At 40.7% G+C, this 57671-nt stretch carries 50 protein-coding genes and 3 pseudogenes (1 of these 53 running past the window's edge); 12 read left to right on the plus strand and 41 right to left on the minus strand.

The window, feature by feature from the left end:
• Nucleotides 1–637 precede the first annotated feature (637 nt).
• Together GLV98_RS18270 and ppdK are read left to right on the plus strand one after the other, a co-directional pair.
• Nucleotides 638–1456: a pyruvate, phosphate dikinase/phosphoenolpyruvate synthase regulator gene (locus GLV98_RS18270; RefSeq protein ID WP_160917477.1), complete on the plus strand. Its 819-nt coding sequence runs from the start codon at nt 638–640 to the stop codon at nt 1454–1456.
• Nucleotides 1456–4134, plus strand: coding sequence for a pyruvate, phosphate dikinase (gene ppdK / locus GLV98_RS18275; RefSeq protein ID WP_160917478.1), 2679 nt, complete (start codon nt 1456–1458; stop codon nt 4132–4134). Before GLV98_RS18270 ends, ppdK begins: the two co-directional genes overlap by 1 nt.
• Before the next feature lie 150 nt (nt 4135–4284).
• Here the strand turns inward: ppdK and betA are convergent, their stop codons facing one another.
• The 10 genes and pseudogenes from betA to GLV98_RS18325 all read right to left on the minus strand — a co-directional run bounded on the left by betA (nt 4285) and on the right by GLV98_RS18325 (nt 14605).
• Nucleotides 4285–5985 carry a choline dehydrogenase gene (gene betA / locus GLV98_RS18280; protein WP_160917530.1) on the minus strand — a complete coding sequence of 567 codons (1701 nt, stop codon included), beginning with the start codon at nt 5983–5985 and terminating at the stop codon, nt 4285–4287.
• Between the two features lie 109 nt (nt 5986–6094).
• Nucleotides 6095–7573, minus strand: coding sequence for a betaine-aldehyde dehydrogenase (gene betB / locus GLV98_RS18285; protein WP_160917479.1), 1479 nt, complete (start codon nt 7571–7573; stop codon nt 6095–6097).
• Between the two features lie 290 nt (nt 7574–7863).
• The gene (locus GLV98_RS18290; protein WP_160917480.1) at nt 7864–8037 is read right to left on the minus strand and encodes a hypothetical protein; all 174 of its coding nucleotides are present in this window, start codon (nt 8035–8037) and stop codon (nt 7864–7866) included.
• Nucleotides 8038–8133: 96 nt separating this feature from the next.
• Nucleotides 8134–8382 carry a hypothetical protein gene (locus tag GLV98_RS18295; RefSeq protein ID WP_160917481.1) on the minus strand — a complete coding sequence of 83 codons (249 nt, stop codon included), beginning with the start codon at nt 8380–8382 and terminating at the stop codon, nt 8134–8136.
• A 190-nt stretch (nt 8383–8572) separates the two neighbouring features.
• Nucleotides 8573–9763, minus strand: a complete 1191-nt coding sequence (locus GLV98_RS18300; RefSeq protein ID WP_160917482.1) for a Ger(x)C family spore germination protein — start codon at nt 9761–9763, stop codon at nt 8573–8575.
• The gene (locus GLV98_RS18305) at nt 9760–11361 is read right to left on the minus strand and encodes a spore germination protein (RefSeq protein WP_160917483.1); all 1602 of its coding nucleotides are present in this window, start codon (nt 11359–11361) and stop codon (nt 9760–9762) included. Before GLV98_RS18305 ends, GLV98_RS18300 begins: the two co-directional genes overlap by 4 nt.
• A complete protein-coding gene (locus GLV98_RS18310) occupies nt 11361–12479 on the minus strand; it encodes a GerAB/ArcD/ProY family transporter (RefSeq protein WP_160917484.1) in 1119 nt (372 codons plus the stop codon). The genes GLV98_RS18305 and GLV98_RS18310 overlap by 1 nt, the downstream gene beginning before the upstream one ends.
• A gap of 7 nt (nt 12480–12486) precedes the next feature.
• Entirely contained in the window at nt 12487–12720 is a 234-nt protein-coding gene (locus GLV98_RS18315; protein WP_160917485.1) for a hypothetical protein, read from the minus strand.
• A 480-nt stretch (nt 12721–13200) separates the two neighbouring features.
• Nucleotides 13201–13823 (minus strand): annotated as a pseudogene (locus tag GLV98_RS18320) (SDR family NAD(P)-dependent oxidoreductase).
• 266 nt (nt 13824–14089) lie between these two features.
• The gene (locus GLV98_RS18325) at nt 14090–14605 is read right to left on the minus strand and encodes a pyridoxamine 5'-phosphate oxidase family protein (protein WP_160917486.1); all 516 of its coding nucleotides are present in this window, start codon (nt 14603–14605) and stop codon (nt 14090–14092) included.
• A gap of 522 nt (nt 14606–15127) precedes the next feature.
• Here GLV98_RS18325 and GLV98_RS18330 point away from each other — a divergent pair.
• The gene (locus GLV98_RS18330; protein WP_160917487.1) at nt 15128–16501 is read left to right on the plus strand and encodes a M28 family metallopeptidase; all 1374 of its coding nucleotides are present in this window, start codon (nt 15128–15130) and stop codon (nt 16499–16501) included.
• Nucleotides 16502–16678: 177 nt separating this feature from the next.
• Here the strand turns inward: GLV98_RS18330 and GLV98_RS18335 are convergent, their stop codons facing one another.
• The gene (locus tag GLV98_RS18335; RefSeq protein ID WP_160917488.1) at nt 16679–17530 is read right to left on the minus strand and encodes a DegV family protein; all 852 of its coding nucleotides are present in this window, start codon (nt 17528–17530) and stop codon (nt 16679–16681) included.
• A 211-nt stretch (nt 17531–17741) separates the two neighbouring features.
• Here GLV98_RS18335 and GLV98_RS18340 point away from each other — a divergent pair, with 211 nt between their 5' ends.
• The gene (locus GLV98_RS18340) at nt 17742–19256 is read left to right on the plus strand and encodes a glycine betaine uptake BCCT transporter (protein ID WP_160917489.1); all 1515 of its coding nucleotides are present in this window, start codon (nt 17742–17744) and stop codon (nt 19254–19256) included.
• 70 nt (nt 19257–19326) lie between these two features.
• Here GLV98_RS18340 and GLV98_RS18345 read toward each other — a convergent pair whose 3' ends face one another.
• Nucleotides 19327–20241 carry an endonuclease I family protein gene (locus tag GLV98_RS18345; RefSeq protein ID WP_160917490.1) on the minus strand — a complete coding sequence of 305 codons (915 nt, stop codon included), beginning with the start codon at nt 20239–20241 and terminating at the stop codon, nt 19327–19329.
• 553 nt (nt 20242–20794) lie between these two features.
• Between GLV98_RS18345 and GLV98_RS18350 the strand changes: the two are divergent.
• A pseudogene (locus GLV98_RS18350) lies at nt 20795–21001 on the plus strand (ATP-binding protein); the annotation flags it as partial.
• A gap of 47 nt (nt 21002–21048) precedes the next feature.
• Here the strand turns inward: GLV98_RS18350 and GLV98_RS18355 are convergent.
• From GLV98_RS18355 to GLV98_RS18375, 6 genes and pseudogenes are all read right to left on the minus strand, one after another.
• A complete protein-coding gene (locus GLV98_RS18355; RefSeq protein ID WP_115825025.1) occupies nt 21049–21495 on the minus strand; it encodes a threonine/serine exporter family protein in 447 nt (148 codons plus the stop codon).
• Between the two features lie 18 nt (nt 21496–21513).
• Complete coding sequence (locus GLV98_RS18360) at nt 21514–22257, minus strand: threonine/serine exporter family protein (RefSeq protein WP_208639673.1); 744 nt, start codon at nt 22255–22257, stop codon at nt 21514–21516.
• Between the two features lie 48 nt (nt 22258–22305).
• Nucleotides 22306–22464, minus strand: a pseudogene (locus tag GLV98_RS20410) (IS91 family transposase); the annotation flags it as partial.
• Nucleotides 22465–23162: 698 nt separating this feature from the next.
• The gene (locus GLV98_RS18365; RefSeq protein WP_160917491.1) at nt 23163–23561 is read right to left on the minus strand and encodes an HI0074 family nucleotidyltransferase substrate-binding subunit; all 399 of its coding nucleotides are present in this window, start codon (nt 23559–23561) and stop codon (nt 23163–23165) included.
• Nucleotides 23537–23860, minus strand: a complete 324-nt coding sequence (locus GLV98_RS18370) for a nucleotidyltransferase family protein (RefSeq protein WP_160917492.1) — start codon at nt 23858–23860, stop codon at nt 23537–23539. The genes GLV98_RS18365 and GLV98_RS18370 overlap by 25 nt, the downstream gene beginning before the upstream one ends.
• A gap of 319 nt (nt 23861–24179) precedes the next feature.
• Complete coding sequence (locus GLV98_RS18375; protein ID WP_160917493.1) at nt 24180–24746, minus strand: dihydrofolate reductase family protein; 567 nt, start codon at nt 24744–24746, stop codon at nt 24180–24182.
• A gap of 192 nt (nt 24747–24938) precedes the next feature.
• Between GLV98_RS18375 and GLV98_RS18380 the strand changes: the two genes are divergently transcribed.
• Together GLV98_RS18380 and GLV98_RS18385 are read left to right on the plus strand one after the other, a co-directional pair.
• Nucleotides 24939–25088, plus strand: a complete 150-nt coding sequence (locus GLV98_RS18380) for a helix-turn-helix transcriptional regulator (RefSeq protein ID WP_160917494.1) — start codon at nt 24939–24941, stop codon at nt 25086–25088.
• A 78-nt stretch (nt 25089–25166) separates the two neighbouring features.
• Nucleotides 25167–25898, plus strand: coding sequence for a helix-turn-helix transcriptional regulator (locus GLV98_RS18385; protein ID WP_160917495.1), 732 nt, complete (start codon nt 25167–25169; stop codon nt 25896–25898).
• Between the two features lie 1308 nt (nt 25899–27206).
• Here GLV98_RS18385 and GLV98_RS18390 read toward each other — a convergent pair.
• The 14 genes from GLV98_RS18390 to GLV98_RS18455 form a co-directional block, all read right to left on the minus strand.
• Nucleotides 27207–28037, minus strand: coding sequence for an oxidoreductase (locus GLV98_RS18390; protein ID WP_160917496.1), 831 nt, complete (start codon nt 28035–28037; stop codon nt 27207–27209).
• A gap of 229 nt (nt 28038–28266) precedes the next feature.
• The gene (gene iolE / locus GLV98_RS18395; protein WP_160917497.1) at nt 28267–29160 is read right to left on the minus strand and encodes a myo-inosose-2 dehydratase; all 894 of its coding nucleotides are present in this window, start codon (nt 29158–29160) and stop codon (nt 28267–28269) included.
• A 92-nt stretch (nt 29161–29252) separates the two neighbouring features.
• Nucleotides 29253–30719: a CoA-acylating methylmalonate-semialdehyde dehydrogenase gene (locus GLV98_RS18400; RefSeq protein WP_160917498.1), complete on the minus strand. Its 1467-nt coding sequence runs from the start codon at nt 30717–30719 to the stop codon at nt 29253–29255.
• A 61-nt stretch (nt 30720–30780) separates the two neighbouring features.
• Nucleotides 30781–31782 carry a 5-dehydro-2-deoxygluconokinase gene (gene iolC, locus GLV98_RS18405; protein ID WP_160917499.1) on the minus strand — a complete coding sequence of 334 codons (1002 nt, stop codon included), beginning with the start codon at nt 31780–31782 and terminating at the stop codon, nt 30781–30783.
• A gap of 212 nt (nt 31783–31994) precedes the next feature.
• Nucleotides 31995–33362 carry a hypothetical protein gene (locus tag GLV98_RS18410; protein WP_160917500.1) on the minus strand — a complete coding sequence of 456 codons (1368 nt, stop codon included), beginning with the start codon at nt 33360–33362 and terminating at the stop codon, nt 31995–31997.
• An 81-nt stretch (nt 33363–33443) separates the two neighbouring features.
• Nucleotides 33444–34382: an aldo/keto reductase gene (locus GLV98_RS18415; RefSeq protein ID WP_160917501.1), complete on the minus strand. Its 939-nt coding sequence runs from the start codon at nt 34380–34382 to the stop codon at nt 33444–33446.
• 71 nt (nt 34383–34453) lie between these two features.
• Nucleotides 34454–35332: a class II fructose-1,6-bisphosphate aldolase gene (fba, locus tag GLV98_RS18420; protein WP_160917502.1), complete on the minus strand. Its 879-nt coding sequence runs from the start codon at nt 35330–35332 to the stop codon at nt 34454–34456.
• Nucleotides 35333–35350: 18 nt separating this feature from the next.
• Nucleotides 35351–36190: a 2-keto-myo-inositol isomerase gene (iolI, locus tag GLV98_RS18425; RefSeq protein ID WP_160917503.1), complete on the minus strand. Its 840-nt coding sequence runs from the start codon at nt 36188–36190 to the stop codon at nt 35351–35353.
• A 130-nt stretch (nt 36191–36320) separates the two neighbouring features.
• Nucleotides 36321–37184: a sugar phosphate isomerase/epimerase family protein gene (locus GLV98_RS18430; RefSeq protein ID WP_160917504.1), complete on the minus strand. Its 864-nt coding sequence runs from the start codon at nt 37182–37184 to the stop codon at nt 36321–36323.
• Between the two features lie 158 nt (nt 37185–37342).
• Nucleotides 37343–38377 (minus strand): Gfo/Idh/MocA family protein, encoded by a 1035-nt coding sequence (locus GLV98_RS18435; RefSeq protein ID WP_160917505.1) that lies wholly within the window; start codon nt 38375–38377, stop codon nt 37343–37345.
• Nucleotides 38378–38395: 18 nt separating this feature from the next.
• Nucleotides 38396–39808, minus strand: coding sequence for a sugar porter family MFS transporter (locus tag GLV98_RS18440; RefSeq protein WP_160917506.1), 1413 nt, complete (start codon nt 39806–39808; stop codon nt 38396–38398).
• Between the two features lie 130 nt (nt 39809–39938).
• The gene (iolD, locus tag GLV98_RS18445; protein WP_160917507.1) at nt 39939–41852 is read right to left on the minus strand and encodes a 3D-(3,5/4)-trihydroxycyclohexane-1,2-dione acylhydrolase (decyclizing); all 1914 of its coding nucleotides are present in this window, start codon (nt 41850–41852) and stop codon (nt 39939–39941) included.
• Nucleotides 41853–41900: 48 nt separating this feature from the next.
• Nucleotides 41901–42719 (minus strand): 5-deoxy-glucuronate isomerase, encoded by an 819-nt coding sequence (gene iolB / locus GLV98_RS18450; RefSeq protein WP_160917508.1) that lies wholly within the window; start codon nt 42717–42719, stop codon nt 41901–41903.
• Nucleotides 42720–42946: 227 nt separating this feature from the next.
• The gene (locus GLV98_RS18455) at nt 42947–43699 is read right to left on the minus strand and encodes a DeoR/GlpR family DNA-binding transcription regulator (RefSeq protein ID WP_160917509.1); all 753 of its coding nucleotides are present in this window, start codon (nt 43697–43699) and stop codon (nt 42947–42949) included.
• A 176-nt stretch (nt 43700–43875) separates the two neighbouring features.
• Between GLV98_RS18455 and GLV98_RS18460 the strand changes: the two genes are divergently transcribed.
• Complete coding sequence (locus tag GLV98_RS18460) at nt 43876–44265, plus strand: tautomerase family protein (protein ID WP_160917510.1); 390 nt, start codon at nt 43876–43878, stop codon at nt 44263–44265.
• A gap of 199 nt (nt 44266–44464) precedes the next feature.
• On the opposite strand, the gene GLV98_RS18465 is transcribed toward GLV98_RS18460, so the two are convergent.
• The 4 genes from GLV98_RS18465 to GLV98_RS18480 form a co-directional block, all read right to left on the minus strand.
• The gene (locus GLV98_RS18465) at nt 44465–45091 is read right to left on the minus strand and encodes a LysE family translocator (RefSeq protein WP_160917511.1); all 627 of its coding nucleotides are present in this window, start codon (nt 45089–45091) and stop codon (nt 44465–44467) included.
• A 59-nt stretch (nt 45092–45150) separates the two neighbouring features.
• A complete protein-coding gene (locus GLV98_RS18470) occupies nt 45151–45969 on the minus strand; it encodes a MerR family transcriptional regulator (protein ID WP_160917512.1) in 819 nt (272 codons plus the stop codon).
• A 1390-nt stretch (nt 45970–47359) separates the two neighbouring features.
• Nucleotides 47360–48493: an MFS transporter gene (locus GLV98_RS18475; RefSeq protein ID WP_160917513.1), complete on the minus strand. Its 1134-nt coding sequence runs from the start codon at nt 48491–48493 to the stop codon at nt 47360–47362.
• Between the two features lie 57 nt (nt 48494–48550).
• Nucleotides 48551–49105: a TetR/AcrR family transcriptional regulator gene (locus GLV98_RS18480; RefSeq protein ID WP_160915986.1), complete on the minus strand. Its 555-nt coding sequence runs from the start codon at nt 49103–49105 to the stop codon at nt 48551–48553.
• Between the two features lie 191 nt (nt 49106–49296).
• Between GLV98_RS18480 and GLV98_RS18485 the strand changes: the two genes are divergently transcribed.
• Complete coding sequence (locus GLV98_RS18485; protein WP_160917514.1) at nt 49297–50784, plus strand: glycine betaine uptake BCCT transporter; 1488 nt, start codon at nt 49297–49299, stop codon at nt 50782–50784.
• A gap of 119 nt (nt 50785–50903) precedes the next feature.
• Here GLV98_RS18485 and GLV98_RS18490 read toward each other — a convergent pair whose 3' ends face one another.
• Nucleotides 50904–51650 (minus strand): SDR family NAD(P)-dependent oxidoreductase, encoded by a 747-nt coding sequence (locus GLV98_RS18490; protein WP_202410132.1) that lies wholly within the window; start codon nt 51648–51650, stop codon nt 50904–50906.
• Between the two features lie 679 nt (nt 51651–52329).
• Nucleotides 52330–52737: an Lrp/AsnC family transcriptional regulator gene (locus GLV98_RS18500; protein ID WP_160917515.1), complete on the minus strand. Its 408-nt coding sequence runs from the start codon at nt 52735–52737 to the stop codon at nt 52330–52332.
• A gap of 130 nt (nt 52738–52867) precedes the next feature.
• Here GLV98_RS18500 and GLV98_RS18505 point away from each other — a divergent pair, with 130 nt between their 5' ends.
• Nucleotides 52868–53647 (plus strand): MBL fold metallo-hydrolase, encoded by a 780-nt coding sequence (locus tag GLV98_RS18505; RefSeq protein ID WP_160917516.1) that lies wholly within the window; start codon nt 52868–52870, stop codon nt 53645–53647.
• Nucleotides 53648–54098: 451 nt separating this feature from the next.
• On the opposite strand, the gene groL is transcribed toward GLV98_RS18505, so the two are convergent.
• Together groL and groES are read right to left on the minus strand one after the other, a co-directional pair.
• Nucleotides 54099–55733 carry a chaperonin GroEL gene (groL, locus tag GLV98_RS18510; protein WP_160917517.1) on the minus strand — a complete coding sequence of 545 codons (1635 nt, stop codon included), beginning with the start codon at nt 55731–55733 and terminating at the stop codon, nt 54099–54101.
• A gap of 57 nt (nt 55734–55790) precedes the next feature.
• A complete protein-coding gene (gene groES / locus GLV98_RS18515; RefSeq protein WP_089654972.1) occupies nt 55791–56075 on the minus strand; it encodes a co-chaperone GroES in 285 nt (94 codons plus the stop codon).
• 262 nt (nt 56076–56337) lie between these two features.
• On the opposite strand from groES, the gene GLV98_RS18520 reads away from it, so the two are divergent.
• Nucleotides 56338–57054: a CPBP family intramembrane glutamic endopeptidase gene (locus GLV98_RS18520; protein WP_160917518.1), complete on the plus strand. Its 717-nt coding sequence runs from the start codon at nt 56338–56340 to the stop codon at nt 57052–57054.
• 1 nt (nt 57055) lies between these two features.
• Nucleotides 57056–57256: a YdiK family protein gene (locus tag GLV98_RS18525; protein WP_089654970.1), complete on the plus strand. Its 201-nt coding sequence runs from the start codon at nt 57056–57058 to the stop codon at nt 57254–57256.
• A gap of 45 nt (nt 57257–57301) precedes the next feature.
• Here GLV98_RS18525 and GLV98_RS18530 read toward each other — a convergent pair whose 3' ends face one another.
• Nucleotides 57302–57671 carry the final stretch of an MDR family MFS transporter gene (locus GLV98_RS18530; protein WP_160917519.1) on the minus strand. It continues 1043 nt past the right edge of the window, so 370 of the gene's 1413 nt are visible here — the last part of the coding sequence; its start codon lies off the right edge, out of view; its stop codon occupies nt 57302–57304.

A 57671-nucleotide genomic window follows, 5' to 3' on the forward strand; every position in this document is an offset into this window, starting at 1 on the left:
GAAACGTACATGTATTATTATAATTATTGTCGACCATTTAAAAAACTAAACTGCCAAACTCCAATTGAATTCAGAGTAATGGCAGCCTAGGTGTTTTATTGAGTCTTATTTAACTGTGTCACTCCAAATCATCCCCGTGTGGCAGCTTCCGCTATTTGAAGGAAATCATACGTTCACCCTATGGAATTCAGCTGAAAAAGGACACACTTGTCCCTTGGACGGCTGAATTTCCAATAATAGACATCATGAAAAGCAGGTGTTTATCCTCACTTTTGATGTCTAAGGTGAATGCAGGCATGATTTTCCCTCCTTTATGTACAAGATTGATTCCCATTATAATACGCTTTCAAAATTTAGACAACTTGCTCTGGTTCAAACCCAACAGACCGGGATATGGCTATATTTCGCAGTTAAGCCAACGAATCTACTAACAAAGGTCACGATCATCAACCATCTTTTTGTTGTATCTACTCGCAAACAATGATACTATACTACTCAGTAATAGTATGTCACATTAACCCAAATACACTATATTAGTGTGGCATAATAATCTGGAAGGTATGAAAGAGTTGGAACCTGTACATATACCAACGATTTCATACCTTTCCTCCAGGACAAAGAGTAAGGGAGATGGATTGTGACTATTCAAGAAATGGTTTATATCGTGTCCGATTCCGTCGGTGAAACAGCTGAATTAATGGTAAAAGCTGTAGCAAGCCAGTTTTTCGGCAAGGATGTTGAGATCCAGCACTTCTCCTATGTAGAGGACGAACAGGACATTAATAATGTCATCACTGTCGCGAAGTACCGCCCATCCATCATTGCCTACACCATCGTCCTTCCTGATTTGAAGGATTACCTTGACCAGAGAGCGGATGAAGAACAAATCATTGCTGTTGATTTGATGCATCCTCTGATGAATGCATTCTCTCAAAAATTCAATATGGAGCCCAACCGTCAACCCGGCCAGATGAGAAAATTGGATGAGAACTATTTCAAACGGGTGGAAGCCATTGAGTTTGCGGTGAAGTATGATGACGGGCAGGAAGTAAGAGGATTGAAACAGGCGGATATTGTCCTCGTCGGAGTATCGAGAACCTCCAAGACTCCTCTTTCTATGTATCTAGCGAATAAACAATTTAAAGTAGCCAACGTCCCTCTGATCCCGGAGGTCCCACCTCCTAAAGAACTTTTTGAGATTCCAAGGAAAAAGTGCATCGGATTAATCATCTCACCTGAAAAATTGAATGAAATTCGCAGAGAGCGATTGAAAAGACTGGGGCTAACAAACTCAGCCAGTTACGCCTCATTGAATCGGATCTTTGAAGAACTAACGTGTGCGGAAGACATTATGAAAAAAATTGGATGTCCAGTGATCGATGTCTCCAATAAGGCGATTGAAGAGACAGCCGATATCATCCTGGCTATGTTTAATAAAAGGGGGAGCTTTGCCTAATGGAAAACAATTTTGTATTCATGTTTGATCAATCTGGAAAGAACAAGAAAGAACTCCTAGGTGGAAAAGGTGCGAACTTAGCGGAAATGACCCGCATCGGTTTACCCGTTCCTTACGGCTTTACAATTACGACAGCTGCCTGTAACGCCTATTATGATGCTGAGAAAGTCATATCGTCAGAAGTAGAATCGCAAGTATTACAATCTCTCCAAGTTCTTGAATCCAAAACAGACAAAAAATTAGGAGATCCAACCAATCCTCTTCTTGTTTCAGTTCGCTCAGGCGCTGTACATTCCATGCCAGGTATGATGGATACCGTTTTGAACCTTGGAATGAATGATGAAACGGTCAGAGGAATAGCAGAACTTACAGATAACCCTCGCTTTGCCTATGATTCCTACCGCAGGTTTATTCAAATGTTTGGCAATGTTGTCCTCGATGTCAATCACTACCTTTTCGAACAACGGTTAGAAGAGATCCGCGAAGCCAAAGGTTACCAATCCGATACAGAATTAATAGCCGAAGATTGGAAGCAAGTCATTGAAGAGTTTAAATCGATTGTGTTCAAAAATACGAAGCGAAGCTTTCCTCAAGATCCAAAAGAACAGCTTTTCCTTACGATCAAGGCCGTGTTTGATTCATGGAACAACCAGCGGGCTATTCTCTACCGACGCCTCCATCAAATTCCCGGACACCTCGGGACAGCTGTCAACATTCAAAGCATGGTATTCGGAAATATGGGAGAAGATTCCGGAACGGGGGTTGCCTTCACACGCAATCCATCCACCGGTGAGTCTAAACTTTATGGCGAATATTTAATCAATGCGCAGGGAGAAGACGTTGTCGCGGGAATCCGTACGCCTCAGCCAATTTCCAGTCTCAAAGATGACATGCCGGACGTCTTTCAACAATTGGTTGAAACTTGTCAGTTATTAGAAGACCACTACAAAGACATGCAGGATATTGAATTTACAGTTGAACGTGGAAAGCTGTTCATCCTCCAAACGCGGACAGGGAAACGGACGGCTCAAGCAGCCATTCGAATCGCGGTTGAAATGGTGAAAGAAAAAATTATGGATCAGCGTGAAGCTCTTTTACGGGTGGATCCAGATCAGCTCGACCAGCTGCTCCACCACCGGATTGACCCTGAACATAAGAGAAAGCAATTGGCTACAGGCCTACCCGCTTCCCCTGGAGCGGCCACTGGCCAAGTCGTCTTTGATGCGGATGAAGCCGATAAGTTATCTAAGGATGGAAAAAAGGTCATCCTCGTCCGTCCTGAGACGACACCTGATGACATCCATGGAATCGTCGCTTCTCAAGCTACGGTTACTAGCCGGGGTGGAATGACCAGCCATGCCGCCGTCGTAGCTAGAGGTATGGGGAAAGCCTGCATATGCGGCTGTGACTCTTTGAAAATTCAGTTGGACTCCAAACAGTTCACCGTAGGAGATACGACTGTGAACCATGGGGATACGATTACGATTGACGGCTCGACAGGAGAAATCTTCCTTGGTGAAATTCCTATGATTGAACCAGAACTTTCGGATGATTTCCAATTGCTGCTTCGCTGGGCTGATGAAGAGAGAAAGATCGGAGTACGGGCGAATGCGGATAATCCCACAGATGCTGCAAAAGCTCTGGAATTTGGGGCCGGCGGCATTGGACTCTGCCGGACCGAGCATATGTTTATGGATAGCTCCCGCATCCCTACGGTCCAAAACATGATCCTATCTGAAACGATTACCGAACGGAAGGAGGCGCTCGATCAACTCCTGCCGATGCAGCAACAGGATTTCGAACAAATCTTTGAAACGATGCAAGGACATCCCATCACCGTACGCTTACTAGATCCTCCGCTTCACGAATTTATGCCGGACAAAGAAGAGCTGCTCGTTGATGTGACGAGGTTGCAAATCACAAGCCCTGACTCCAACGAACTGCAGGAAAAACAAAACCTTTTACGAAAAGTACGGTTATTGGAAGAGGCAAACCCTATGTTAGGCCTCCGTGGCTGCCGCTTAGGTATGATCCATCCTGAAATTTACGAAATGCAAATCATGGCCATTTTTCAGGCGATGTCTAGCGTCATAAAAAAAGGAATCACCGTTAAACCAGAAATAATGATTCCGTTAGTCAGCCACGTGAATGAACTAAAAGAAATGCGGCAATTGGTCATTCGAATCAGCCAACACGTTCAGACAGAAACAGGTCAAACTTTCGACGATTACCTTATCGGGACCATGATTGAAACACCGCGCTCGGCACTAACCGCCGACCAAATTGCAGAAGAAGCAGATTTCTTCTCTTTCGGAACCAATGATCTAACACAAACAACGTTTGGATTTAGTCGTGACGATGCAGAAGGTAAGTTCCTCCAACATTATGTTGATAGCGATGTGCTGCAAAGAAACCCATTTGTTTCCTTAGATCAGGATGGTGTCGGGAAACTTGTAGAACATGGGGTGAAGCTTGGCAAAGAAACAAATCCTGCACTGAAAACAGGGATTTGTGGCGAACACGGAGGAGAAAAAGAGTCCATTCAATTTTGCTTTGATTTAGGACTGGATTATGTCAGCTGCTCGCCTTTCCGTGTTCCATCAGCAAGACTTGCAGCTGCTCAGGCAACCATTCGCAGCGAACGGAAGAAGTCCAGAAAAGAACCACAGTACAGTTAATGGAGTGATGCTCCGTTCTCTCCCCTGAAATGTAAAAAAGCGTTCCATCCGTTATTTGGATGGAACGCTTTTTATTCAGAAGAAGGCTCCCCTTCATCCATGTACGCTTCGTGTGCCATACATTTTGAAGAGGCCTTCTCTATACAAATTTTATTTTGTTGCAGCTTTAGATTTAGGAACTGTCCCTGCATCAGCTGGGTGGACACCGTGCTGGTAGTAATCCGCGTCGATTGGATCCAGTGGTTTACGTCCAAGAATCAGGTCTGCTGCTTTTTCTGCCAACATCAATACAGGAGCGTGGATGTTGCCGTTAGTAACATACGGCATAGCAGAGGCATCGACTACGCGTACGTTATCCAGTCCGTGAACCTTCATGGATTCAGGGTCTACGACAGCCATAGGATCTGACTCAGGTCCCATTTTCGCTGTACAGGACGGGTGAAGAGCCGTTTCCGCATCTTCTCTTACCCATTCAAGGATTTCTTCCTCGGTTTGAACCGTAGGACCAGGTGAAATTTCACCAGCATTGTAAGGCTTCATAGAAGGCTGGGACATAATTTCACGTGTAATATTAATCGCTTCGATCCATTCACGTTTGTCCTGTTCTGTAGAAAGGTAGTTGTACACCATGCTTGGATGCTCTTTCGGATCTTTGGATTTGATCTTCAATGATCCGCGTGCATCAGAGTACATTGGTCCGATGTGTACTTGGAATCCGTGATCTGTCGGTGCTTTTTGTCCATCGTAACGAACCGCTACTGGCAAGAAGTGGAACATCAAGTTCGGATAGTCCACCTCATCGTTGGAACGGACGAAACCTCCGCCTTCGAAGTGGTTCGTCGCAGCTGGGCCTGTGCGGCCAAGCATCCACTGCAGGCCGATCCAAGGCATGCGGCGCTTCTGAAGGTTCGGCTGTTCGGAAACAGGAACCGGGCACGCGTGCTGGACATAAACTTCAAGGTGATCCTGAAGGTTTTCTCCGACACCTGGAAGGTCGACAACTGGATCAATGCCAAGGGAACGAAGGTGCTTCGCATCTCCTACCCCAGATAGTTGAAGCAGCTGTGGCGTGTTGATCGCACCACCGGCAAGGATGACTTCTCCCGCTTCCACTTGATGCATTTTTCCGTTTCGCTTATACGTTAGTCCTTTTGCTTTTGTGCCATCGAAGTCGATGCTCGTAACGAATGCACGTGTCTTGACTGTCAGATTTTCGCGGTCCATGAACGGGTGCAAGTAAGCACGGGATGCGGACAAGCGCTGCCCTTTGTACACATGCTTATCAAACGGGCCGAACCCTTCCTGACGAAATCCGTTAACGTCAGGTGTGCGGTTATAACCAGCTTCTACAGCTGAATCAAAGAAGGCTTGGAATAGAGGGTTCTTCGCTGGACCGCGCTCCAATTTGATTGGACCATCATGACCACGCATATCATCATCCGGTGATGCCAGCGCATTTTCCAAACGCTTGAAGTATGGAAGGCAGTGAGCCCAATCCCAGTTCGTCATGCCTTCGTCGGCACCCCAACGTTCATAGTCTTTAGGGTTTCCACGTTGGTAGATCATCCCGTTAATGGAACTGGAACCTCCAAGTACCTTTCCTCGCGCATGAGGAATACGGCGTCCATTCATATAAGGTTCAGGATCGGATTCGTACTGCCAGTCATAGAGGTTTTTTCCTGAAGGGAACGGCAGAGCAGCAGGCATTTGGATCAATAGATCCCAAGAATAGTCACTGCGTCCTGCTTCCAATACAAGTACACTTTTTTTGCCATCTTCACTCAGGCGGTTTCCCATTACAGAACCTGCACTACCGCCTCCAACGATTACGTAATCATATGATTCAATCATAGCCATACACTGTTCCTCCTTGATGTTAAATTCGGTCAGAAGGAGGTCAAAGTACCTCCTTCTCCCTTTATCTGAGTTTGATTATGAATGTTAAAAATAAATAGTCAGCTTAGAACCAGTTGATTTGTTCTGGTTTAAGGTTTTGGAAAATATGCTTCGTTTCTGTATATTCTTCAATTCCTAATTTACCTAGTTCGCGTCCAATTCCGGATTGCTTGTATCCACCCCATGGCGCGTGTGGGAAGTACAGGTTGAATTCATTGATCCAAACCGTACCCATACGCATCTTCGCTGCACAGCGTTCTGCTTTTGCGATATCGTTTGTAAAGACACCGCCAGCAAGTCCGTAGATAGAATCATTCGCAAGTTTTACCGCTTCTTCTTCTTTCGTGAACTTCTCAACTGTGATGACCGGACCAAAGCCTTCTTCTTGGACAACGGTCATGTCGGTTGTGCAATCCGTGAAAATCGTCGGCAGGAAGAAGAATCCGTTCTGCAATTCAGGGTCTTCCGGGCGCTTACCGCCAACGGCTAACGTAGCCCCTTCTTCAATCCCTGCTTCTACATACTTTTCAACTTTCGCAAGGTGGTCAGCGGAAATCAGTGGTCCCATTTGGGTATCTTCGTCAAACCCGCTTCCCAGTTTGAATTTCTTCACTCGCTCAACAAGCGCATTGACAAACTCATCGTGAATGCTTTCTTCTACGATCAATCTTGTACCAGCGGAGCAGATCTGCCCTGCATGGAAGAATACTCCGTTCATCGCCTGATCAACAGCAAGGTCGAAATCAGCATCTGCGAAAATGACATTCGGATTTTTCCCACCAAGCTCAAGAGCAAGCTTCTTCACGTTCGAGCTTGCTGCCTGCATGATTTTCTTCCCGGTCACAATACCGCCGGTGAAAGAAATAAGATCAACATCTTCGTTGCTGGACAACTCTGCACCTACTGTCGCACCTGCACCAAGGACGAGGTTCGCAACACCTGCAGGTACACCCGCTTCTTCGATCAGTTCAAATACTTTGATATGCGTAAGCGGCGTGATTTCACTTGGCTTCATAACTAATGTGTTACCAGTTGCAAGCGCTGGAGCCAGTTTCCAGGACGCTTGAAGTAGAGGATAATTCCAAGGGGTAATCTGCCCACAAACACCAACCGGTTCGTGAACGACTTTACTAATGGAGTTTGGCACTGGAGAATCGATGATCTCGCCGCCGTTCTTATCCGCAATCTCTGCATAATAACGGAAAACTCCAGCGATATCGTCCATGTCTCCACGGCTTTCTTCTACTGTTTTACCAGTATCCAAGGATTCTAGATTCGCTAGTTCTTCTTTATCTCTCTCAATCAATTCAGCAATTCTACGCACGATTGCCCCACGCTCCGTTGCCGGGGTCGTCGGCCATTCGCCGTGATCGAAAGCTTCTCGTGCTGCAGCGATGGCTGCTCTTGTATCTGTTTCATCGCCTTCTGGAACGATGGCGATTGTTTCCTGGTTGAATGGATTGATAATCGTACGCGTTTCCTCGGAATTCGCGTCTACCCATTTCCCATTGATGTATTGTTTAAGTTTTAAATTTACATTCATTTGATCAACTCCAATTCTGAAGTGAATTAAGTTTGTTAAGAATTTATTTAACGTTTTTAACACTAACATGTCTTTTGGAGGCTGTCAAAAGTAAATTCAAATAAAGAAATGTCTGACCTCCGCAATGCTTCAGCATTGCGGAGGTCAGACACTTCCCAGAGAAATCCTATATTTACTTTAACGAAAAGACAGAAAAGAGACCCGGCAACTTCAACCTTATCGTTCAAAAAACAACTCATACACTTTCTTACCCATATTAACAACGATGAAGTAAGAAAGGATTATGAGAATTACAAGTCGAACAAAGTTTTGAATGTCTCATACGTTTGCATCTGTTTTTCCCGTGAACTCGCAGGGGCCGTTTCTTTCATGAATTTATTCAATAAGGTTATATAACGGTTGAGGATCATCATTCGCTGCAAGGCCATATGAATATGAATGTTGCGGACGTTTTCAGCTTTCATCCTTAACCCTGAATAGAAGTTTTTATTCGCCATCGTTTCTGCGGAAGTTTTAAGGACTGTCAAAATGTCGGCAGAAGTCATACCTATGGATGTGTTTTAACAATTTAATTGTACTGACCCCCATTTATGTAAATCATTAATGCCGATCTTTTCATTTTGATCTGGATCCATAAGTGCAACCATAACTTTCACATGATTTTTCATAATCATATATTGCTCTGTCGCAACCTGCTTACTCTCTTGTTCTTCCAGGCTGCAAATCAGCGAACCTAACTTGGCTAACTCAGCTTTATGAACAGCTAAGTGTTCAGCCATTAAACTTAAATCTATCATTTTTAGAATCATACCAGCCCTCCTTCCCTTGAAATATATTCCTTCGAATAAAAATCATGACTCAGGAAAGGGAGGTTATGTAGGAAGCGATTGCCGGAATCTTATGAAGCACCTGCCCCCAGTCGCAGAAGCACTTTGCGAGGCAGATGCTCTTATTTCTTGTTTATATAACCTAGTGGTGGATCTACTTCCTGTGAACCTGCTATTCATCTTCGGTTAAAAAGCTTTTGTTAGACGTTCCAGCCCTTCGTAAGAAAATGTTTACTGTTATATCAATGTCTGCTTTACTAAATTCTTCATCCCAATGATCTTTCACCGCTTGAAACCTTTGGTAATGCTGTCTCCTCATCGCTTCCCCAAACCCGAAAATATCCACTTCGTATTCTTCTTGGACCTTTGTTACAGTATTGAGGATCATGGATTCTGACATTACTTCAATATCTTTTTCAAACTTTTTATACGTGTCGACCTTCTCCAGGTCATCCCTGCACTGCGTCCCATTCAGGAGTGCTTCTGCAATGATCTCTACTTGGAAATTTGGTGTTTCCCTGTTGTAATTGGCATGGATGGAGGATTTGGAGTTTACAATTCGGACATCGATATATTTTTCTTCCCCACACGGTACTGTCAGAGTCGTTTGTATTAAATCCTGTGTCCATACATAGTTGCGTGTTTCTTCGAGATTCAGATAGCCAATAAGTTTATCCTCTTTAAATACAGCTAATCCTACAAGGGTGATTAGCGATTCAGGATCCAGTTTTTTATTGTTATCCACACTCCCGCCTTGTTCAGGAGAACCAACAATCGTCAGTGCCTCAGCAACAGGATGACGCCCTTTAGAACTAAGAGCCGCAATAAAATCTGATAATTTCATATCAGGCGCACCCCCCCACTCTTTAAATAAGGTGGACGACTGATTATGAATCTTCAGGGATGGTATTTTTTGAATTGGAAAGGTGGTTTTCAGTATATCAGCCGCTGAGATATTTTTAGCCACAAGCATAGTGAAATTATTACGAAACTGCCCTGACCTTTCTAAGTAATCTAAAAAACCAGCTATCCCTTCCCGGGCGACTTCTTCCCCGATGACTAATGTTCTCGTGTGCGAAAACCTTAATTCCCTCGTCAATCCTACATTCATTTTATCTAATAACTCGGAAATTGAATTTCCCTCTAAGCTAAAGGTAACTGAAGGAGTATTCCCTTCAGACTTCTGAACGTTCAATTGACTTGCATTTGCGACTCCTACTGTTACTTTGTATTTCGCATCCTCCCCTTGTTCAATAGCAACACCTGTAACAAAAGCTACTTCATTCAGTTCTTTTGTATCCCAACAGCCACTAAGTAATCCAAGTAATAACAAGCTGGTCAGGAGAAGTTTCATCGTCTTCATGATCCGTCCCCCTTTTTGCTGGCGGGGGGACTTGGAGATTTAGACTCCGGATTCTTCAAAGGCGCTTCAGTCTTCAGATAGTGTGGTCTTCTTTTATTAGCAAAGAAAGGAAAACGAAGAAATACATCTTCCTGATCCTCCGCAATGAAGGGTGCAATAGGGGCAAGGTAAGGGACACCGAATGATCGTAAACTTACAAGGTGGGCGACCATGAAAAAGAGACAAAGCAAAATTCCATACAGCCCAAATACCGCTGCCATAAATATAAATATAAAACGCAACAAACGTGCAGCCGCTGTAAAGCTTGCAATAGGGGATACGAATGTGGCTAGTGCGGTCAATGCGATCACAATGACAAGAGCATTCGATACAAGGCCCGCTTCTACAGCAGCCTGCCCAATAACCAGAGCTCCTACAATGGATATCGTTTGCCCGATTGCCCGTGGCATTCGAATTCCTGCTTCCCTTAAAATTTCAAAAGTGATTTCCATTATTAACAGTTCGATCACAGCAGGAAAAGGCACACCTTCCCGCTGAGCCTGCAAGCTAAAAAGCAAATCAGTCGGAATGAGGGCGTGATGAAAAGCTGTAAGCGCCACATAAAAAGAAGGCAATGTTAATGCAATCAAGAATGAAGCATAGCGAATCAATCGTATGAAGGAACCAATAAAAAATGATTGATAATAATCTTCTGTTGCTTCAAAAAAATCACTAAATACAGTAGGGGCGATTAATACGAAAGGACTTCCATTTACAATAATTACTGCTTTCCCTTCTAATAAATTGGCTGCAGCACTATCCGGTCTTTCTGTATTATAGATCAACGGAAAAACTGTCATGCTTTTATCAGAAATATATTCCTCCACATTTCCAGAGTCAAAAATAGCATGGGTCCTGATCTTTTTTATCCGTTTCTTTACTTCGGCTAAGATCCCTTTGTTCATAACCTCATCTATATAAGCAATCGTTACCGAAGTACGAGTGTCCTTACCAACGGTCATGGATTCAAATTTGAGAGAAGTATTTTGGATTCTTCTGCGAATTAAACTTATATTTGTATCCATCGATTCTGTAAATCCTTCTTTAGGTCCACGAATTACAGTTTGTGTGCTGGGTTCTTCAATCGGCCGATATTCAATATTCCCGACATGAAGGGAAAGGCCCTTTGGCTGTCCATCGACGATCACCCCTGCGTACCCTGCCAGAACATCATCAATAAGTTCATGAAGGGTATCATGAAAATGGTAGCCTACTCCCGAAAAAAATTCTTTACGGTAAGCTTCAAATTCCTCTAGATCGGCTATGCTTCTGTCTTGTTGAGAAGAGTTAGATAACGGGACCATTATCTTGTCAGCTAGTAAAGATGAGTCAGTCATACTGTTCAAATAACATATAATTCCTTCTCTGTTCCCTACATGAATATTTTCCATTTGAAAATCCGTTGCATTTTCAAATGCTTTTTCAATGTTCGACTGGTTTTCTTGTAAATCTTTTGATAATGGAGGGGCCTCTCTCCCAAGCGACAACTGTTCATGTTTCAGAGACTTGTCTTGATTGTATGATTTTTGCGATAGTATGATTTTTTTCATCCAACCCATTATCTTTTCTTCCCTTCGGATCTTAACCCTTTAGATTTCCATAAAACAAAAGGGAAAAGGAGTAATGGGATCCCATATTGGAACGGAATGTGAATGATCCATGGTACCATGCTAATTCCCTCACTTATATGTTCAGCAAAATTCTTACTGATGATAATAGACATAAAAGCAATGATCATCGCCATGGGGTAAATGAAAGCACGATAAGGTCGATTGAAAACTAGTTCTAATCCTTTTAACCCGCCATAAAAGAAAATGCTGATTTTGACCAGGATGCCAAACATCACAACAAAAATGATGATTAAGTCGACACGCTCAATAAAATTCCATAAAGAAATTTCCCCCGTGGCAGTTAAAAGTGGAAATTTGGACCTTAATTTTGCTTCTGGACCTAAAGTCGCTATTTGCACAAAGGACGAATAAGCCAAGATGAGACCGCTAACCATTAAAGCAAGAATGGTAGTTTTCCCGGCATATCGAACCTTGCTGGCATAGGGAAGAATCATCATGAAGGCTACTAGTTCACCAAACGGAAAAGTAATCAATTTAGGAAAAACTGTATTCATCACGGGCCCTATTCCTTCGGGCAGAATGGGCAGGACATTTTTAACGTGGAGTTCTCTACTAAATAAAAGCAAAATACCAACCGCTAAGATTGATCCCATCAAATAAGGGGCATAAATCTCTGAAAAACGACCCAAAACTTCCAAACCAAGGTAAAGGATATAGGCGACAAACAACATGAAGGTGATGGAGATCACTTCAATTGGAGTGTTCACTAACATGTCTCCAACGATCAATTCTCCAAAATCTCTTAGGACTCTGGCCGAAATGTAGAAGAAATACAGGATATACAATAGAATAAGTACTTTTGAGATCATTTTCCCAAAAGCAATCTCCATAATTTCAAATAGATTCTTCTCTGGAATCCTTGATACTAAGAAAATGTAAAACCATACAGGAATAATACTTAACAAGCAGGCTACAATAATCGCAATCCAACTGTCTTGTTCGGCTTCCCCTCCAATTCCTACTACAATGGCACTTCCAAATAAAAAGGCACTAACTAGAATAAATAGTTGGGTTAATGAAATTTTTTCAACCAATTCTTTTTGCATAAAGGGTTCACCTAGCTTCTTTTTTCTCTGATTCTTCTTTACTCATTCGATAGTCAAGTATAAAGGAAGCAAGTAGGCCCGTAATCAATGCGGTAAACACAATCGTTTTCCTTGTTCCAGCATCCAAAGTTAAGGAGAAGTGAAGGGTTTGGAAAAATGAGAGATCATATAAATGCATATCCAATAGAATGGATAAAAGAGTTGATGAAACAAGTATGAATAAGAAAGCTATAGTGACCATAACACCCTCCTCCATGTTCTTTATCTGACCTTCGCTCTATTCCTTTCCATAAAAGAAGGGATTTATAAGCTTGTTTGAGTTCCAATTTCGTGCTCAGGTTATTAGCCTACCCATCACTTCCTAATCGCCCCCCCAAAAACAACCACCTCCTACTGTGGATATAAAAAAACAGGGAGATCATCTCCCTGTCCAGCCTTTTCTATTTCCTTTCTAATTCAAATCAGTAATGTGCTTCCTTAGGGTAGCCAGATTCATTTATGGATGAACCTCGCACATTTCCTTTACTTTTCACTTTATTAATGAAGTTTTTTTCCTAAGCAAAACCATGAAAGAAGAAGCACAAAACTATTAAAAAGGAAGGGGCATCTCTAAAGACGACCCTTCCTTTTTATGGAAAATTACTTCCTTACTTATTCATCGCTATCAATGATTGTTTTTCTTCTCTATATTAAGCGATAGAATTGTTTAAGGTAAACTCAATTAGGTCCTTCGGCCACCATCTACTGTATAGACCTGTCCTGTAATAAAACCAGCCCCATCTGCTGCAATAAAAGCCACAAGCGCTGCCACCTCCTCAGGGGAACCTGTCCGCCCTACAGGGTGAATACGGCCAAGGTCACGCCGGAAAGACTCTGCATCAGGTGAACTTTCAATGAGGTCAAGGTTCAGGTCGGTGTCGATCCAGCCAGGGGCCACCGCATTGCAGCGAATCCCTTCATGCCCATGATCCACAGCCACTGAGCGGGTTAAACCATGAAGCCCGGCTTTGGACACACAATAAGCCGCATGTTTTGGGTTCGCAGCCAATCCTTCCGTTGAACCAGTATTAACAATACTTCCTTTTGTCTCTCGGAGGTAAGGAAGAACCGCACGAATCAACAGAAACGGGGCCATGAGATTCACGGTGAGGTTACGCTGCCAATCCTCAAGGCTCATCTCCTCATACCCGCTTCCATCATCATTCCCGCGTTGTTGACCAGCACATCAAGCTGCCCTGTTCGGGAAATAACTTCTTCCACGAGCCGTTCCGGTGTGTGCGGATCAGAGAAATCTGCCGCGATCCAGTCGAATTCCTTATCCTCACCACGCTGGGCGGTAATCACTGTGGCACCTTCTTCATGCAACCGTCGAGCAATGGCACGGCTTAATACCTGATCTCCGCTGTTTTGTTTTCAAACCTTTTCATTTGATTTCTCGTTAAATCCCCTCCTATTTCAGCAATGTAAAACCCCTTTTGGTTATCGTATCCAAAAGGGGGGGCTTCTCAAATTATTCACTCCCACAAAGTAGATTTGAAAAAAAGAAGGATGGAACCCACAACAGGCTCCATCCTTCTTAAAATTATCCCCTAATTTTTCATCGACCAGTATTATTCCGTCCCCTCGTTAAAGTGGACAGTGTCTTTCAAATCATTGCCTTCTTCCATGGAATTACTGCTGGCCATCTTCTTTACAAATTCTTTGACGGTTTTCACACTAAGACCTGATTCCCAAAACTCGGCGATTTCCGGAGTCACTTTCACAAGTACAACATCGGGGTGATCAGCGGAAGTGTTCAATACTTTTTCAATGATCTTATTCCAGTACTTTTTCTTCTTCTCTTCATCTGAGACGAACTCAGCTTTGCCGCTGATTGATACATAGGATTTTCCAGCATAAGCCAAGTTAACCGCAGGATTACGTTTAATATCCCTATACTTCTCGGTATCTTTTTCTGTGATGAACCAAATCTCTTCCTTATCCATTTCAACTTCCTGCGTCTGCATCGGTCGGGACATCAATCTACCTTCCGGGGAAATTGTAGTCAGCATCGCTACCTTCTCATCTTTAATTAATTCTTTGATTTTCTTAACGGTTTCCTGATTCTCTGAGAGTTGCTCCGCCATATATGTTTCCCTCCTTTGCATTATCTTTTTCCAAAAAATAAAGTCATTTACTTCCTTTTGTCTTTCTTTTCCCAGGCAAATGCAACATTACACTTTGTTTTTAATCTATTAAAAGTTCCGTTAATTTCTCACCCTCTTAAACAGGAGAGGGTTTAAGAACTTCATTAATTATACATTTTAGGGATTCACTTAGAACAGAGGGGTTAAAGAAAGGTTTCTAATACCACTCCTTAATCGGTTAAGCGTTTAAAGGTTGGAGCAATATTCATCTACAAATATACGATGATAAAAAAATGAATCCTAAGTAACATCTTCTGTTAAACACCACTCTATATGAATCCTCCATTTCCTTACGACGGACTATATATTCGACAAACTCCCTCAATTTTCTTCGTTTTTTCATAGGTAAGAAAGGACAGCTATGCCGACTATCCCTCCACTCTCCACAATAACCAAATAATTACAATTCTGATAAACTACCAATTGTAAGGTTCTATTACAATTTAAGAGGAGGAATTTGATTTGTCTAAAAAAGCCATCCCCCTGATGTTAGCCGCTGGATTAGTTTTAGGCTCTGCACCCGCTGTAACTTTTGCTGACCCACCTGCTCCAAATGAACAAGCCGATCACGCTTTTGATAATAAGGTGATTAAAAAAATTAATGCCGAGCGACTCTACGAACGGGTAGACTTGCTGTCTAAACAACCCCGGGAAGCAGGAACCCAAGGCGAATATGATGCCGTTCAGTACATTAAAAGCGAATTTGAAAGCTACGGTTATGAAACAGAATTGCAGCCTTTCACCTTCCAAGCGTGGGACGGAGGAACTTCCTCCATTTCCGTCAATGGCTCGGACTTTGCTGATGATGTTCATACCTTTAATGGGTCTGTAAACGGCGCTGTCGAGGCTCCACTGGAGTACGTAGGTCTGGCTTCCGCTGAGGAAGTTCCGGATACCGTTTCTGGCAAAATCGCTTTGATCGAAAGAGGAGAAATCAGCTTTTTTGAAAAGGTCCAAAACGTGATCGATAAAGGTGCTGTGGGCGTCATTATGTTTAACCAGGAAGGGACAGAAGACAACAATTTCGGTTATACATATCAAGGCCAGGACATCCCGGCTGTTGCGATTGACCACGAAGCTGGCCTGTCCCTCGTGAATCAACTTCAGTCAGAAGCAGTCACGGCAGAGGTATCGGTCCAAGATGCAGGAACCATCGACCAAACATCCTATAACGTAATCGCAACCATGAAACCACATAAAAATAAAGATACAGGACAAATTGTCACGGTTGGTGCCCACCACGACTCCGTAGCAGGCGGGCCAGGAGCCAATGATGATGCTTCTGGTGTGTCTGGTGTGCTGGAATTAGCTGAAATCATGGCGAAAACTCCTACGGACACGGAGTTACGTTTTATGACCTTTGGAGCGGAAGAAAAAGGTCTAGTCGGCTCCTACCACTACGTCAGTACACTAAGCGATAATGAAATCGATCGAATCTCCGCTCATTTCCAAATGGATATGATCGGTAGCCGCGACTCCGGGGACCTGATTATGTTCACACCGGATGGACAGAAAAATCTAGTTACAGATTTAGGAGCGTCTGCAGGTGCAAGAGTAGCAGAAGTGGTCGAATACGGACAGCTTGGCCGCAGCGACCATGTGCCGTTTTATCTGGAAGGAATTCCTGCCGCACTGTTTATCCATGCGCCTCTTGAGCCGTGGTACCACTCCCCTGAAGATACGTTAGATAAAATCAGTAAAGAGAAATTAAAAGAGACGACAGAAATCGTAGGAGCAGCCGTCTATCGAATCGCAAGGCCAGATACACCTGCGCTTGAAAATGCACGAGTAGCTCCTGGTCCTGTTCATTATGAGTTTGACGATCGTCCACTATAACTTTTTAACTTAAGATGGTTTTAAGGGACGTTATCAGTCAAGAAATATTCTGCATAAAAAAGGTGCTTCTCATCATAGGGAAGCACCTTTTGAATTCTCTTATAAGCTATTTAGTTCAACAACAGAATCAATGATGAAAGTTATAGGACAATCCTCTCCCCACACTCTCCAATTCCACTAATACTCTAACCCTGCTACTCCGAAACCGCCAGGTCCAGAATGAGTTGAAATCATCCCACCCGCTTGGATCCATCTTATATTTTGAAATCCGTTCTCTTTCGCAACTTCCTCCATCCGCTCCTTGATCCTTTCATCAAGTCCGATGGAGTAGATTAAATAAAGCTGCTGTCTATGGATGTTGAATTCGTTTAAGTAATCCAAGAAGAGTTTTTCTGTAGCTCTACTCATTTTCCCACGGTACTTCTTTGTAGATATAAGTTTTCCATCCTTCAACTCTATGCATGGCTTTATTTTCAACAGAGATCCTATCAGAGAAGCCATATTGCTTACCCGTCCCCCCGCTTTAAGAAATTCCAGATCACCAGGGATGAAAGCCAGCCTTGATTTAGGAACGATTGCCTTTATTTTTTCTACTAAACGTTCCGGTTCAATCCCGGGTTCTTTTTCTAGTAACTCTGCGGCATACAATACGACCGCAGCCAACCCTCCAGTAACATTCAAGGCATCAATGAGAAAAATGTTTTCAAAATCCTCCGCAGCAATGACAGCATGTTGAAAAGAAGAAGAAGCTTTTGAGGTATAACCAATATGGATAATGATGCAATTGGGATATTTATCTCTTATAGCTGTAAAAAACTCTTGGTATTCATGAGCATTCGTGGAGGTCGTAGAAGGTATTTTCTTTGTACGTCTGTGATAATCATAAATGTCCTGGACCGGTAAAGAACCGTCCATATAATCTTTCCCATCCATAATGATGTGCATGGGGACAACTTGAACCTCGTACTTTTCTGCTAAATCACCCGGTAAGTCAGCACCGCTTTCGGTAGATAAGATAATCCTTCGCATTCTATTTCCCCCTCGGTTATATTTAAGCCTTGGTACACTTTTCCTGGATTATGCTTTAACTATACAGGAAAAAACTTCATTAGCATTGTGATAACTTTTGCTTGGGGCTGCTCGGATCGATATTGTTTACATTCATTTTCCAGGGGTATAGATGATACATATCATCGAATCTTACCTATATAAATAGGTAGAATTCTGGAAGGAGAGGAAAATGAAAAAGCTGACATCTGTATTTTGGATTACGCTGGCTATTACGTTGTTTGCATCAGCGTGGGGATCCCTTGCTCCTGCGAACTTCGAAACAATTTCAGCGAATGTAAAGAACTACATTTCCATTCACTTTGGGTGGTACTACTTACTGATCGTATCTTTATTCGTCATCGTATGTTTATACTTAATTTTCAGCCCTTACGGAAAAATTAAACTTGGAAAACCAAACGATAAACCTGATTACAGCTATTCTACATGGTTTGCCATGTTATTCAGCGCCGGCATGGGAATAGGTCTTGTATTCTACGGTGCCGCTTCCCCTGTTTCCCACTTTATAAAAACTCCCCCTCTTGCAGAACCCGGAACAACGGAAGCCATCCGCGACTCTATGCGGATTACCTTTTTCCACTACGGGGTTCATGCATGGGCCATTTATGCGATTGTCGCATTAATCCTGGCCTATTTTAAATTCCGGCATGGAAAACCTGGATTGATCAGTGCTACTTTAGAACCTGTCTTTGGGGATAAAATGAAAGGCCCGTGGGGAAAAGCCATCGATGTAATTGCCGTATTTGCGACCATTGTTGGTGTCGCTACTACGCTGGGTTTCGGTGCTGCTCAAATTAATGGAGGGCTCACTTACTTATTAGATATCGAAAAACAATTCTGGGTTCAGCTCGTGATTATCGTTGTGGTTACTGGCTTGTTTATGCTGTCTGCCTATACAGGTCTTAGTAAAGGCATTAAATATTTAAGTAACGCCAATATGGGACTTGCCGCTATTCTATTTATAACGATGCTGGTTATTGGCCCGACGGTTTATATTGCCAATACCTTCACAGATACACTTGGTTCCTATATTCAAACCCTTGCTACAGAGAGTTTACGCCTGAATCCTAACAGTGATGAAGAGCGTCAATGGGTGATGGATTGGACCGTATTCTTCTGGGCATGGTGGATCGCCTGGTCACCTTTTGTAGGGATTTTTATCGCCCGTGTGTCCAAAGGACGTTCCATCCGAGAATTCTTATCCGGTGTTCTATTAGTTCCTTCGGTAGTCAGCTTTCTTTGGATGACAGCCTTTGGGGCAACAGGTATTCAAACCCAGCAAAATGGTGCTGATATTGCCAGCCTTCCAGACGAGCAGGTATTGTTCGTAGTCTTTGAGCAGTTTCCGATGAGCGTATTCTTGTCCATTATAGCCATGATGTTAATTGGGACATTTTTCATCACGTCTGCGGATTCAGCCACCTTTGTTCTTGGGATGCAGACAACTAATGGCTCCCTTAACCCACCGAAAACCGTGAAATTCATATGGGGGGTTGCTCAGTCGACCATTGCCGCTGTTCTTTTATACACCGGCGGACTGACTGCCTTACAGAATGCTTTGATTGCTGCCGCCTTCCCTTTCTCGTTTATCATGCTACTGATGGTCTACTCGCTATTTAAAGCATTGCGGGCTGATCGAGCAGCGCTTCAAAAGAACGACGAGAAAACCACAAATAAATCAGCATAAGAAATGATAAAAAAATGCCTACCTCCACTGCGCTAACACTTTAGCGAAGTAAGGGTCAGGCATTTTTTTATCATTGTTTAATACTGAATAAACCAGCCATCTCAACCGGATAATCAATAAACGGATTCCGATTTCCCTGAAGCTCAAAAATCGCCTGATTCCGGTGAAGCTCATAAACTTCAGGCGGTTCATTCCTATGCCACTCAAGCATAAGATCCACATCTATTTTTTCTCTATGATTCATTTCCAAATCATCCGGATATCTCAACAAGAAATAAAGCATCGCACGCGCCACCGTGCCTTTAGCATATTCCGGTTCAAATAATTCGTCCTCTGCTTTCCCGCATTGGTCTTCTATTCGAAGAACCCCCGCCTCTTGTTCAACTGGATAATCATGAAAATCATGATAAGGAAAATTACTTCTGATTGAATTACAGAGAGGCTCGCACGTAAATAATTGATGCAGATCCCCCCGCATGGGCTCTTGTGCGTTATACCAGGATTGAGGAACGGCATGTTCACAATTGTATTTAAAGGTGGTCACTGCCTCTGCCATCACCTTCAGCAGATTCTCCCCATCTTTGTTTGCTCTTATTTTTTGTTCACGCTTTTTGGAAGTAGCATAATCTTCCTGTATGATGTCCTCCGGCTCTCTTACTTCTCCTGAATAGATGCTCTGCAACTTACCATCTGGCCGCAGGTCTACCCAAGGATAAACGTATGAACTCGGGTCGTAGCGCAAAAAGTTGTTATGAGTCGACTGGATTAATTCCTTAATCCTTTCTATCACCGTGTTGTTGGCAGGATCTGAAAAATCAACAGACGCATAATATTCTTGTTTCGTTTGTTCGTTTTTACTTTCATCAAAGTAGAGCTTTTGATCCTTATCAATCGCTACTTTATTTTTCTTCGCTTGTTTGATTATTGCATCTATTCGTTTTGGGTCCGTAGATACGGAAATCGCCTCGCTGATCATTTTATCCATCCACTCATCCCTCCTCCAATATTTTTTTCAGACTGTTACCCACCTCTTTTGGTCCAAGCTGCTTGTGTATAACAATTAAATAAAATCAAACCTATGCAAACTTTTTGTTAACGTTAAGCATCCTCCACTCTATTACTCTATGCATTCGTCTAATTTGTTTAATTCCCCTTTAATAGAGGTTGAAAAATCCGAAAAAGGGACTAAAACTATGTATTGTTTTAGAAGAAAAGAATTACAAAAAAAGATGACGAGCAAATGCTCGTCATCTTTTTATAGAATAGGGGATGATGTAATTACATCATGCCGCCCGTTCACTCAGCTATTTAATAGGAAAATAATAAGACCTACAAAACCTAATTATACTATGGTTTCCATCGCAATGTTAATTTATAAAATACAATAGCTTTAAATACTTTATGAACTGTATCCAGTCATAATCCAGTCTCCCTAACATCACCTAAATAATTTTTTCATGTCTCTGGAAGCAATCTAACACTACTTTGAGAGGAGTACTGTTTGATTTGTAGGCCGAGTTTGATTTTGCTTTGCTTTTCAACCAAGTATAGATAAGAAGCGTATTAAAGAAGTTCTAACCGGGCGATACATACATCATGGTGAGAATATTATCCTCCTAGGCCCAACTGGTGTAGGGAAAACGCATTTAGCCACTTCCATGACAGTAGAAGTCCTTACACAAGGCCATACAACCCTTTATATCACGGCAAATGACTTTATAGCTAAATGCCAAAACAAGGATTAATCCAGTGGATTATAAAGACAAACAAAATCGCAAGTGAGAATCACCCATTACCTCACTTGCGCTTTTGTCTGTTTCACCTTTTTTATAATCTGGTTAAGCACTTCTGAGAACACGAGCCCAAATGCAATGGCACCGGATATCATAAAAGCTTTCGCTGCAATAGAGATAGCGGCACTGTAGTCATTTTGTACAAAGTTCCGCATCGCGTCATAAGCGAGACTTCCTGGTACGAGAGGAATAATCCCTGGTACGCTAAATATAATCATAGGCGTTTTGAATCTCCTTGCCAGCGTCTGGCTGACCAGGGCAATAACAAAGGAGGCGATGAGTGTAGCCGGGACACTGTCGACTTCTTTCCATACTAAGAATGCGTAAATCATCCAACCAACCATGCCGACGAGACCACATTTGACGAGCGTATTTCTTGGCGCCTGATAGATGATTCCAAAGGCAGCTGATGCAAAAAAGCTTGCTATGGCATATTCAATCCACATAGTCATTCCTCACGATCTCTAAAATAGTGCAAACATAACAGCAATACCTGCCCCAATTGCAAAAGCTGTTAAAAAAGCCTCCGCCCCCTTGGCGAGTCCTGAGATAAGATGACCTGCCATCAAATCTCTTACAGCGTTGGTGATGAGCAGACCAGGGACCAACGGCATGATTGAACCGACAACGATCTTATCAACTTCTTTCCCAATACCGAATGAAAAAAGGGAGAAGGCTGTAAAACCGATCAACAACGAAGCAACGAATTCAGCAACGAATTTAATTTCAAATAATCGAATAAAGTTAATCAATGCAATAAACCCCAGTCCTCCTGCTAAGCAGGCTGGCAGGAAATCGTACCAGCTCCCCTGAAACATGATAGTAAAGAAACCACTCGCTAACGTGGCAGAGATGATTTGCATGAGCATGGAATAGTCTGTAGGACTGGTTTCAATCTTTCTGAGCTCTTTATACGCTACGTGAGTAGACATTTCCCCACTTGCGATCTTTCTGGAGACATTATTCGCAAGGTTCACTTTCTCGAGATTTGTCTCTCGTGCCGAAACTCTTACTAATTTTGCATGGGCACCAGGGCTAATCGTAAACATAATCCCAGTAGGTGTTACATAACTTTGGGATTCATCCCGTCCGAAAGATTGGGCAATCCGCGTCATCGTATCTTCCACACGATAGGTTTCCGCTCCATTTTGTTGCATGATCTTCCCCATTAATAAACATAATTCAATCAAGTCCTCTGTACGCTCCACTCTGTCACCTCAATTCGTATTACAGTATGTTTAGTGTGTCTATTCCTATACTAAAAGCTTAAAACCCTTTTTAAAATTTCCACAATCTCGAAACTTCTCCACTTTCTTTTGCACGACTGGCCGGATCTTAGCTCCACATTTGTTCTTAAAGGCTTCCCAATGTTGATGTTCATCAAAGAAAATTCGTCGTAAAATATTCGTCTCCATACAGGTACAATACCACATCATCAAGGGCTGTCGTATTGTCAAAAGTTATAGATTCTTTACTTTGAACAAAAACTAATAAAAGAACTATCAGAAAAAGAGGTGTGCATTAGTGCCTTTCCACACCTAGTTTTCTTGAATGTATAAACCATTCGGCTATGGGGACTTTAGATCTAAATACTATTTGCTATTTTTTTCTGTTGGCTAGAATTTACGGTCTTCTAAAAAACCTGAAATGCAAATTTTAAAAGCAAAAAAGGACTATCTCCTTTATTTAGGAAGTAGTCCTTTAATTACTAACTATTTATACATTACTTGAAGAGTTTCCAGAGACTTTTTTGTGTTTCAAACTTTTTATAGAAAAATCCAGTCAAAACTTATTTGTAATGCGGAAAAAACCTATTACATAAGTGGTTTGAGCGTTATTACATCATGCCGCCCATTCACTCGCCTACTTAAAAAGACAATAACAGGACCTCTAGAACCTTGTTATACCAAGGTTTCCATCGCAAAGTGAATTTATAAACCACAATAAGTTTTAATACTTTATGAACAGTATCCAGTCATAATCCAGTCACTAAGCAACTAGATTTCAGACTAAAAGATATGGACCTTTAGTCGTTGGGGCTAATGCATTTTTAAAGTATTGAGTTCACAAACCAGGAATAGTTGCTAACGTCTGGGGCTTTATCTTTTAATGGCTATTCCATCACTTTACCATTCATACGTTCAACCCATTGATGGAGAAGGTTATTATACCGGGGCAAATTTTTGTGGATTTTAATGGCCACTTCTTCATTATAGGTATGGACGGTCAAATTACGATCATTTACCATTTCCAAAGCCAGTACGGCCTCTTTATCCTCTAACAAGTGGACCTCCCTGCAACTGCGAATGACGCTCTTCGGAGAGCCGGCATCCAACCCTTCTATGTCATATAAATATTGCTTAGCCGCTTTCCAACTAGCCTCGAAAGAGAATTCAAATCGTTGAATCGCTGCATCTCGTTCCACATCGTTCGGGTTTTTAAGGTTAGCTAGCTTTTCAAAGGAAGCCAACGCTTTTTCTGCTGCTTCTAATCGTTGACGTAATCTTTCCATAAGATCCCCTCCTTTTTCACTTGTTGGATTAGAGCTTCTTTGGCATCATGTAAATCCACCACATCTACCTTGTAAGGAATGGTAGACTCTTCGATTTGCTCGATCAGTTTATTCCATTTAGAAGGAGAGATCGGGGAGTACGATTCGATAGCGATGTCGATATCCGAGCTACGTTTTTCTTCCTGTCGAGCCCAAGAACCAAATAAGAAAACACGTGCTTTTTCATTGGCGAGTTGTTCATTCAAAATCGATTTCAATTGTTGTAAAATTTGCTCCCGTAAATCTGCAGGATATCCCATAATATCCCTTCCTCTTTTTTGTCTCATTATAGCATATGTCCATCTTATCTATTATAGGTTTTCCTCTCCACTTCCCCCAACCAGAAAATGGATAGCTATCGAGACCCTTATTAACTACACCAGAACCAAAGCTAACCAAAGCCCCCGTTTTTTATAAGACTCGAATCCAAGATAATCAAAGCCAAGGGGGTTCATATCCCTTTTTCGGAAGTGCTAGAACCGTCCCCTTGCTTCCCGTATTGGAAATATAGGAACTATTGAAGTATCTTTAATGATAATTTATTTAGATATAAAATACATTACTACAATTACTTTTCAATTACTTTTCATCAATATCGTAAATCAGTTGTACAACTCCAGATGAAAACGTCCTTGAATTAACCAACTTTAAGTTGAACCTCTTCTTTATATCTACAAATAAAGGTCTTCCTTCTCCCAAAACAACAGGATGAACAGATAATCTAAATTCATCAACAAGTCCCAAATTCACAAAAGTTGTAATAAGACTAGCTCCTCCATAAAGCCAGATGTCTTTTCCTGGCATATTTTTTAATTCATTCACTTCTTCAAGAATATTATCGTTTATATATATTGCTTTATTATGAGGCCCTTTTTGTGTTCTAGAAAACACATACTTTTCTTTACTCTGGATTAGTTCCCACAATTCTTTTTCTGCCTCAGATTCTTCTGACGGATGATACTCCCCCCACAAATCATAGCTTTTTCTACCATATAAAATTGTATCAATTCTATTTAAAAAATTTGTGAACTCCATCTCCGGATCCATAATACACCAGTCTATTTCACCATTTTCCCCTTCCACAAAACCATCTAAAGTGACTGCTAAATCTAAAAGTACTCTTCTTTGTCTTCCGTTATTGGTCACAATTCTTCATCCTTTCATAAGCTTATAATTCCCTTTATGCTTCTATTACATCTGGCAAAAGTTTATTATTAAAATAGTTGTGTGATTGTCTAAATTCTTAGTTCCTCCCATCCTTTCTTTCCATGTACCTATATATTAAATTAGATATATGACATCTAATGTCATGATTAAAAAAATTAAGGAGAATAGCTGATGAGAGCTGAAAGGTTAATTAAGATTTTACTTCTTTTACAACATGGCGAAGTCGTATCTGCTCGGGAAATATCAAAAGAACTTGAGGTTTCCGAAAGGACCATCCATAGGGATATGGGGGCATTAAGTGCTGCTGGTATCCCTATTTAGGCTGAAAGAGGACAAGCAGGAGGGTGGCGGCTTGTCGATAACTGGAAACAAAAATTAAGTTGGTTGAAGGAAAAAGAAATGCTAACACTATTTTTGCCTCATGCTGAAAAGATTATTAATGATTTAAATATGGGTCCTTCCTCAAAGGATATCAGGGATAAACTACTATTGTCCTTACCAGAAGAAACCAAGCAAAGTGCGGAAAAACTTTGGGAAAGGGTCCATGTGGATATGGAGACATGGAGGAATAATAAAATTGAAATAAACCCTGGCATGAAAGTAATGAAAGAAGCAGTTATGAATAATAAAAAAGTGAGTATTATTTACCAAAAAGCAAATGCGGAAACAAGAGAATATGTAATCAAACCACTTGGACTAGTTGCCAAATCAAGCACTTGGTATGTATTATCAATGAATAGCTATGATGAATTTCGCAGCTATAAAATCACTCGAATTACTGAATGTGAATTAATGGATGAACAGTTTAACAGGCCTCGTGACTTTAAACTTTTTGACCATTGGGAGAACTCCAAAAAGCAATTCGTGCAAAGTCTACCTGAGTTTCGTGTGAAAGTGACAGTTTCTCCTTTTGCTCTTGAACGGATTAGGTTTACTGGACGCTTCGTTCAAGCAGATGATGTGAAAGTTAGAGACCATTACTGGACAGAATTAGAATTGACTTTCAATACTGAAGATGAAGCTGTTAATTTTATAGTAGGTTTTGGTAATCAAGTAAAAATTCTTTCCCCATTGAATTTAATTGATAAAGTTAAAGATAGAGCAAGAGAAATACTTGTTTTATATAGATAAGTATTCAATAGATACCCAAGTGAAAAGGCCATCTTTTCTTATGTACAGGGAGGTTGCAAGTATGAGGACGCTTGCTGTCATCTACGCAGGATAACAACGAGTGGCTCCCCCAACACCTGACTCTGAAGAAGGCAACGGAGCCCGTTTATCTGGAAGCTGAGTCTTGTCCAATCCTACCCTTCACTTGAAGACTCAGTATTGAGATTAATTGTCTTGAATAACCATTTTTCAAAAAATCCTCCCTTTACCACATGCATTTTTACAAAGAAAAAAAAAGCCTCCCAAAAGTTTATAAACTCTTGAGAGACTTGTAAGTGTAGTTAAAAACCAGTCAAATTGTTCTTAAATCCTATGATGAAAGGGTTTTGAGGGCTATCACATCATGCCGCCCATGGATTCTTCTAGGTAAATAAAGCAAAATAGTACCCAGTTTATTTGGGAAAGGCGACGTTTATTAGGCTCAAACCACATACCATAAATAAAAGGATATAAATATAAATGAACAATTGTATATCAAAAAGTATGTCATTTTACTTTGGTGCAGAGTTGCCTATGAGTTAGGTTTTACTATCAATGTAATCTTCCATCAAACCACTTGTAAGTTGTTTTACCAATTCACAATCTCGGAAGTGTGCTTCTGTTTTCTGATGTTTACCAGTATTAAGATTTATTACTTTTCCATAGAACCCTTCTCCTCTTGTAGCTATGCTATTCACATATACACGAGCTTTCTTTTCAGCTAAATGTTTTCCCTTATCTTTGGATGTTCTGGTTTGACATCTTCGTACACCATATCACAAACCAGATAACTGTACCTATATTGGCTAAACCGAATATAAATGTCATCACCCAGTACATATGCGAGAGACTCTAATGAGTTTGATCCACAGGGTATTAAACCGCTTTCAAATGTAGTTTTCATTAATAGAATACTGAGTCTCTGTTCCAACTCCCAAGCAGCTTTCTAGTGTATGCATGGTAAATGCATAGTCCATTTCTCACCCTTAAAGACTATGGTCCACGTGGTAAGAAGGTATCGAAAAATATATTTTCTCCATACTCTTCAGAAAATGCTTCGTTATTAACTGAGGAACCTTGGCCATGTTTCGGTATATATGCTCCACGAGCTGGGACTTTGGTTTCCATCTCCATTTCTTTTATACAAGAAAAATCACCAATGATTATTGTCCACAAACAAGGCACATAACTCGGTGTCAGCTATAATATTAAAATATGGCATAGACCCATAGTTGGCATTCTAATATTGTTCGATAGGTCTTTGCCCACTCTTCGTTGTCAAAAGGTCTTTTATTCTGTAAAATCCGTTTCAATAGTTATTTCTTTCCAATCCTCTATTTCATCTAGCAGGTTAGTAAATTTCTGACGAGCTATTTCGTAAGCCTCTCTACCTAATAATAAACGCAATGGTGGTTTTTCTGATTCAGCTATAGTGATGACTGTTTCCGCTAGTTTTGCTGGGTCTCCTGCCTCTTGACCACTTGGCAAATTTATCCTTCTACCAGCTGTTTCTTTATACTCTGGAATGGAGGTTTGTGTTCGATTAGCTGAACGACCAGCCCAGTCTGTACGAAAAGAACCTGGCTCAATAAGAGTGACTTTAATTCCTAGAGAATCGACTTCTGTGGCGAGACTTTCTGAAATCCCCTCAACTGCATATTTAGTTGCATTATAATAGCCGACTGCTGGAGAGGATGATAATCCACTAATAGAAGATAGGTTAATAATGTGACCTGATTGCTGCCTTCTTAAATGAGGTAAGACCTCGTTTGTCACAGCCATCAATCCCCAGAAGTTGATTTCGAACATCTTTCTTGTTTCTTCTTCGATACTTTCTTCGACAGAACTAAAATAACCAATCCCTGCATTGTTTACCAATACATCAATACCGCCGAATTTCTCCACAGCTTGGTTAACTGCTTCTCTAACTTGATCTGGGTCTGTCACATCTAGTCTATGTACCAATACATCTTCTTGATTATCCGTAACTAAGTCTTCTATTTGGGCTGGGTTTCTAGCAGTAGCCACTACTTTATATCCTTCTGCAATTACTCTTTTTGCAATTTCCCGACCAAACCCAGTAGAACAACCTGTAATAAACCAAACTTTTGATTCTATCATAAGGTACCGTCCTTTCAACTTATAAGGATTATTTTTCAATAAAAATAGTGAGTTTTCCAAGCTATCATTTTGTCCTTGTAATTTAATACATAATGATAGAAGACCCTGCGGATCGCTACCCTAGCCAATTGTCTAAGTAAAATAAAAAGGCACTTCTCAAAAATTTCGAGAAGAACCTTCCCCTAAAACATCAGTTTAGTTCGTAAGTAACTGTAAAATAAAAACTTTCTTATACACCGGCTTTTTCACGAATATAATTTCGTGCAATGATGGCATATTCTAAAGGGTTCGCTTTAGCAGGATCCTGTTCAGCTTCGACCAGCATCCATCCACGGTAATCCAGGTGAGCTAATGTTTCAAATACTGAACTAAAATCAATATCACCGTTACCTGGCACGGTAAACATTCCTCTTCTAACACCGTCGAGGAAAGTTAAATTTTCATTTCGGACCTGTTCTGCCACAGGGTCACGAACATCTTTCAAATGAACGTGCTTAATTCGTGGTAGGTGAAGCTTTAATACATCAAGCGGATCTTCTCCGGATAAATAAAGGTGCCCAGTGTCAAAAAGAAGAGATACCTTGTTCTCATCGGTCATTTGCATTAGTTTATCAATCTCTTCCTTCGTCTGTACTCCTGTCCCCATATGGTGATGAAATACAATTTCCATTCCCTTATCCTGAGCACGGTCGCCAAGCCTTTCTAAGCCTTTCGCTAATAAATCCCACTCCTGCTCACTGAAGTGAGGTTTATCTTCAAACAAAGGTACATCTTCTTTTTGGATACTATGCCCTTGCTCCGATACGACAATTACTTTAGCCCCCATTTCGTGAAGGAAATCACGATGGTCGATAAATGCCATTTCGGTTTCCTCATACGGACGGGTGGTTAAAAAAGAACTAAACCAGGCACTGGCAACTTCCATTTGTCGCAATTCAAGAGCCTTTTTTAGGTCTTTCGTATCTTTAGGATACTTGTTTCCTACTTCTGTCCCTTGAAAGCCAGCGAGCGCCATTTCACTCACACACTGTTCAAACGTATTTTCCTTGCCTAATTCCGGTATATCATCGTTTGTCCACCCTATGGGGCATATTCCAAGTTTAACAGCATTATCTTTAAACACCCTCTTTACCTCCCGTTCATTATAAGAGAAAATTCGTTTTATAATATATAAAGGAAAAGGGAGGCAGCCTCCCTTTTCCTCTTATTCTATATTTATACCCACCGAGTGGTCATAACTTTTTTACGAGTAAAGAATTCTACCCCATCCTTGCCATTCGCATGCAAGTCTCCATAGAAAGAGTTTTTCCAACCAGAGAACGGGAAGAATGCCATCGGTGCTGGAACTCCAATATTGACACCGAGCATACCTGCATCAATCGTTTCACGGAACTGGCGCACACTACCGCCATCCTTTGTAAAAATGCATGCTCCGTTGGCAAATGGCGATTCATTCGTAACGTCTACAGCTTCATCTAAATCCTTAACACGTACAATAGAAAGAACAGGTGCAAAAATTTCATCTTGCCAGATCTTCATTTCTGTTGTGACGTTATCGAAAATGGTTGGTCCAACAAAGTAACCATTTTCTTGGGATGTCTCAACTTGACGGCCATCTTTTATAAGCTTCGCACCTTCTTGTTCGCCCTTTTCAATATAACCGAGCGTACGTTCTTTATGCTGTTCACGAATAACTGGTCCTAAAAAGACATCGTCTTCAAGACCGTTACCTATCTTGATTTCATCTGTTTTCTTCTTAAGCTGCTCAATAAACTCATCAGCTACAGACTCTTCAACGGCAACTACAGAGGCAGCCATGCAACGCTCCCCGGCTGAACCAAATGCTGCATTAAGAATCTGTGTAGAAGCATTGTCCATGTTAGCATCATTTAGAACGATGGAATGGTTTTTTGCTCCAGCCAGAGCTTGAACACGCTTCAGATTTTCTGTACCGCGCTTATATACATATTCTGCTACTGGTTGAGATCCAACGAAAGAAATAGCTGCAACCTTCTTATGGTCTAGCAGTCCGTTCACAACATCATGCGCGCCATGAACGATATTAAATACGCCTTTTGGCAACCCTGCTTCATCTAAAAGTTCAGCCAGGCGATTGGCCAATAGTGGTGTGCGCTCAGACGGCTTCATGACGAAAGAGTTTCCTGTGGCAATCGCCATTGGGAACATCCAGCATGGAACCATCATAGGAAAGTTAAATGGTGTGATTCCCCCAATAACACCGATCGGATAGCGTTGCACTCCCGATTCAAGACCTTTCGCAATAGATGGTAATTGATCACCCATCATAAGAGTCGGGGCACCTGTCGCAAACTCAACATTTTCAATTCCTCGTTGTACTTCACCTTTAGCTTCTTTTAAGTTTTTTCCATTTTCAAGAGTAATCAATTCTGCTAGTTCATCCCAGTGTTCAACAAGAAGTTGCTGATATTTAAACAAAATTCGCGCTCTTTTCGGCACCGGTACTTCTTTCCAATCCTCGAAAGCTACCTTAGCAACGTTAACTGCATAATCTACATCTTCTTTTGAGGAAATTGGTACTCTAGCAATGACTTCTCCCGTTGCAGGGTTATAAACCTCTTCTGTCTGATCACTTTTCGCCTCAACCCATTCGCCACCAATATAGTTTTTTAGTGTTTTCACTTCACTTGTGACATTACTCATTTAATCTTCCTCCTTAAAATAGTGATGATATTTATATAAGTTGCTTTCCATTATAGAGAAATCAGGAAATTTCCTGTCTTTCAGCTTTTGCTTTAAAATCATCAATTTCCTTCGTTGTCGGCATGGCGTCTGAACAACTGTGTCTTGAAATGACAATAGCGGCTGAAGCACTACCGTATTCCATCGCTTTTGATAAATCCCAATGTTGGAATAGACCATAAATGAAGGCAGATGCATAGGAGTCACCAGCACCAAAGGTTTTCAACACTTTTGTTTTAAAAGTACCGCTCGTATGGGAATTTCCGTCTTTTGTATAAGCGAAGGAACCTTTGGCTCCGTGTTTAATCACTACGATCTCAGCGTTATGACTAAACCACTTTGAAGCAGTCTCTTCATCTGATTTCTTCTCTTTTTCAAACTGTTCCATCATGTCAAATTCATCTCTTGTGCCGATAATGACATCACACTTTTCCGCAGCAAGGTTATAATACGTAGCTGTTTCTTTATCGTTGTTCCAAGTGTACGGACGGTAGTCAATGTCGAAAATAACAACCACCTCGTGTTTCCTGGCGTATTCCAGTGCTAAGAAGACAGCTTCTCTCGATGGACTTGCCGCAAGTGCCGTCCCAGAGATATGGAGGGCCTTTGCATTTTTTATATAATCCTCTGAAACATCATCTGTGCTTAGTTTCAAATCTGCCACGTTATCGCGATACATTAAGATGCTACAATCCTCTGGACTCTTAATTTCAGTGAAGGCTAAGCCTGTAACAGCTCCTGTATGATCAACAGCTATGTTTGTTGTATCAATATTGTCCCCTTTTAAATAATCCACAATGAAACGTCCCATTTGGTCATCTGAAACCTTACCTATAAACCCTGGTTTTAGACCAAGCCTCGAAGCACCAATTGTAATATTGGCCGGGGAACCTCCTACATACTTTGTAAAAGATTTTGTTTCTTCCATTGGACGATTGAATTGATCTGCGTTTAAATCAATGCACAGTCTTCCAATTCCAATAAGATCTAAGGGTCGACCTTCTTTGAATTCCAAGTTATACACGTGATCCCCTCCATTAATTCTTAACTTTAAAGAATAGTAGACTTATCTTTTAATTTTCAGATTTGAAAGCGTTTAAATATCTTAATCTTACAATATAATACTCTGAACAGAATTGCAACATAAAGTTACAAAATATAATCAAAAATTAACCTTAAGATACTCAAAAATTATCTCTACAGACGATCTATTAAGCTCTTTTTCTCTAAACTTACTCATAATAGAAAATAAGCCGTCACTATTCCGATAGATCCAAAAATTAAAGTAAAGGGTAAGTTGGTGACTGTAATGGCATATGGGTTTTGCTGGGTATTTATAGATGTCAGGGTAACAACAATCCCATAAGTTCCAGAACTCGCCGTGGCCAAAGCCCCTACAATCAACATCACGCCGATTCCCATAGGGTTGAATACCTCAAAAAACGGCTGTAAGATTTCAAGCAATACACCCACCGTAGCAATGGGGTGAACTCCCAACAGACCCAGTCCTATGTAGGTAAATAAAATTAACCCCAGTATGATCACAGGGTATTCTTTAAATGCAGTAAACGGATTTTGAATCCACGTAAGGGCTTCTGTTTGATTAAGACTTTTCGAAAAAAGTGATAGAGAAATAAAAAGCACGAAAAAGTTCTGTAAGTGATTTGTTTTCTGTCGCCATGTTTTGTATCCAATTCTCAAGAAAAGAAAAACTTTTTTCATGAAGAACGCCCAAACGAAAGAAAACGGAAAAATGACAAGTGTGACAGCAAGAATAAAACTAAATTGCAACCACTCACTCGTTATCATCACCGCGGCTAAAAACAACCCTAAAATCACTAACAACTTGAACATTTTCAGATAGATTTTCTTCTTAGTCTGGTACCCATCCGCTATTTTGTGACCTTTGTATGGAATGGATCGAAAGGAACGTTTTTCCATCTGCAAATCAAGGATCAGAACTGTGAACGATACCAACAAAAGCCACGGAAGGTAACTCAAATAACTGACCCCTGTAGCATCAACAACAATACCGACCATTATTTCCATTGGACTCCATATCATTGTCAATGCATAAGCCCGTATTGTGGACCTTGCAATAAACCGATCACGGATTCTTTTTTTTACTCCCTTTAATGAATCTATCAATATTCCCTGAGATAAATTTACAGCTGACAAGTTTAAAAAAGTCATTAAGGTTCCACTTGTAAATACACTTTTAGGGTACAAATCACCCAGATGGCGAACATTCACTTTCATAAGCCCTTTGATACTCTTTTCATAACGTCCAATATAGGCAGCACTATTAATCCACGGTAACATGCTTAAAAAAACAAGGAGATTCATATTAGATATAAGGTACAAAGGAAAATTGTAAACATGAACCCCTGCTGAAAAAAACATAAAACTTCCAGTAGTTAGAAATATACCTCCCAAGACTTTAAACAAACGGGTCGCATAAATAAATGAAACCAAAAACGTTGGAACAGCTAAAATTCCTACGATCCATTCAAGGTATGAAAGGTCCAGGAAAACATTTACAAAGTATATAGCTAAAACTACGGAATAGAGAATAAACAGTTGATCAGACAACCCTCGCTTCATAAAGATCTCTCCAATGTGTCAGGAGTATGAATAAACAATTATGCATAAGGGAGGGGCCCTTCCCCCCCCTTTTACTTGAAGCTAGGCAAATAGTTGGTCAATTTCATCGAATTCTTGTTTACTCATATCCACTTGGAGCGTTTTCAAGTTACTTTTTACTTGCTCTCCATTTTTTGCTCCCGGAATAATAGTATCGATAGCCTCATGTGCCAGGTACCAGGCAAGTACTAAATGAGGAACTTCGACACCTTTCCGATTCGCGATCGTTCGCAATTGATCTACTTTTTCAAGGTTATGAAGGAATGCCTCTCCTTGAAAATGAGGCATGCTTGAGCGCAAATCAGATTCTGGGAACTTCGTATTTTTATCGTATTTCCCAGCAAGGAGACCTGAAGCTAATGGGAAAAACGGTACAAACGAAATTTCATTTTCAAGAATATATGGGAAGAATTCTTTTTCCGCATCTCTCTGTAGCAAATTGTATAAGCCTTGAAATACATCTACATGCCCATCTTGATTGGCTTCTTTCAGCTGATCCAGGCTCATATTAGAAACACCAATGGAACGTATTGTACCTTCGTCCTTTAGTTCTTTGAGAGCCCCTACAGCTTCACTCTTCGGAGTGTCTTCATCAGGAAAATGAATGTAGTACAAATCGATGTAATCCGTCTGTAGACGCTTCAAACTATCTTCTACTGATTGTTTAAGAAAAGCAGGAGAGTTATCCAAAACTTCCTCACCATTAACGAACTTTTGGGCACCTTTCGTAGCTAAGGCAACTTCACTGCGATTTCCCATTTCTTTGATAGCCTTTCCTACTAACTCTTCCGAATAACCTGGTCCATATATAAAAGCTGTATCCAGAAAATCCACACCATTTTCAATTGCTTCTTTTACCATATCCACACCTTGCTGTTCATCAAGATTTGGATACAAGTTATGGCCGCCGACTGCGTTTGTACCAAGTCCAATGGGATTCACATATAAATCCGTTCGTCCAATTCTAGTTTTTTCAGCCATTTCTATGTTCCCCTTTCTTAAAAATATTTATATTCGTTTGAAAAGGGCGACCTATGATCGCCCCCTCCTCTTCATGCTTTTTTACTGCTCATAAACTCTCTCATCTTACTTTTAGCCATTTCTTTCATCGCCTCTTTAGCCGGCGTATGAATGATTCTAGGTTCATAGACTTGCGCATCAGCACTAAGAACTTTCCTTACAGCATTTGTCCATGCTTGAATACACTCTGTATTGACATTTATCTTAGCGTGTCCAAAGTGAATCGCTTTTTGTAATTGATAAATTGGGATACCAGATCCACCATGGAGCACTAGTGGGACTTGGGTCATTTCAGAGATCTGTTTCATCTCTTCAAATCCTAACTTCGGTTCCCCCTGATAAGGGCCATGCACAGATCCGAGAGCAGCCGCCAACGCATCAACATCCGTTTCCTCAACTAGCTTCAAACATTCATTAGGATCGGCATATTTGACCCCACCGACTACACCATCTTCTGTTCCGCCGACTGATCCAACCTCTGCCTCTACGGAAACCCCTTTTGAATGAGCGTAATCCACTACTTCTTTTGTCATTATGATGTTTTCATCAATGGGAAAATGTGAACCATCGATCATTACGGATGTGAAACCCGCATCCACAGCAGCCTTACAGCGCTCCACGCTCTTGCCATGGTCGAGATGCAAGGCAACCGGTACAGAAATGGACATCTCTTTCACAAGACTCTCCACCATCGAGACAACCGTCTGAAACCCGCCGAGATAATCGATTAATCGATCAGACGCTCCCAAAATTAATGGAGATTCCTCTTCCTCTCCTGCAGCTAGAAAAGCTTGGATCGATTCCAGGTGATTAATATTAAATTGGCCGACAGCATAATTCTCCCGTTTTGCTTTTAACAACATTTCCTTCATAGATACCAAGGGCGTCAGCACGTTTTCCTTTGTATTCATAGGTATCAATCCTCTTATTTATATTGGTTGAGTATCGTAGTGCTTGGATACTACATCAAGTGTTGTATCCTTAGCCTTTATAATCACTTCTTCTGCATCCATTTCATAATATTCAGGTCTGAACAACTCTACAGATACAACTCCATCTTCATAACCAATCTCTTTCAGCGTAGATAAAAGACCATCTAAATCAATCGCGCCTTCTCCAGGCCAGACACGGTCTTCGTCTCTTAGTAAACCAATTGGAAAATCTTCTGTGTCATCAATGTGAAGAATGAAGATTTTTTGTCCATCTGCTTCTTTCAAAGCTTCATAGCTTGAGCCCATAGCGTGAAAATGGAAGCAGTCAAAGACAAGTCCTACATTTTCCCGATTTGCCTTTTGGACAATATCGTAAGCCTGCTCAAATGTATTGATCGTGCATTCTGGATGGCCTACAAACTCGAGAGCGACCTTGATGCCATATGGTTCTGCAATGTTTGAGAATTCTCTCAGCATTTTTACAGCACTTTCTTCAATGTCCTTCAGTAAAATTTTCTCTTCGGTTACAAGGGGAACGGCGACAATATATTGAACACCCAGTTCACTGCCTGTTTCTACCATTTGCTTGAATTCATTTAAAACATCTTCTTCATTACGATTATTAAAAAACACCAAAGCATTTAGGGCTAACGGTTTAATATGATGGTCCTGAAAGAAAGTTTTTAATTCTTCCAAAGAATGAGATTCCAGGTATTCCGGAAGCTTATCCATTGAACGTATTTCAATATAATCATATCCGTGCTTGTCACAATATTTTAAGTCTTTCTCGAGGTTTGAGTTTTCAAGCGTAGTCGCCTGATTAAAACATAACTTCATCCTCTATTCCTCCTTAATCATTAGAAGAGTTACGTCACATAACGGCGGTCTATGTGACGCACTCTGTCTTGATGATGACTAGATGTTTAATTCCTCACGTATTTTCCTTATCATTAAAAAGGATGAGGTATTAAATATTTAATCCCTCTTTAATGGATTTAAGTGTTATTTCATTGGACCATTCTGGTTTATCAGGGTAGGAGAAGACTGAATTTGTTACAATTCCATCAAACTCCATTTCTCTTAATTTCCGATAGAGCGCTTCAAAGTTCACTTCCCCTTCACCAGGGTTCAAATGTTGGTGAACCGTCACGTTTGCATCAGGTGGATTCACAATATATCGTAGTCCAAATGCCGCTTTATGATTAAGAGTATCCGCAATTAGGACATGATCAAGTAAATCTCCCGCTTCCTCTAGGTGTTGTTCTACATCACCAATTCCATCGTCATAAAAGAAAGCATGGGGAACAGAGTAAACCAACTTAATCCACTCTTTATCTAGTGCACGAATCATTTTAATAGCTTCCGTGTTCAACTCAATAAAATCATGAGGATGAGATTGCAAATTGAGTTTAATTCCCTCTTTTTCAAACAGTGGCATGAGCTCATCCATTGATTTCACAAAAGCAGCTTCACTTTGAACAGGACGGCTTTTGTCGCCGGCAAATTCGCTGTTCATTAAGTCCACCCCTAATTCAGAAGTGACTTCTATACAACGCTTCCAATTTCTCACGGCAGCTTGGCGTTCTTCTTCAATGGGTGAGGACCATTGTTGGACAGGAAGCACAGAAGAGATTTTGACACCGGCATCTGAGCAATATCTTTTTAGATCTTTGATCAACTGCTTATCAACTTTTGGGTATTCATTAAACCAAATAAAGTCTTTACGTGGCGATAACTCAACGTATTCGTACCCTAATCTAGCAACTGCGTCGATCGTATCTTTTAAATTTGTATTATCACGATAATGTGACGGATCATATGCTAAACGCAATGGAAACATCTCCTTTTTTAACTGTTTGGATTTAATCGGCTTCATAACCGGCAAGCTTTGAAAATGAATCTTCAAGGAATTATGAAGGTTAGTCCTCTTACTATTTTAGGAAGGGAAGTTTGGTATGTTCATATAAGCACCAAACTCCCCCAATTAGATTAATTACTTACAGCCACTTGTTTTTTATAAAAATCAGGGGTATCTTGAAGCTTAATATCTACTTCTTCTCCAGTGTCTTGAGCTTGCAGACAAGCATCAGCAGTTACAGCTGCGATGTATCCATCCCATGATGTAGGCCCTTGAGGTTCTCCATATTTATCGAGTGAATCAATGAAATTTTGCAGTTCTTTGTTGTAAGCATCCATAAATCTTATTTTCCAATCGTTCAGAATGTTAGAGCTCACCTTGGAGTCTTTACGAACAACTACACTAGCTACTTCTGGAAGTTTAGCAATCCCTTCTTCTCCCATGACTTCACATTGGATATCATAACCGTACTTACAGTTCACAAAGACTTCTGCATTGATCAGCACGCCTCCTTGTGTTTTAAGTGTAAATACCTGTGGGTCTTGTAATTCCGCATGGGAATGCTTTGTTTTTCTAGGGAAATCTACCCTTACAGATTTATAGTTGTCATCGATAAGCCAGTGAAGGGCATCAATTTCATGGATTAATGTTTCCGTTACTGCCATATTGGTTTTGTAATTTCCATCAACACCTGGGTTTCTGTGGGAACAGTGGATCATCAACGGGTCGCCGATTTCGTTATTGTCCAGAGCATCCTTTAACTGCACATATCCTTCATCGTAACGGCGCATAAAACCAACTTGGACAAGACGTTTCCCATGCTTTTGTTCCGCATCGACTATTCTCATACACCCTTCAGCAGATGTCGCTAACGGCTTTTCACAGAATACATATTTCCCAGCTTCAATAGCTAAAAGAACACTTTGCTCATGTGCAGGTCCCCAGCTTGTCACAAAAACGGCGTCAATGTTTGGATCCCCTACAAGAGCTACATCATCAGGATAAACCGTAGCATCCAAGTTATAATCCTCTACAGCTTTATAAGCAGACTCTTGGTTCACATCTGTAACCGCTTTAACTTCCCCACCAGATAGAATGTTTTCTATTCGATCGATATGCTCTCTTCCAATCGCACCTGTTCCAATAACTCCTATTTTGATTGTCATAATCATCCTCCTCTTAGTTTATAAGGCTTTTGTTTTTACATTTTCTTTTTGATTTTCTCGCTTTTTGAAATATGATTCGATTTCTTCTAATGTTTTACCTTTGGTTTCAGGCAAGAATTTGATAACAAATGCTATTGCTAACACTCCGAGAGCAGCAAATAAAAAGAATGTGGAAGACAATCCGATTCCAGCAAGCAGAATAGGGAAGACAAAGCTGACCCCGAAGTTAACCATCCAGAGACAAAATACTGATAAACCCATACCCAGTCCGCGGAGTCGCAATGGAAAAATCTCTGCAAGCATCAGCCAGGTAACTGGAGAAATTGCCCCCTGTTGGAAACCTAAGAACATAACTGTCAAACAAATAACGACGTAGGGCAAAACGGCTGTCCCTTCCAGAACTAAAGATGAAATACCTATCAAAAGCAATGCCGTTAAAGTTCCGAATTGGCCGACGAGGAGCATCGGTTTGCGTCCGACCTTTCCCAAAAGCCAAATTCCAACAAATGTAGCTAGAACGGATATAACCCCATTTGAAATATTTGCTGTTAATGCCGCATTAGTACTAAAACCCGCATCTCGCAATATCTCTGTTCCATAGTACATAATGGAGTTAACCCCTGTGATTTGCTGAACAACAGCAATCCCTATACCAAGGAACAAAATATAGCGAACCCATGGAACCGTTAGATCCTTATACGTGGCCTTATCTAATTTTTCCTCCATAATGACGGTAGCATCAATTTGGTTATATTCACCACGCACTTTAGATTTTTCACGGATTTTGTGCAGCACGCCCATGGCCTGGTCTTTTTTCTCATTTTTCATTAGCCATCTTGGACTTTCCGGTAGCGGCAGCATACCAAAGAATAATGCTACCGCAGGAACAGCAGCAATTAATAACATTATTCTCCAGACACTGTCGTTGCCTTCTGACATGTTTCCTAAAATAGCATTGATCGTAAAGGCTAGTAGTTGTCCCGTTACAATCATCAATTCATTTTGTGTTACCATCCTGCCACGACTTTCAGATGGAGCCATTTCCGCTAAGTATGTAGGAACTGTCACGGATGCTCCTCCAACCGCAAGACCAAGCAAGAAACGGAAGATGATCATCAATGTCACACCAGGCGTAAAAGATACCCCTAATGTTGCAAAAAAGAAAAGTACCGCTAAAAAGATAATGGTTTTCTTGCGGCCGATACTATCAGAGACCCTACCTCCAATAATCGCTCCGATAGCTGCCCCGAATAAGAGGGAACTAGTAACTAAACCTTCAAGGAATGGAGTTAAGTTAAGCTGACTTTCTTTAGACATGTATGGCAATGCACCATTAATGACGCCTGTATCATAACCAAACAAAAGCCCACCAAATGTCGAACAAACAATGATAATAAATAAAAACTTACGTGGGGTCATATTTTTTTTCATTACCTCGGCCTCCAGGTTATCACTTTTTTAAAAATCAGAAAATTTTAAATTGTAACCGCTTGCCAAAATTATTAATATTCAGAAGAGTGGAGATTTCCACCCTCCCATCATTAACTTTTACCGTTAAGGTCTAATACTGCTTTGCTTCCTCAAGCATCTTCATTCGATGCTCATGTGCTTTTTGAACGCTTTCCTTTTCTGAAACTTCCGCTACTCCGACATTCCACCAGCTTTGATAGCCGTCTGTCATAGTCTTTGGTAACACTTTCATGTCGATCAGTGTGGAGACGTCCTGTTTTTTCGCGTCTTCCAAAGCTTCTTCTAACTCTTTTAATGAATGTACTTTATAGGTTTTCGCGCCATAACCTTCAGCCACTTTGGCATAGTCAATATTCATAACCTCGTTCTCATCTGTTCTAAATTCACAATAATAACTACCGCTGCCATGATCCATTTGCAAATTATTGATACAGCCATAACCAGAATTATCAAACAGAAGCACGTTGATTTTCTTATTATATTGAAGCGAAGTAATAAATTCTGAATGAAGCATTAGAAAACTTCCGTCTCCAACAATGGAATATACTTCTTTATCCGGGTTCGCAAGCTTCAACCCAAGTGTTCCGGAGATTTCGTATCCCATACAGGAATAACCATATTCCAAGTGGTAAGTATTAGGTACAGTAGAATGCCAAAGTCTCTGCAAGTCTCCTGGTAGAGAACCTGCCGAACAAATAATGACACTGCTCGGGTCAATTGTTTCGTTTATTTTTAATAGGGCTGTTGTCTGAGGAAGCTCTGTCTTCAAAGCATCCGCATATTCATTCAGGACTTCTTGTGAAAAATGATTTTTAATTTCAGGGTCAAAGTCTTCTCTGCTGTAAACCACTTCACTCAAACGATCGCGTTCTTTTAGCCATTCAGTTTTCAGCTCTTGTATTTCTGAGCCAAATTCCGCTTCATATCCTTCTAATAGCGGCTGCAATTGCTCTAATGTAAGCTTCGCATCGGCCACTACTTGAAATCCATCCATTTTATAGGACTGCATTCGATTGACATTGATATTGAGAAAACGAGTATTCTCGAAGTTAAAAGCGGTTTTTGAAGAGGTTGCAAAGTCCGTGTACCTTGTGCCTACCCCGATAATGAGGTCTGATTGCTTGGCTGCTTTATTAGCAGCAAGGGTTCCTGTAATACCCAGGCCCCCTAGATTATTTTTGAAGTCTGATTCTACTGTAGACTTTCCTGCCTGTGTTTCTACCAAAGGAATGTTATGCTTTTCAGAAAGCTCCATTAGAATTTCACGGGCTTGAGAATATTTCGCACCTCCACCAACTAGAATGACAGGCTTTTTACTATTGCGGATTAGCTCTTCCGCGCCTTTCAACTCACGTTCACGTGGAATTGGGCGGTCCATATAATGAACCCGTTTCTTGAAGAAGTCTACATCAAAGTCATACGCTTCCCCTTCAACGTCCTGAGAAATTGAGATAGTTGCTGGACCTGCCTTGGCAGAATCTGTCATAACTTCAAAAGCTCGAATCAAGCTGCTCATCAACTGTTCCGGCCGTGTTACACGGTCCCAATATCTTGAAACAGGCTTCAAGGCATCATTGGTTGTTGTTGATATACTGTTTTCTTGCTCAAACTGCTGAAGAACAGGGTCTGGTTGCCTTGTAGCGAATGTATCACCTGGCAGGAACAACACCGGAATGTTATTCGCCAGCGCTGTTGCTGCTGCGGTAACCGTGTTTGCAGAACCAGGACCTACGGACGTTGTTACAGCATAAATTTTTTGTCTAAGTTTTTCTTTGCTATAAGCAATAGCAGCAAGAGACATTCCTTGTTCATTCTTCCCTTGGATGACCTTTAAATCACCAGAGTCTTGTTCAAGAGCCTGGCCGATACCGAGAACGTTCCCATGCCCAAATATATTAAAAATACCTTCTACAAAGGGAAACTCTTCTCCATCCACATGAATATATTGATTATTTATAAATTTAATTAGTGCTTGAGAGGTTGTTAAACGAATCGTTTCTTTCATATGAGGCCCACCTTTTATATTCTTTAGGTTTCATATTCTTATAGATTCTTAATCGCGATTTACAATCCATTCATGGTCTTCATCATTATTGAACTTCCACTTCCGGACAGGTCCAGCCATAACATTCAAATAATAGGATGTATATCCATCAGGTACTCCAACTGGGTGGTAACCTTTTGGAACAATGACAACATCCCCGTTCTCAGCTGTCATCGTTTCATCTAATGAGCGATCATCCGTATACACACGTTGAAAAACAAACCCTTGTGGAGGGTCCATCTCATGATAGTACGTTTCCTCTAAAAAGGATTCTTCAGGTAAATTGTCCTGGTCATGCTTATGCGGCGGATAGGATGACCAATTTCCGCTCTCTGTATAGACCTCAACAACAAGAAGACTATTTGCTGAAGGGTCAGAGTCAGGAAGAATATTATGAACTCTTCTTTTGTTGTTGTATTTCCCTCTATGTTCTACATCAATCGAGTCAGCTTTAATCAGCTTAGTGGGAAGCTGTTCTTCGGAAGGTGAATAGCATAAAGCAACACGAGCATCAGTAACCGCTTTCACTTCATAGATGCGATCGTTAGAAACATACACACTATCCGTAGGCTTCTGTTCAAACACGCTGTCACGGGTACCGAGATTCTCAAAGGTTTCCTTCCCTTCCTTGATATCAACCCTGCCTGTTAAAGCAACTATACAGCATTCCAAACCATTCAATTGTTCACCATAGAATGAACCTTTTTCCAAATCCACTACTTTAAACCCTACATATTCTAAGTTGCTTTGCTCTCCTGTAATGTCGTGTACTATGGTTACTCCTTCAGATTTCACCACACGTTGGGGCTTTTTAAGCAAATGGCTCATTTCCATCCCTCCATTAATTCATTTCATTAACAAACGCTTACAAAATAATTAACCAACAGTTACCCTTAAATAGATATTTCAGGGGGTTATTTTCATTTATTAAACTTTTAGTGTTAACTTTTGGTTAACTTATTGTTAAATTCTGAATCAATCATATTACTAAAAGCGTTTTCAGTCAACCGTTTTCAGAATATTTCTCCCACTAAATTTGTTAAACTCGTATTAGACTAGGGGAAAATCAGCTTTACATTATTCTTTTCAGCAAACTGTTTGTATTTATCTTCCGGCATTTCATCTGTTACTAAATAGTCGATATCCTCCATATCACAATAAGTGGTTAGAGAGTAATGATCGAACTTACTGTGATCCACTAAAAGGTAGACCTCTTCACTTCTCTCGACCACCGTACTTTTAATTTGCGTTTCTTGAGGGGAAGAATTCGTTACTCCATTCGTTAAGGAGATGCCTGTAGAAGCCATGAATGCTTTACTAAAGTTATAGCTTTTGACCGCCTCTGCACTTTCTAATCCTGCATATGATTTCGTGGACCTCTCATACATCCCGCCCGTTGAATAAATTCTTAAGTTGCTGTAGGGAGTGGCTTCAATCGTGAAATCCAGATTATTCGTAACGATAATTAGGTTTTTATCCTTTATAAATTCCAGCAATTCTACTGTTGTTGTACCTGAATCAAGAAAAATAATATCTCCATCTTTCACATAGGAAGCTGCCATTTCTGCAATTTTAATTTTTCCTTCTTCATTTTGCACTTTCCGATCATGGTAAGGTACAGTTGAAGATTTATTTGCTGACACGCCTCCATAAACCTTTTGAAGCTTCCCCTGATCCACTAACTCTTGAACATCTCTCCGGATGGTATTTTTAGATACTTTAAATTCTTTAACCAAGTCATCCAGCGAGACTGTTTGCATCTTTTGCACATACTGAAGTAACTCATTAATCCGCTTATTCTTTATCATTGCAAATGTCCCCAATCTTGTTTTATATTTGTATCTTATTTTGAATTCTTTCCTCCATATTACCAAAATACACTCAAAACTTCATCATTTTTTTGGATTATTTATAGAAAAAGTGTATGATTTTTTTGAATTGTATGATATATTTTGATAAATTTACTCAAAGGAGGAAAATAGAAATGCCATTAGTTCGATTTGATATTGTAGAAGGGAGATCTAATGAAGAACTACAGTCTTTATTAGACGCCTCTCATGAAGCTATGGTAGATGCTTTTGAAGTACCAGAACGTGATCGATACCAGATAGTGCACCAGCACCCGGCTCACGAGATGATCATACAGGATACCGGGCTAGGGTTTGAGCGCAGCAAAGATGTAGTAGTCATATCTCTCACAAGCAGACCTAGAACAGAACAACAAAAAGAAAAGCTATATAAAAACTTTGCTGTGTATCTTCAGGAACGTTGCGGCATCTCCCCTGAAGATCTTATGGTGTCCATTGCAAACAATGGGGATGCGGATTGGAGCTTCGGAAATGGAGAGGCTCAATTCCTGACCGGAAAATTATAAGAAAAAAAAGTTCCGAATATCAAATTTGATAATCGGAACCTTTTTTTATAGATTGGATCTATTCATTGATATGGCGTTTTCCATTCCTTACTTCCTCAAGTTCATGGCTAGGAAAGCGAAACCAAATTCATTTTTAACGTTCTCTTTGCCCCTCACCGACATTCTTCTAAAAGGTTTTTTGTAACGCAACTTTGCTGTGTTACATTGTAGTTGTTAGAAGTTTTAAACCCAATCCGACAAAAATAATTGTAGCTGTTACGTTCATATACTCATTGAAACGAGGTTTTTTTAAAAACTGTTCCCTGAAAGTTCCTGAAAAATAACCAAATAAGCTAAATATTATGGCAGTCAAGATAATAAAAATCAACCCTAAGACGACCATTTGCAGTGGTACATTTAACGTTTTATAATTTACAAATTGAGGAAGGAACGTTAGAAAGAAGATGGCCACTTTTGGATTTAAGATATTCATTAGTACCCCCTTAAGGAACAGACCATTAGAGCCATTATTACCTTCATTGTCCAAACGAATGATTACATTTCTACGTTTGAAAGACTTAAATGCAAGATAAAATAAATACAAGGCTCCTGCTATTTTGAAAATAGTAAATACAACTACTGAGGTTTTAATAATAAACGACAAACCCAGTGCTGCGGCTAAAGTGTGAACGATATTACCCGTACTTAACCCCATTGCGGTGATGACACCAGCTCGTTTGCCATTAGCCATTCCTTGAGTTACCGTAAATACCAAATCTGGCCCAGGGATGACAACTAAAATGATTGCTGTACCCATAAAAAGTAAAAGTGTTGATAAATCAAACATGAGAAGACCTCCTTCAAAAATACCTTTTTTATAAGATAAACCCTCCTGTAAGGGGAGGGTCAATACTTTACTGGTATTTGTATTTCGGTCAGGTAGTCTTCCTTTCTTTTTGAAACATACTGGTTAATGATTGTCCTTTCAATGGCATCGCCAACCATTTGAAGACCGTTTTCTTGGATGAAGTTTAGGAGTATCCTGTAATATTGTAGGGAATCATTATGACTTCCCTTATAATAAATGCAGGCATATGTTCCTTCCAGTAGCTTTGTCACTAAAGGACTTTTAATATCTTCTTCCTCGGCTAAAATGAATATGGAATTATATTCATCGAACTTAGATTCCTTTATACTATTCAAACTTACAGTAAGCCCAACACCTCCTATAAAAACGGAAGCTTTCATATTAGACATATTTTCTAATTGTCTTAGGGAAACCTCCAGCTCTGGTTCTGAACTTATTTTTCCCATTAACCTTACTATTTTTCTTTCTTTAAAATGCTCTACCGATGCAACTCCAAATTCCGCTATTCTTCGAGCATGTTTTATGTCGTTAATTCGGTTTTGAAATTTACGGTTAACACGTTCTAATTCCTTGATTTTTTTTTCTGATAATTCTTTTTGTTTTTCTAATAAATCTAAAAAGCTTTCAATGTCCCGTTGTACTAAGTGCTCCCCGATCTCCTTTAAAGAAAAACATAATCCCTTTAAATAATGAATAGTGTTTAACTGTTCAAATTGTTCGGTTGAATAGTATCTATATCCGTTATTTTTATCAATTTGAATAGGCTTCAATAAACCAATTTCATCATAATATCTTAAAGTCTTGATAGTCGTATTATGAAGCTTTGCCATTTCTCCGATCGAAAATTGATTCTTCATTTTTTTCTTCCTTTACCCATAGTCAGATTTTAATTATTTATATTAATACAGCTATAATTTCTGCGCCTGATCTTACTCAACTTATCCTCCCTTAGTTCAAGACTTTCATCCGAAAAATTGAAAAAGGAACCAGGGGTTGTTCAAGATATGCCCCCGATTCATGAAAACTCGATATCAAGATATCACCGAGGATTTTTTCTTGAGTGTATGTACTTTTGTGTGATCATTCCTGCATTAAAAACCGATATAATCATAATAAATAGAAGAGTCTCCGATTGAACAAAAACCTTTCTTCACCAGTAAACTCAATATATGAAAATGAATTAATTACAAAACAGATAGCAGCTAATAGGATCAAGAAAAACTGCCCTTTTAAAGACTTAACCATAATTAATAATTGCTCCTCATGGTTTTCAGAATTTGTCCCCTTATCTTTAATAAGGGTCATTGAGTATTTCCAACGAATTTTTCAGTCCCATCCCTATTTACAGTTTTCACGTTAATGTCTCTAACTTCCTGATATGTAGGAATAACATGATACCAATACCTTCTGTTATCATCTACATCCCCTGTTCTTTCAATCCCCAACTAGAACCAATTATTTCAAAAAACCTCCATAAGCTCAACTTTACTTTTGCACCAGATTACTCTAATATCTCGAAACTGAGTCTTACACATACCTGCCCTATACTTGGAGGCTCAGTTTCGAGATAATCGTCCAGTCACTTAATAACTATTATTTCGAAATCAACCCTTTGCCACAAGCATCTCTTGCAATAAATAGGAGCTAAGTCTTTTAAAATAGGTACATTTCTAAAAAACTATTATAAAATTCTTGTTAATTGGTTTATACAAGAGAAGAACTAGTAGTTAGTAAAAGAGCCGGCTAACCCTGTTGTCTCCCCCAATCCTAATAGATTATTTTGTTTCACTTCTAGCTTATCTTAATTATCTTCCAAAGAGAGATGAGCCGATCACCTATTAAAAAAAGCCTCTCAAAAGTTTATGAACTCTTGAGAGGCTTATGAATTTAGTAAACGATTTTAAAAACCAGTCAATATCCAGTCAAATTGTTCTCAAATCCTATGATGAAAGGGTTTTGGGCGCTATCACATCATGCCGCCCATTCACTCGGCTATTTAATAGGACAATAATAAGACCCACAGAACCTTGTTAAACCAAGGTTTCCATCGCAAAGTGAACTTATAAACAACAATAAGTTTTAATACTCTATGAACAAGTATCCAGTCATAATCCAGTCACTAAAAACACCACTTAGAATTCAGAATAAAAGAAATAGATCTTTACCCATTTGGGATTTCTATTATATAACTTTGTAAAGGTTACAACTTAGGAGTTATTACCTCCTCCCTCCAATCCTTCTTCAAAGCTAATTCTTATTTGGTCCCATCAAGGAAGCTACCATACCAATCAACCCGTAAAGTGTAAAAGAAGGAATATACCCCCATGTCCCAATAAACCAACCAGCAATTATAGATCCCAGGACTTGCCCCACTGCCAAAAGTAGAAATGGAACACCAATCCCTAAGGACGCATTCGTTATAAATACACGGATTCCCCAGACAAGAAGAACACCGGTTAAAAATATATAAGAGCAACCAAAAATCCCAGCTGCTAAGTACGACAATAACCAATTCTCAGATGTAACTGCTAGAATAGTAGAAGCTGACCCAATTGACAAACTTCCTAACGTATAAGAGAAACGCAAACCTCTTCTTTCAATTAAACTTCCAGAAAACCCACCTAACACCCCAAACAGCCCTATAATGACCCAAAATCCAGAAAGTTGCCATTCACTATAGTCCCCAGTTATCTCAATAAACGATCTGGAAAAAGTCCAGAAAGCCGCTGTAGAAACTCCCAGAGTAAGTGAGGCTAAACTCAGAGGGATGGATCCTTTCACCCCACGTATAGTGAGATTCCCTTTTTTAAACCTCAACTGCGCAGAACTCGTCTCCTCTTTTGGAATCACTTGAAAATTCCACAAAAATATCAAGCACGCCAAGGTAGCATAAATCAAATACGTCAGTCTCCAATGCGGCGTTAGTAAAATTGCTCCTAATCCAGATAGAGCTATACCGAAACTAGTGCCTGAATTAATCCAGGTATTCGCTCTACCTTGCTCCCCTTCTTTAATCCAAAACGCTATCGCCGCGCCATAAGGCGGAGAGACCAGACCCGTGCTTCCTCCAGCTAATAACACTCCTAAGGCAAGCACCCAGACATTTGAAGATATGCACATGAACAGCAAACCAATAAAAGCAGAAAGTCCTGCTGAAAGTATCATCCTTCTAGGACCTTCTCTTGTAGTAATTACAGTGGATAGAATAATTGTGAAGCAATAGGCTAAATAAAACAGTGAAGAGATCAGACCAGAAACCAACTCTGACATATTAAGTGTTTGATTGATCTCAGGGAGAAGCAGTCCAAAACTAAACCTTGCCAGCCCATAGGTGACCGCAATCATGGTAGCACCGGGAAATACTAACTTCGAAAAATTCATAATCTCTCACCTCTCATATTTAGATAGAACGACCTTTCTAATTTTCACTAAAAAAAATTACGATGTATGTTGGACAAGTGTCCTAGCCATCGCAATAGAATGTTTCGTTGCTTTCTCCGCTCCGATCAAAGTAGTCATCGATGTAGTACCTTCAAGCAACAATGTAAATTGATTTGCCAAATCTCGTTCGTTGTCTTTCCCTTTCCTTTGAGCTAATAATTGAAAATACTTCAGCAATTTGGATTTATGCCCTCTTGCAATGCTTTCAATTTCATTATCAGTTCCCGCATAGTCTTCTATGGCTCTTAAAAACATATCTCCCCTGTAGGATTGTTCTTTTAACCAGCGGCCATGAGCTTCCACAGCAAGGATGAATGGTGAATCAGATTCCAATTCCACGTGAGAATCTAAATAAGACCAATAACGTTCTTCTCTCTGTTTTAATACTTCTTCCACTAAATTATCTTTGGACGAAAAATGATTGTATACCGTCATAGTGGCTACATTAGCTTCATTAATAATTTGCTTTAATCCTACTCCGCGAAATCCGTGCTCATAAAATAATCGTTCAGCTACTTGGAGTATCGTATCTTTCTTTGTTGATCGACCCATATCAGCTACTTCTCCTTTAGATAGAACATTCATTTTATTTAATCTTATCAATTTGGCCCTTATGTAGCAAATCCAAATGTCCAATGGATAACATGATTGAGTATTTTCGGTTGATAAATTCAATGTGATTATGCAAGAATTAGAATGAACGTTCTATCTAATAATTAAGATACTTAAAAGGAGAATGATTTATGAAAAAAGTAACAAGCGTTTTTTGGATATCATTATCCATATCGATTGTTTTTGTCGTCTGGGGAGCGTGGGCACCTAAAAACTTAAACACGGTGTCTTCTGGAATTCAATCCTTTTTAACAGATAAGTTTGGCTGGTTATACATTTTTGCTGTATCGATATTCCTCATTTATTCGATCTATTTGATTTTCAGTCCTTACAGAAAAATTAAATTAGGTAAAAACGGAGACAAACCCGAATACAACCGAATCACATGGTTTGCTATGTTATTTAGTGCGGGGATGGGAATCGGTATCATTTTTTGGGGAGCAGCCGAGCCTCTTGTCCACTTTGCTTCTCCTCCACACGCTGATCCAGAATCCCAGGAGGCCGCCGTAAATGCTTTAAGATACTCTGTGTTTCACTGGGGACTCCAAACCTGGGGGATTTATACAATCATCGCACTAGCCATCGCTTATTTTAAATTCAAAAGGGAAATCCCTGGTGTGATTAGTGCAACCTTCCAACCGCTCCTTGGAAATAAAGCTAATGGCGCCATCGGGAAGCTCATTGATATCATAGCAGTTTTCGCTACTATCTTTGGTGTGGCGACTTCTCTTGGACTAGGTGCTTCTCAAATTGCCGGGGGACTAGCGTTTATTAGTGATATTGAAAACACAATGACAACCAAATTCATAATTATCCTTATAGTGACTGTGTTATTTATGGTATCTGCCTGGAGTGGAATTAGTCGAGGAATTAAGTATTTGAGCAATACTAACATCATTCTAGCCGTTATTTTACTCTTATTGACAATAATAATTGGACCAACAGGGTTTATATTCGACCAATTTTTCTCGGCTACATTTTCTTATTTGAAGCATTTACCTAAAGATAGCTTTGAGGTTGCGCCTTATGATTCAGATTATAATCAGTGGATTCAGGATTGGACCGTGTTTTATTGGGCATGGTTTATTGCCTGGTCTCCATTTGTAGGAACATTTATTGCCAGAGTTTCAAAGGGACGGACCATTCGAGAGTTTGTAATGGGCGTGCTTTTTGTACCCACCATCTTCTGTATCGTTTGGTTTGCTGTATTTGGAGGGGCAAGCCTTCACCAGGAACTTGAAGGAATTAACACCGGTTTAACTGAACTGGCGAAAGAGGAAGCGATGTTTGGAATGTTCTCTTCGCTTCCGTTCGGCACCGTCGCTACAGTACTAGCTGTATTGTTAATTAGTACTTTCTTCATCACATCTGCGGATTCTGCCACTTTCGTCCTGGGCATGCAAACGACAAATGGCAGTCTTAATCCTCCTAGTACGGTAAAACTCACCTGGGGTGTGATTCAAGCAGCCACAGCTTCTGTCCTTCTAGCTTCAGGGGGGCTTGGAGCCCTGCAGACGGCGTCCATTGTTTCCGCATTTCCTTTCATGTTTATTTTATTAATTATGATTTTTTCACTAAACAAAGCTTTAAAAGAGGATTTACAAGCACAGAAATATTGAAAGAAGGAGGAATGTTTTATCAACATTCCTCCTTCTTTATTGAAAAAGTTGCTATTCTATCTAGTTAAGTTTCCTATTCCCTGATTTCCACTACACATGCAAGTAAGCAATATGAGTGTTTAAGGAAGACTCAATTTGGTCATTCTGCCGCCATCCACTGTATAAACCTGTCCCGTGATAAACCCAGCCTCATCTGCTGCAAGAAAAGCAACAAGGGCCGCCACCTCCTCAGGGGAACCTGTGCGCCCTACAGGGTGAATACGGCCAATGTCACGCCGAAAAGCCTCTGTATCAGGTGAACTTTCAATGAGGTCGAGGTTCAGGTCGGTGTCGATCCAGCCAGGGGCCACCGCATTGCAGCGGATGCCTTCATGCCCATGATCCACTGCCACAGAGCGGGTCAATCCATGAAGCCCTGCCTTAGAGACACAATAAGCTGCATGTTTAGGATTGGCTGCCAGCCCTTCTGTTGAACCGGTGTTGACAATGCTACCTTTTGTCTTGCGGAGGTAAGGGAGAGCCGCGCGAATCAACAGGAAGGGCGCCGTGAGATTCACGGTGAGGTTACGCTGCCAATCCTCAAGGCTCATCTCTTCAATACCCGCTTCCATCATCATACCCGCATTGTTGACCAACACATCAAGTCGCCCTGTCCGGGAAATGACTTCTTCTACTATCCGTTCCGGTGTAGACGGATCGGAGAAATCAGCCGCAATCCAGTCGAAATCTTTATCCTCGCCGCGCTGGGCAGTGATCACTGTGGCTCCTTCTTCATGAAGCCGGCGAGCAATAGCCCGGCCGATGCCTGAACGTCCCCCTGTCACCAGCGCTGTTTTGTTTTCGAATCTTTTTATTTGATTTCTCATTAAATCGTACCTCCTATTTAAGCAATGTAAAACCCCTTTTGGTTATCGTATCCAAAAGGGGTTTTATTCTCAAATTATTCACTTCTACAAAGCATTAGTGTTTAAAGGCTTTTTACAGAGTTGTAAAAAAGAAGGATGGAAACTTATGCAGGCTCCACCTTTCCTAAAATAATCGCCTAATTTTTCATCGACCAGCATTATTTCGGCCTCTCATTAAAGCGAACGCTGTTTTTCAAATCATTGCCTTCTTTCATGGAATTACTGCTAGCCATCTTTCTTACAAATTCCTGGACGGTTTTCAAACTAAGTCCCGATTCCCAAAACTCGGCAATATCGGGAGTCACTTTCTGGTCGAATACGGACAGCTGGTCCGCAGCGACCATGTGCCGTTTTATCTGAAGGGGATTGCCGCATTATTTATCCATGCTCCTCTTGAGCCGTAGTACCATTCCCCTGAAGATACACTAAATAATTTAGTAAAGAAAAATTGAAAGAAACGACGGAAATTGTAGGAGAATCTGTCTACCGATTTACAAGACCAGACCCCTCTGCACATGAAAATGCACCGGCTCCGCCAACGATTCCAGGACCGATGCCCACAATTAAAGCAAGGAAAGTCGCAAGCCATTTATTAAACTTTACTTGATCCCAATCATTCGTTTCTACAAATACAAATATATTACTTAATAACAATCGATAATTTATAACTTACATAATTACTTATATCAGTCAAAAATTCGTCCAATATTTCATTGGATGGAAATTTACATTCAAGAAGATAGCAACTTTCACCACTGACCTTATAATTGTTTATGACATATGGATCTTGTTTTTGCACGAACGACAAATAAGGTCGGTGATTAGTGTCTTTAAGAAAAATGTGCAGGAGAGCGTGAATGGAATACCCCATTTTTTCTTGATTCACTTTAATGGAATAACCTTCAATGACTCCACTATCTTCTAATTTTGCCACTCTTGCGGAAGTAGCTGGTCCAGTCAAATGGACTTTCTCACCTAATTCCTTCATTGTAATCCGACTGTTCTTGGATAGTTCGTCTAAAATATCAATATCCGTTTTATCTAACATTTCTGGAACTCCTTTCATAAATAAAGTCAAACGACCAAAAGACTTTATTTAATCTATGTATTCGTCAGTGAGTCGTAGTTTAGAATATACATGGTACGAAACAATTTTTAAAGAAAAGGAGTTATTTCATATGAATATACAACTAATTCGAAATGCAACAATCACCGTTGAATATGCAGGGAAGAAGTTTTTGATTGATCCAATGCTAGCTGAAAAAGGGACTTTGCCTGCTTTTGGGCCTGAGGTAGGGTTACCTGAAGCACCAAGACAAGATCAGAACAATCCTTTGGTAGGCTTGCCGACATCCATTGAAGATGTCATCCAAGATATTGATGCGGTCATCGTCACTCACCTGCATCCTGACCACTGGGATATGGCAGCTATTGAAGCATTGCCAAAAGACATTAAACTATTTTCCCAAAACGAAGAAGATGCAACAGAAATACGCAACGCTGGGTTCAAAAATGTAGAGGTATTACAAGAGAATACCGTGTTTGATGATATCCAATTGATTAAAACAAAGGGCGAACACGGAAGAGGCGAAATCTTAAAAGCGGCTGGGCTCGTTTGTGGAGTTGTTTTTAAACACTCCTCGGAGAAAACATTATATATTGCTGGAGATACGGTTTGGTATGAGGCAGTTCAGGAAGTAATTGACGCACATAAGCCTGAAGTTATTGTCGTAAATGCTGGAGATAATCAATTTAATATAGGTGGTTCTCTCGTAATGGGTAAAGATGACGTATATGAAGTAAATAAAGCTGCCCCTAACGCAAAAATTATTGCTGTCCATATGGAAGCTGTAAATCACTGGACGTTATCAAGGGAAGAATTAAAAAACTTTGCTAACGAAAAAGGGATCTCCTCTCTGGTTTCAGTGCCTAATGATGGACAATCATACTCATTTTAATATGCCCTAACCCGAAAAAGTTCTTAAACGAACTGCATAAAAGTTTGAAGTAGGGAAAGCTGATTTTCATAACCGAAAATCAGCTTTTTTTATTTTATGGTTTGCCACGTTTTAAGCGAAGTGAGCTAGAAACAACAACCTGACTTTTAATAATTTTATGTTATAACTGAGCACCTATTCATGAAGACTCCGCTTCGGTATAACCGTCTTATCACTTAAGAACAATTTTTTAAAATCAACCTTTGTCACATGCATATTTCAACGTCCCTAAATTATTAATCTTGGTGTAACCAAATGTATCCCCCGGCCCATATTTAAGAATAAATGAAAAGCCTCTCAAAAGTTTGTAGACTCTTGAGAGGCTCGTAAGATTTAATGGACGATTTAAAAAACCAGTCAAAATCCAGTCAAATCGCTATCTAACCCTATGTTGAAAGGGTTTAGGGCGCTATCACATCATGCCGCCCATTCCGCCCATGCCACCCATATCAGGCATGCCGCCGCCAGCGTTATCTTCTTCTGGAAGATCAGCGACTACCGCTTCAGTTGTTAAGAACATAGCGGCTACGGAAGCTGCGTTTTGAAGCGCAGAACGTGTAACTTTTGTTGGGTCAACGATTCCTTGTTCAACCATGTTCACCCATTCACCTGTAGCTGCGTTGAAGCCTACGCCGACTTCTTCTGCTTTCAGACGCTCAACGATGATGGATCCTTCAAGACCTGCGTTGTGAACGATTTGGCGAACCGGCTCTTCAAGCGCACGTAGAACGATGCTTGCACCTGTTGCTTCGTCGTCTACAAGGCCAAGGCCTTCGACAGAGTTGATGATGTTGACAAGGGCTGTACCACCACCGGCAACGATTCCTTCTTCTACTGCTGCTCGCGTAGAGTTCAGGGCGTCTTCGATACGTAGTTTACGCTCTTTCAATTCTGTTTCTGTTGCTGCACCGACTTTGATGACAGCTACGCCGCCAGAAAGTTTTGCAAGGCGCTCTTGTAGTTTCTCTTTGTCGAATTCAGAAGTTGTTTCCTCTGACTGTGCACGGATTTGAGCGACACGGGAAGAGATCTGCTCAGGGTTTCCTGCACCTTCGACGATTGTTGTGTTTTCTTTTGTGATGACTGCTTTAGACGCGCGTCCAAGCTGGTCGATTGTTGTATTCTTCAATTCTAGCCCAAGATCTTCTGTGATCACCTGGCCACCAGTAAGTGTTGCGATATCTTCAAGCATTGCTTTACGGCGGTCACCGAATCCAGGAGCCTTAACAGCTACTGCGTTGAATGTTCCGCGAAGTTTGTTCACAACAATTGTTGCAAGTGCTTCACCTTCAACATCTTCAGAGATCAATAGAAGTGGCTTGGATTGTTGGACCACTTGCTCAAGTACAGGAAGGACTTCCTGGATGTTGTTGATCTTCTTATCTGTAATTAGAATGTATGGATCTTCAAGAACCGCTTCCATCTTATCCTGGTCTGTGACCATGTAAGGAGAAGCATAGCCGCGGTCGAACTGCATACCTTCAACCACTTCTAGTTCTGTGTTGAATCCTTTAGATTCTTCGATTGTAATAACACCGTCGTTACCTACGCGCTCCATCGCTTCAGCGATCAACTGGCCGACTTCATTGTCAGCAGCAGAGATGCTTGCGACCTGCGCGATAGAATCACGGCCTTCGATCGGCTTGGAGATTTTGCGAAGCTCTTCTGTAGCTACAGCTGTCGCTTTCTCAATACCTTTACGAATGCCGACTGGGTTTGCACCAGACGTTACGTTTTTAAGACCTTCACGGATCATCGCTTGTGCAAGAACTGTTGCAGTAGTCGTACCGTCACCAGCGACATCGTTTGTTTTAGAAGCAACTTCAGAAACAAGTTGTGCACCCATGTTTTCGAAGTGGTCTTCCAGTTCGATTTCTTTAGCGATTGTCACACCATCGTTAGTGATGAGTGGAGAACCGAATTTCTTATCAAGTACGACGTTACGTCCTTTTGGTCCAAGTGTAACTTTAACAGCATTTGCTAATGTATCTACACCACGCAGCATAGAGCGGCGTGCGTCTTCACTAAATTTGATTTCTTTAGCCATTTAAAATGCCCTCCTCATTAAAATCGTATCTCTTAAGTATTTTTATAGGAATAGTGACTACTGGATAACAGCTAGTACATCTGATTCGCGCAGAATCAAGTATTCGCTGCCTTCATACTTCACTTCTGTACCTGCGAATTTAGAATAGATTACGCGGTCGCCTTGTGCGACTTCCAGTGCTACTTTTTCACCGTTGTCTGTGATGCGGCCTGTGCCGACAGCAACAACTTTACCTTCTAGTGGCTTTTCTTTCGCAGAGTCCGGAAGTACGATTCCGCTCGCAGTAGTCTGCTCTTCTTCAACTAGTTCAATAACAATACGATCACCAAGTGGCTTTAACAATTAGGACACCCTCCTTGATATGGTTGTTTCAAATTTTTGTCGTTTATTAGCACTCGTTGATGATGAGTGCTAACACAATTATTATAATAAGCAATTCCCTATCGTTTTTCAAGTAGAAACTATAGAAATTTTGCACTTCTTTTTCGACAAAATTCTTACACTGACCCTTATTCCTTACGTCTGGTTTTGAAACTGTGATAGAATACATAAAGTATGTATATTGAAGCTATTAAAAGGTATTTATAAAAGGAGTCGTGCCTTTATGCCGAAACATTATTGGTACATCATTGTGACCTATCTCATCACACAGATTTCTGCCATTGCGGCTGTCCCGGTTCTCGTCCAGGCTGCGGGTATGTCCCGCTTCGATGCGATTGCCGTTTGGTCTGTGTTCAGTTTTACAATTGCAACCATCATCATCCTTCTCCTGCTCCGCCGCGATCCAAAGGATGCTTTAGCCCGGAGCGAGGATAAAGCAGGGCCGGGTAAAGTCGTCCTTTGGTCGATTGCCGGTGTGTTTTTAGCCTTATTCGCCCAAGCCATTGCCGCAACGATTGAACGTGAATTGTTCGGTGTATCACCGGGGTCTGAGAATACAATGGGACTGATGGAAATTGCCCGTGAATCGCCGTTGTTCATCCTCCTTCCTGTCGTGTTCGCCCCGATCACGGAAGAGATCATTTTCCGTAAGATCATTTTCGGTTCGATCTATAAGCGGACGAATTTCTGGCTGGCCGTTCTCGTATCCGCTCTCGTCTTCGGAGCGTTCCATTTCGATTTCAGCCACATGTTAGTCTACTTCTCCATGGGAGTCGTTTTCGCCTTCCTTTATGTCAAAACAAAACGAATTATTACACCAATCGTGGCTCATATGGCGATGAACTCGTTTGTTGTCGTTTCGCAGTACTTCCTCACTGAAGAGGATATCCGCCGCATGCAGGAACAGCTGGAGACCATCTTTATTGGAGGCTTTTTATAATATGAGAACATCACCCTTATTCATGGCTTTTCTTTACATGATGATGGGCGTCGCATTCACTTACATCGCCGCCCAGTCGGCAGAAGAAACGGTATGGAATGCGATGACCATCATTCTGGCCATTGTCGCGACATTCAACATTGCCGTAGCGATTCGGCTTTTCAATCTTCACAACAAGATTAAAAACGCAAAAAAGAAATAATGTCGCAAAAAAAAAGCAGGTCCTCGCTCGTGGACCTGCTTTTTTCTATGCTTCCTGTTCCTCTTTATCATCCTGCACACCTTTTAATATGAATGAAAACGGAATCGCGATGATCAGCACGATCGCAGATACGAGAAACGCTTCATTTAACGTCTGCAGGGTCGCTGCCTGCATATCGATATCCGGATTCGCTGACACTTGAGCCCGTCTCACCTCATAATAAATGGAGAAAAAGACGATCCCCAGCGAAGAAGAAATCTGCCGGATGATGTTGTTCATCGCTGACCCTTGCGCAACGAGATGTTCCGGAATACTGTTCATGCCTGATGTCGTTGCCGGCATATTCCCCATTCCCATTCCAAGGCCTCTCACTGTATTCAATAAAAGAATCAACCAGTACGGAGTGGACAACTGC

It is taken from the genome of Halobacillus litoralis, assembly GCF_009856415.1.
Lineage (GTDB): Bacteria > Bacillota > Bacilli > Bacillales > Halobacillaceae > Halobacillus > Halobacillus litoralis_C.

Coding starts and splice junctions, on each gene's coding strand:
- GLV98_RS18470 (WP_160917512.1), bottom strand. CDS start 45,969: ATGAAGAATCAATTTTCGATCGGAGAAATGGCAAAGCTTCATAATACG.
- GLV98_RS18505 (WP_160917516.1), top strand. CDS start 52,868: ATGAATATACAACTAATTCGAAATGCAACAATCACCGTTGAATATGCA.
- GLV98_RS18465 (WP_160917511.1), bottom strand. CDS start 45,091: ATGTTTGATTTATCAACACTTTTACTTTTTATGGGTACAGCAATCATT.
- GLV98_RS18475 (WP_160917513.1), bottom strand. CDS start 48,493: ATGAATTTTTCGAAGTTAGTATTTCCCGGTGCTACCATGATTGCGGTC.
- GLV98_RS18485 (WP_160917514.1), top strand. CDS start 49,297: ATGAAAAAAGTAACAAGCGTTTTTTGGATATCATTATCCATATCGATT.
- GLV98_RS18520 (WP_160917518.1), top strand. CDS start 56,338: ATGCCGAAACATTATTGGTACATCATTGTGACCTATCTCATCACACAG.
- GLV98_RS18315 (WP_160917485.1), bottom strand. CDS start 12,720: ATGGTCACTATAGCTTTCTTATTCATACTTGTTTCATCAACTCTTTTA.
- GLV98_RS18345 (WP_160917490.1), bottom strand. CDS start 20,241: ATGGATAAAATGATCAGCGAGGCGATTTCCGTATCTACGGACCCAAAA.
- iolB (WP_160917508.1), bottom strand. CDS start 42,719: ATGAGCCATTTGCTTAAAAAGCCCCAACGTGTGGTGAAATCTGAAGGA.
- GLV98_RS18410 (WP_160917500.1), bottom strand. CDS start 33,362: ATGAAGCGAGGGTTGTCTGATCAACTGTTTATTCTCTATTCCGTAGTT.
- GLV98_RS18455 (WP_160917509.1), bottom strand. CDS start 43,699: ATGATAAAGAATAAGCGGATTAATGAGTTACTTCAGTATGTGCAAAAG.
- GLV98_RS18290 (WP_160917480.1), bottom strand. CDS start 8,037: ATGAAAGCTGAAAACGTCCGCAACATTCATATTCATATGGCCTTGCAG.
- GLV98_RS18305 (WP_160917483.1), bottom strand. CDS start 11,361: ATGGGTTGGATGAAAAAAATCATACTATCGCAAAAATCATACAATCAA.
- GLV98_RS18355 (WP_115825025.1), bottom strand. CDS start 21,495: ATGTGGATTGAATATGCCATAGCAAGCTTTTTTGCATCAGCTGCCTTT.
- GLV98_RS18415 (WP_160917501.1), bottom strand. CDS start 34,382: ATGGCTGAAAAAACTAGAATTGGACGAACGGATTTATATGTGAATCCC.
- betA (WP_160917530.1), bottom strand. CDS start 5,985: ATGATTGAATCATATGATTACGTAATCGTTGGAGGCGGTAGTGCAGGT.
- GLV98_RS18380 (WP_160917494.1), top strand. CDS start 24,939: ATGAGAGCTGAAAGGTTAATTAAGATTTTACTTCTTTTACAACATGGC.
- GLV98_RS18440 (WP_160917506.1), bottom strand. CDS start 39,808: ATGAAAAAAAATATGACCCCACGTAAGTTTTTATTTATTATCATTGTT.
- GLV98_RS18340 (WP_160917489.1), top strand. CDS start 17,742: ATGAAAAAGCTGACATCTGTATTTTGGATTACGCTGGCTATTACGTTG.
- GLV98_RS18365 (WP_160917491.1), bottom strand. CDS start 23,561: ATGGAAAGATTACGTCAACGATTAGAAGCAGCAGAAAAAGCGTTGGCT.
- GLV98_RS18295 (WP_160917481.1), bottom strand. CDS start 8,382: ATGATTCTAAAAATGATAGATTTAAGTTTAATGGCTGAACACTTAGCT.
- GLV98_RS18525 (WP_089654970.1), top strand. CDS start 57,056: ATGAGAACATCACCCTTATTCATGGCTTTTCTTTACATGATGATGGGC.
- GLV98_RS18300 (WP_160917482.1), bottom strand. CDS start 9,763: ATGAAGACGATGAAACTTCTCCTGACCAGCTTGTTATTACTTGGATTA.
- betB (WP_160917479.1), bottom strand. CDS start 7,573: ATGAATGTAAATTTAAAACTTAAACAATACATCAATGGGAAATGGGTA.
- GLV98_RS18335 (WP_160917488.1), bottom strand. CDS start 17,530: ATGCGAAGGATTATCTTATCTACCGAAAGCGGTGCTGACTTACCGGGT.
- ppdK (WP_160917478.1), top strand. CDS start 1,456: ATGGAAAACAATTTTGTATTCATGTTTGATCAATCTGGAAAGAACAAG.
- groL (WP_160917517.1), bottom strand. CDS start 55,733: ATGGCTAAAGAAATCAAATTTAGTGAAGACGCACGCCGCTCTATGCTG.
- GLV98_RS18385 (WP_160917495.1), top strand. CDS start 25,167: ATGCTAACACTATTTTTGCCTCATGCTGAAAAGATTATTAATGATTTA.
- GLV98_RS18435 (WP_160917505.1), bottom strand. CDS start 38,377: ATGACAATCAAAATAGGAGTTATTGGAACAGGTGCGATTGGAAGAGAG.
- GLV98_RS18310 (WP_160917484.1), bottom strand. CDS start 12,479: ATGCAAAAAGAATTGGTTGAAAAAATTTCATTAACCCAACTATTTATT.
- GLV98_RS18460 (WP_160917510.1), top strand. CDS start 43,876: ATGCCATTAGTTCGATTTGATATTGTAGAAGGGAGATCTAATGAAGAA.
- GLV98_RS18480 (WP_160915986.1), bottom strand. CDS start 49,105: ATGGGTCGATCAACAAAGAAAGATACGATACTCCAAGTAGCTGAACGA.
- GLV98_RS18490 (WP_202410132.1), bottom strand. CDS start 51,650: ATGAGAAATCAAATAAAAAGATTCGAAAACAAAACAGCGCTGGTGACA.
- GLV98_RS18325 (WP_160917486.1), bottom strand. CDS start 14,605: ATGGCGGAGCAACTCTCAGAGAATCAGGAAACCGTTAAGAAAATCAAA.
- GLV98_RS18400 (WP_160917498.1), bottom strand. CDS start 30,719: ATGAGTAATGTCACAAGTGAAGTGAAAACACTAAAAAACTATATTGGT.
- GLV98_RS18390 (WP_160917496.1), bottom strand. CDS start 28,037: ATGATAGAATCAAAAGTTTGGTTTATTACAGGTTGTTCTACTGGGTTT.
- iolD (WP_160917507.1), bottom strand. CDS start 41,852: ATGAAAGAAACGATTCGTTTAACAACCTCTCAAGCACTAATTAAATTT.
- iolI (WP_160917503.1), bottom strand. CDS start 36,190: ATGAAGTTATGTTTTAATCAGGCGACTACGCTTGAAAACTCAAACCTC.
- GLV98_RS18370 (WP_160917492.1), bottom strand. CDS start 23,860: ATGGGATATCCTGCAGATTTACGGGAGCAAATTTTACAACAATTGAAA.
- fba (WP_160917502.1), bottom strand. CDS start 35,332: ATGAATACAAAGGAAAACGTGCTGACGCCCTTGGTATCTATGAAGGAA.
- GLV98_RS18500 (WP_160917515.1), bottom strand. CDS start 52,737: ATGTTAGATAAAACGGATATTGATATTTTAGACGAACTATCCAAGAAC.